51 protein-coding genes, 1 tRNA gene and 1 pseudogene (1 of these 53 only partly in view) are annotated in these 56,662 nt (G+C 59.1%); 17 read left to right on the top strand and 36 right to left on the bottom strand.

Annotation, left to right across the window (positions count from 1 at the left end):
* Positions 1-81 precede the first annotated feature (81 nt).
* The gene (locus tag FHT71_RS21545; RefSeq protein ID WP_007793543.1) at positions 82-387 is read right to left on the bottom strand and encodes a metalloregulator ArsR/SmtB family transcription factor; all 306 of its coding nucleotides are present in this window, start codon (positions 385-387) and stop codon (positions 82-84) included.
* A 78-nt stretch (positions 388-465) separates the two neighbouring features.
* Here FHT71_RS21545 and FHT71_RS21540 point away from each other — a divergent pair, with 78 nt between their 5' ends.
* Positions 466-810, top strand: coding sequence for a carboxymuconolactone decarboxylase family protein (locus tag FHT71_RS21540; protein WP_132591064.1), 345 nt, complete (start codon positions 466-468; stop codon positions 808-810).
* A 6-nt stretch (positions 811-816) separates the two neighbouring features.
* Here FHT71_RS21540 and tgt read toward each other — a convergent pair whose 3' ends face one another.
* From tgt to coaD, 5 genes are all read right to left on the bottom strand, one after another.
* Positions 817-1,947, bottom strand: a complete 1,131-nt coding sequence (tgt, locus tag FHT71_RS21535; protein WP_132591066.1) for a tRNA guanosine(34) transglycosylase Tgt — start codon at positions 1,945-1,947, stop codon at positions 817-819.
* The gene (gene queA / locus FHT71_RS21530; protein ID WP_132591068.1) at positions 1,948-3,030 is read right to left on the bottom strand and encodes a tRNA preQ1(34) S-adenosylmethionine ribosyltransferase-isomerase QueA; all 1,083 of its coding nucleotides are present in this window, start codon (positions 3,028-3,030) and stop codon (positions 1,948-1,950) included. It abuts the gene before it with no gap.
* Positions 3,031-3,101: 71 nt separating this feature from the next.
* Complete coding sequence (locus FHT71_RS21525; protein WP_132591070.1) at positions 3,102-3,611, bottom strand: peptidylprolyl isomerase; 510 nt, start codon at positions 3,609-3,611, stop codon at positions 3,102-3,104.
* A 26-nt stretch (positions 3,612-3,637) separates the two neighbouring features.
* Positions 3,638-4,207, bottom strand: a complete 570-nt coding sequence (locus FHT71_RS21520; protein ID WP_007793556.1) for a peptidylprolyl isomerase — start codon at positions 4,205-4,207, stop codon at positions 3,638-3,640.
* Positions 4,208-4,236: 29 nt separating this feature from the next.
* Complete coding sequence (gene coaD, locus FHT71_RS21515) at positions 4,237-4,731, bottom strand: pantetheine-phosphate adenylyltransferase (RefSeq protein WP_007793558.1); 495 nt, start codon at positions 4,729-4,731, stop codon at positions 4,237-4,239.
* Between the two features lie 175 nt (positions 4,732-4,906).
* On the opposite strand from coaD, the gene FHT71_RS21510 reads away from it, so the two are divergent.
* Positions 4,907-5,128, top strand: a complete 222-nt coding sequence (locus tag FHT71_RS21510) for a hypothetical protein (protein ID WP_132591072.1) — start codon at positions 4,907-4,909, stop codon at positions 5,126-5,128.
* Positions 5,129-5,669: 541 nt separating this feature from the next.
* Here FHT71_RS21510 and FHT71_RS21505 read toward each other — a convergent pair.
* Positions 5,670-6,173, bottom strand: a complete 504-nt coding sequence (locus FHT71_RS21505; RefSeq protein ID WP_183721831.1) for a GNAT family N-acetyltransferase — start codon at positions 6,171-6,173, stop codon at positions 5,670-5,672.
* A gap of 111 nt (positions 6,174-6,284) precedes the next feature.
* Entirely contained in the window at positions 6,285-9,068 is a 2,784-nt protein-coding gene (gene gyrA / locus FHT71_RS21500) for a DNA gyrase subunit A (protein ID WP_132591076.1), read from the bottom strand.
* Positions 9,069-9,293: 225 nt separating this feature from the next.
* Between gyrA and FHT71_RS21495 the strand changes: the two genes are divergently transcribed.
* Positions 9,294-9,935 (top strand): MarC family protein, encoded by a 642-nt coding sequence (locus FHT71_RS21495; protein ID WP_007793571.1) that lies wholly within the window; start codon positions 9,294-9,296, stop codon positions 9,933-9,935.
* A 59-nt stretch (positions 9,936-9,994) separates the two neighbouring features.
* Here FHT71_RS21495 and FHT71_RS21490 read toward each other — a convergent pair whose 3' ends face one another.
* Both FHT71_RS21490 and FHT71_RS21485 read right to left on the bottom strand, forming a co-directional pair.
* A complete protein-coding gene (locus FHT71_RS21490; protein ID WP_183721829.1) occupies positions 9,995-10,366 on the bottom strand; it encodes a hypothetical protein in 372 nt (123 codons plus the stop codon).
* A 423-nt stretch (positions 10,367-10,789) separates the two neighbouring features.
* Positions 10,790-11,311, bottom strand: coding sequence for a single-stranded DNA-binding protein (locus tag FHT71_RS21485; RefSeq protein ID WP_007793578.1), 522 nt, complete (start codon positions 11,309-11,311; stop codon positions 10,790-10,792).
* Between the two features lie 249 nt (positions 11,312-11,560).
* Here FHT71_RS21485 and uvrA point away from each other — a divergent pair, with 249 nt between their 5' ends.
* The 3 genes and pseudogenes from uvrA (at position 11,561) to FHT71_RS21470 (ending at position 15,766) form a co-directional block, all read left to right on the top strand.
* Positions 11,561-14,485 (top strand): excinuclease ABC subunit UvrA, encoded by a 2,925-nt coding sequence (gene uvrA, locus FHT71_RS21480; protein ID WP_132591080.1) that lies wholly within the window; start codon positions 11,561-11,563, stop codon positions 14,483-14,485.
* Positions 14,482-14,944 (top strand): annotated as a pseudogene (locus FHT71_RS21475) (GNAT family N-acetyltransferase). Before uvrA ends, FHT71_RS21475 begins: the two are co-directional and overlap by 4 nt.
* 15 nt (positions 14,945-14,959) lie before the next feature.
* Positions 14,960-15,766, top strand: a complete 807-nt coding sequence (locus tag FHT71_RS21470) for a DUF72 domain-containing protein (RefSeq protein WP_007793587.1) — start codon at positions 14,960-14,962, stop codon at positions 15,764-15,766.
* A gap of 8 nt (positions 15,767-15,774) precedes the next feature.
* Here the strand turns inward: FHT71_RS21470 and FHT71_RS21465 are convergent, their stop codons facing one another.
* Complete coding sequence (locus tag FHT71_RS21465; RefSeq protein WP_183721826.1) at positions 15,775-17,250, bottom strand: NAD(P)H-hydrate dehydratase; 1,476 nt, start codon at positions 17,248-17,250, stop codon at positions 15,775-15,777.
* Between the two features lie 342 nt (positions 17,251-17,592).
* Between FHT71_RS21465 and FHT71_RS21460 the strand changes: the two genes are divergently transcribed.
* The 3 genes from FHT71_RS21460 to hspQ all read left to right on the top strand — a co-directional run bounded on the left by FHT71_RS21460 (position 17,593) and on the right by hspQ (position 19,874).
* Positions 17,593-17,931, top strand: coding sequence for a P-II family nitrogen regulator (locus tag FHT71_RS21460; protein ID WP_003539626.1), 339 nt, complete (start codon positions 17,593-17,595; stop codon positions 17,929-17,931).
* Positions 17,932-17,983: 52 nt separating this feature from the next.
* Positions 17,984-19,393, top strand: a complete 1,410-nt coding sequence (gene glnA / locus FHT71_RS21455) for a type I glutamate--ammonia ligase (RefSeq protein ID WP_007793591.1) — start codon at positions 17,984-17,986, stop codon at positions 19,391-19,393.
* 151 nt (positions 19,394-19,544) lie between these two features.
* Complete coding sequence (gene hspQ, locus FHT71_RS21450) at positions 19,545-19,874, top strand: heat shock protein HspQ (protein WP_007793594.1); 330 nt, start codon at positions 19,545-19,547, stop codon at positions 19,872-19,874.
* 113 nt (positions 19,875-19,987) lie between these two features.
* Here the strand turns inward: hspQ and FHT71_RS21445 are convergent, their stop codons facing one another.
* Complete coding sequence (locus tag FHT71_RS21445) at positions 19,988-20,647, bottom strand: invasion associated locus B family protein (RefSeq protein ID WP_007793597.1); 660 nt, start codon at positions 20,645-20,647, stop codon at positions 19,988-19,990.
* Between the two features lie 269 nt (positions 20,648-20,916).
* Here FHT71_RS21445 and FHT71_RS21440 point away from each other — a divergent pair, with 269 nt between their 5' ends.
* Together FHT71_RS21440 and FHT71_RS21435 are read left to right on the top strand one after the other, a co-directional pair.
* Entirely contained in the window at positions 20,917-22,722 is a 1,806-nt protein-coding gene (locus FHT71_RS21440; protein WP_132591084.1) for an extracellular solute-binding protein, read from the top strand.
* A gap of 88 nt (positions 22,723-22,810) precedes the next feature.
* Complete coding sequence (locus tag FHT71_RS21435; RefSeq protein ID WP_007793605.1) at positions 22,811-23,482, top strand: DsbA family oxidoreductase; 672 nt, start codon at positions 22,811-22,813, stop codon at positions 23,480-23,482.
* Between the two features lie 6 nt (positions 23,483-23,488).
* On the opposite strand, the gene mfd is transcribed toward FHT71_RS21435, so the two are convergent.
* The gene (gene mfd, locus FHT71_RS21430; RefSeq protein WP_183721824.1) at positions 23,489-26,995 is read right to left on the bottom strand and encodes a transcription-repair coupling factor; all 3,507 of its coding nucleotides are present in this window, start codon (positions 26,993-26,995) and stop codon (positions 23,489-23,491) included.
* Entirely contained in the window at positions 26,995-27,309 is a 315-nt protein-coding gene (locus tag FHT71_RS21425; RefSeq protein ID WP_132591088.1) for a succinate dehydrogenase assembly factor 2, read from the bottom strand. The genes mfd and FHT71_RS21425 overlap by 1 nt, the downstream gene beginning before the upstream one ends.
* 92 nt (positions 27,310-27,401) lie before the next feature.
* Here FHT71_RS21425 and recG point away from each other — a divergent pair, with 92 nt between their 5' ends.
* The gene (recG, locus tag FHT71_RS21420; RefSeq protein WP_183721821.1) at positions 27,402-29,507 is read left to right on the top strand and encodes an ATP-dependent DNA helicase RecG; all 2,106 of its coding nucleotides are present in this window, start codon (positions 27,402-27,404) and stop codon (positions 29,505-29,507) included.
* Between the two features lie 17 nt (positions 29,508-29,524).
* On the opposite strand, the gene FHT71_RS21415 is transcribed toward recG, so the two are convergent.
* The 14 genes from FHT71_RS21415 to pcsA all read right to left on the bottom strand — a co-directional run bounded on the left by FHT71_RS21415 (position 29,525) and on the right by pcsA (position 45,683).
* Complete coding sequence (locus tag FHT71_RS21415; protein WP_037082866.1) at positions 29,525-30,229, bottom strand: DUF502 domain-containing protein; 705 nt, start codon at positions 30,227-30,229, stop codon at positions 29,525-29,527.
* A gap of 121 nt (positions 30,230-30,350) precedes the next feature.
* On the bottom strand, positions 30,351-32,177 hold the full coding sequence (gene glmS, locus FHT71_RS21410; protein ID WP_132591092.1) for a glutamine--fructose-6-phosphate transaminase (isomerizing): 1,827 nt from the start codon (positions 32,175-32,177) through the stop codon (positions 30,351-30,353).
* A gap of 105 nt (positions 32,178-32,282) precedes the next feature.
* The gene (gene glmU / locus FHT71_RS21405; protein ID WP_183721818.1) at positions 32,283-33,644 is read right to left on the bottom strand and encodes a bifunctional UDP-N-acetylglucosamine diphosphorylase/glucosamine-1-phosphate N-acetyltransferase GlmU; all 1,362 of its coding nucleotides are present in this window, start codon (positions 33,642-33,644) and stop codon (positions 32,283-32,285) included.
* Between the two features lie 81 nt (positions 33,645-33,725).
* Positions 33,726-34,478 (bottom strand): FadR/GntR family transcriptional regulator, encoded by a 753-nt coding sequence (locus FHT71_RS21400; RefSeq protein ID WP_007793641.1) that lies wholly within the window; start codon positions 34,476-34,478, stop codon positions 33,726-33,728.
* 15 nt (positions 34,479-34,493) lie between these two features.
* Positions 34,494-35,462: a galactofuranose ABC transporter, permease protein YjfF gene (yjfF, locus tag FHT71_RS21395; RefSeq protein WP_132591096.1), complete on the bottom strand. Its 969-nt coding sequence runs from the start codon at positions 35,460-35,462 to the stop codon at positions 34,494-34,496.
* Positions 35,459-36,478 carry an ABC transporter permease gene (locus FHT71_RS21390; protein WP_183721815.1) on the bottom strand — a complete coding sequence of 340 codons (1,020 nt, stop codon included), beginning with the start codon at positions 36,476-36,478 and terminating at the stop codon, positions 35,459-35,461. Before FHT71_RS21390 ends, yjfF begins: the two co-directional genes overlap by 4 nt.
* Positions 36,475-37,998, bottom strand: coding sequence for a galactofuranose ABC transporter, ATP-binding protein YtfR (ytfR, locus tag FHT71_RS21385; protein ID WP_183721812.1), 1,524 nt, complete (start codon positions 37,996-37,998; stop codon positions 36,475-36,477). The genes FHT71_RS21390 and ytfR overlap by 4 nt, the downstream gene beginning before the upstream one ends.
* A 121-nt stretch (positions 37,999-38,119) precedes the next feature.
* A complete protein-coding gene (ytfQ, locus tag FHT71_RS21380) occupies positions 38,120-39,082 on the bottom strand; it encodes a galactofuranose ABC transporter, galactofuranose-binding protein YtfQ (protein ID WP_007793656.1) in 963 nt (320 codons plus the stop codon).
* A gap of 146 nt (positions 39,083-39,228) precedes the next feature.
* Positions 39,229-40,302 (bottom strand): BMP family ABC transporter substrate-binding protein, encoded by a 1,074-nt coding sequence (locus FHT71_RS21375; protein ID WP_183721810.1) that lies wholly within the window; start codon positions 40,300-40,302, stop codon positions 39,229-39,231.
* A 47-nt stretch (positions 40,303-40,349) separates the two neighbouring features.
* Positions 40,350-41,267 carry an ABC transporter permease gene (locus FHT71_RS21370; protein WP_132591102.1) on the bottom strand — a complete coding sequence of 306 codons (918 nt, stop codon included), beginning with the start codon at positions 41,265-41,267 and terminating at the stop codon, positions 40,350-40,352.
* Positions 41,267-42,361 carry an ABC transporter permease gene (locus tag FHT71_RS21365; protein WP_132591104.1) on the bottom strand — a complete coding sequence of 365 codons (1,095 nt, stop codon included), beginning with the start codon at positions 42,359-42,361 and terminating at the stop codon, positions 41,267-41,269. The genes FHT71_RS21370 and FHT71_RS21365 overlap by 1 nt, the downstream gene beginning before the upstream one ends.
* Positions 42,351-43,925 (bottom strand): ABC transporter ATP-binding protein, encoded by a 1,575-nt coding sequence (locus FHT71_RS21360; RefSeq protein ID WP_183721807.1) that lies wholly within the window; start codon positions 43,923-43,925, stop codon positions 42,351-42,353. The genes FHT71_RS21365 and FHT71_RS21360 overlap by 11 nt, the downstream gene beginning before the upstream one ends.
* Before the next feature lie 42 nt (positions 43,926-43,967).
* Positions 43,968-44,948 (bottom strand): quinone oxidoreductase, encoded by a 981-nt coding sequence (locus tag FHT71_RS21355; RefSeq protein ID WP_132591108.1) that lies wholly within the window; start codon positions 44,946-44,948, stop codon positions 43,968-43,970.
* 9 nt (positions 44,949-44,957) lie between these two features.
* Positions 44,958-45,683, bottom strand: a complete 726-nt coding sequence (gene pcsA / locus FHT71_RS21350; protein ID WP_132591110.1) for a phosphatidylcholine synthase — start codon at positions 45,681-45,683, stop codon at positions 44,958-44,960.
* A gap of 246 nt (positions 45,684-45,929) precedes the next feature.
* On the opposite strand from pcsA, the gene FHT71_RS21345 reads away from it, so the two are divergent.
* Positions 45,930-46,742 (top strand): ferredoxin--NADP reductase, encoded by an 813-nt coding sequence (locus FHT71_RS21345; RefSeq protein ID WP_132591112.1) that lies wholly within the window; start codon positions 45,930-45,932, stop codon positions 46,740-46,742.
* Positions 46,743-46,786: 44 nt separating this feature from the next.
* Here FHT71_RS21345 and FHT71_RS21340 read toward each other — a convergent pair whose 3' ends face one another.
* The 5 genes from FHT71_RS21340 to FHT71_RS21320 form a co-directional block, all read right to left on the bottom strand.
* Positions 46,787-47,404, bottom strand: coding sequence for a GntR family transcriptional regulator (locus FHT71_RS21340; RefSeq protein WP_132591114.1), 618 nt, complete (start codon positions 47,402-47,404; stop codon positions 46,787-46,789).
* A gap of 138 nt (positions 47,405-47,542) precedes the next feature.
* Entirely contained in the window at positions 47,543-48,751 is a 1,209-nt protein-coding gene (locus FHT71_RS21335; RefSeq protein WP_132591116.1) for an ABC transporter permease, read from the bottom strand.
* Complete coding sequence (locus FHT71_RS21330; protein WP_007793684.1) at positions 48,741-49,457, bottom strand: ABC transporter ATP-binding protein; 717 nt, start codon at positions 49,455-49,457, stop codon at positions 48,741-48,743. Before FHT71_RS21330 ends, FHT71_RS21335 begins: the two co-directional genes overlap by 11 nt.
* Before the next feature lie 11 nt (positions 49,458-49,468).
* Positions 49,469-50,767: an efflux RND transporter periplasmic adaptor subunit gene (locus FHT71_RS21325; protein WP_132591118.1), complete on the bottom strand. Its 1,299-nt coding sequence runs from the start codon at positions 50,765-50,767 to the stop codon at positions 49,469-49,471.
* 518 nt (positions 50,768-51,285) lie between these two features.
* A complete protein-coding gene (locus tag FHT71_RS21320) occupies positions 51,286-51,480 on the bottom strand; it encodes a hypothetical protein (protein WP_007793691.1) in 195 nt (64 codons plus the stop codon).
* A 509-nt stretch (positions 51,481-51,989) separates the two neighbouring features.
* Here FHT71_RS21320 and FHT71_RS21315 point away from each other — a divergent pair.
* A tRNA-Lys gene (locus FHT71_RS21315) sits at positions 51,990-52,065 on the top strand.
* 72 nt (positions 52,066-52,137) lie between these two features.
* On the opposite strand, the gene FHT71_RS31865 is transcribed toward FHT71_RS21315, so the two are convergent.
* Positions 52,138-52,329: a hypothetical protein gene (locus FHT71_RS31865; RefSeq protein ID WP_081499066.1), complete on the bottom strand. Its 192-nt coding sequence runs from the start codon at positions 52,327-52,329 to the stop codon at positions 52,138-52,140.
* Positions 52,330-52,647: 318 nt separating this feature from the next.
* Entirely contained in the window at positions 52,648-52,854 is a 207-nt protein-coding gene (locus FHT71_RS21310) for a hypothetical protein (RefSeq protein WP_007793693.1), read from the bottom strand.
* An 825-nt stretch (positions 52,855-53,679) separates the two neighbouring features.
* Here FHT71_RS21310 and FHT71_RS21305 point away from each other — a divergent pair.
* Positions 53,680-53,931: a GlsB/YeaQ/YmgE family stress response membrane protein gene (locus FHT71_RS21305; protein ID WP_132591120.1), complete on the top strand. Its 252-nt coding sequence runs from the start codon at positions 53,680-53,682 to the stop codon at positions 53,929-53,931.
* A 70-nt stretch (positions 53,932-54,001) separates the two neighbouring features.
* Here the strand turns inward: FHT71_RS21305 and FHT71_RS21300 are convergent, their stop codons facing one another.
* Positions 54,002-54,283 (bottom strand): hypothetical protein, encoded by a 282-nt coding sequence (locus FHT71_RS21300; protein WP_007793703.1) that lies wholly within the window; start codon positions 54,281-54,283, stop codon positions 54,002-54,004.
* Positions 54,284-54,499: 216 nt separating this feature from the next.
* Here FHT71_RS21300 and FHT71_RS21295 point away from each other — a divergent pair, with 216 nt between their 5' ends.
* Positions 54,500-56,392, top strand: coding sequence for a peptidylprolyl isomerase (locus FHT71_RS21295; RefSeq protein WP_132591122.1), 1,893 nt, complete (start codon positions 54,500-54,502; stop codon positions 56,390-56,392).
* A gap of 15 nt (positions 56,393-56,407) precedes the next feature.
* A protein-coding gene (gene trpD, locus FHT71_RS21290) for an anthranilate phosphoribosyltransferase (RefSeq protein ID WP_007793708.1) crosses the window boundary here: on the top strand, positions 56,408-56,662 show its 5' end (the start). Its footprint extends 762 nt past the window's final position; only the first 255 of its 1,017 coding nucleotides appear in the window; its start codon is at positions 56,408-56,410; its stop codon lies beyond the right edge, outside the window.

The following is a 56,662-nucleotide window of genomic DNA, read 5'->3' as shown; positions in this document are numbered from 1 at the left end:
CAGGCTCGCGGACGTCGATTAGAACCGCCTCGCTTCCCTCGCGTTGCGAGGCGCCACCGTCTTCATTTCCTGCTTCATGATCTAATCCTTCCTGCAGAAGCGGTTGTAGAGAACTTCCATGATCTCCAGTGCCGCCGGATCGCTGATAAAATAATAGAGCGTGCGGTGGTCACGCCGGAAATCGACGAGACCTTCCTTCTTCAGTTTCGCGAGGTGCTGGGACATCGAGGTCTGGCCGATGCCGGTTTCCCCGACCAGCGCACCGACGCTCTTTTCGCCGGCGGCGAGCAGGCAGAGGATCAGCAGCCTGTGTGGGCTCGCAAGCCCGCTCAGGAACTCCGCGGCCCCCTCGGCATTGCCTTTCATCTCCATCATGAAGTCCGTCATCGGCACCTCTTTACATTTCATTTTTTATTGATATCACATTTTTACGAAATAAAAAGCGCAAGAATATGGATCGAAGCGATGAGCAAGGATTACAAGCAGATCACCCGCGACATCTCCACTTATACCGGCGAACTCAGAAAATTGGCGCCGGAGGCGATGCAGGGATTCTACGCATTGGCCAAGGGAGCGAGCGCCGACGGGGCCCTCGACAAGAAGACGAAGGAACTGATCGCGCTGGCGATCGGTGTCACCCAGCGCTGCGACGGCTGCATCGGCTTTCACGCCAAGGCGCTGAAGGAGCTCGGCGCGACCCGTGAGGAGGTCGCCGAGGTCATGGCGATGAGCGTTTATATGGGCGGTGGCCCGGCGCTGATGTATGCCGCCGACGCGCTGCGCGCCTACGACCAGTTTGCCACGGCGTAAGGCTGCTCAGACCGGATCGATATCGCCCCTCGCCCATTCCTCCATGGTCTCGGCCATGAAATCGGCGAAGCGTCCCTCGGCGATCGCCTTGCGGATGCCCTGCATGAGTTCCTGATAATAGGCGAGATTATGCCAGGAGAGCAGCATGCCGCCGAGCGCCTCATTGGCGCGCACGAGGTGATGCAGATAGGCGCGTGAGTAGTCGCGCGAGGCCGGGCAGTTCGACTGTTCGTCGAGCGGGCGCATGTCCTCGGCATGACGGGCATTGCGGATATTGACCTTGCCTCGGCGGGTGAAGGCAAGCCCGTGCCGGCCGGAGCGGGTCGGCATCACGCAGTCGAACATGTCGATGCCGCGCGCGACCGATTTCAGGATATCGTCAGGCGTGCCGACGCCCATGAGGTAGCGCGGCTTCTCCGTGGGGAGGACCGGCAGCGTTTCTTCGAGCATCTTCAGCATGACGCCCTGCGGTTCGCCCACAGCAAGACCGCCGACCGCATAGCCCTTGAGAGCGAGATCGGTCAGCGCTGCCGCCGACCGGATACGCAGCGAGGGTACATCCCCGCCCTGCACGATGCCGAACATTGCCTTGCCCGGCTGATTGCCGAAGGCGACCTTGCATCGTTCGGCCCAGCGTAGCGACAGCTCCATTGCACGCTCGATTTCGCGCGGTTCCGCCGGCAGCGCCACGCATTCGTCGAGCTGCATCTGAATGTCTGAATCAAGCAGTCCCTGGATCTCGATCGAGCGCTCCGGCGACATGTGATGCAGGCTGCCGTCGACGTGCGACTTGAAGGTCACGCCTTGCTCGTCGAGCTTGCGCAGGCCCGAGAGGGACATCACCTGGAACCCACCGGAATCGGTGAGGAGCGGATGCTCCCAGCGGATCAGCTTGTGCAGGCCGCCGAGGCGGGCAACGCGTTCGGCCGTCGGGCGCAGCATGAGATGATAGGTGTTACCGAGAATGATGTCGGCGCCCGTTTCGCGAACCTGATCGAGATACATCGCCTTGACGGTGCCGACGGTCCCGACGGGCATGAAGGCCGGCGTGCGGATTGTACCGCGCGGCATCGAGACTTCGCCCAGGCGAGCACCGGCGTCGGTCTTCTTGAGGGTGAACTGAAAGTTCTCGGTCATTTAGTCTTTCCGGAAAAGAAGGCTGGAATCGCCATATGAATAGAAGCGGTAGCCCGTCGAAATCGCGTGCTGGTAGGCTGCTTGCATCGTCTCGAAACCCGCAAAGGCCGAAACGAGCATGAATAGCGTCGAGCGAGGCAAGTGGAAGTTCGTCATCAGCATGTCAACCGCCTTGAAGCGGTAGCCTGGCGTGATGAAGATGCCCGTGGCGCCCGCCCAGGCACGGATCTCGCCGTTCTCCTGTGCAGCACTTTCGATCAGCCGCAGCGATGTTGTGCCGACGCAGACGATGCGCCCGCCCCTCGCCTTGACGGCGTTGAGGCTCGCCGCCGTCTTGGCGCTGACATAGCCGCTTTCGAGGTGCATCTTGTGATCGGCAGTATCGTCCGCCTTCACGGGCAGGAAGGTACCGGCACCGACATGCAGCGTCACGAAATGCCGCTCAACACCCGCCTTGTCGATGGCTTCGAAAAGCGCAGGCGTGAAGTGAAGCCCGGCGGTCGGAGCGGCGACGGCGCCCTCCTCGCGGGCATAGATCGTTTGATAGTCGGCGCGGTCGCGCTCATCCTCGGCGCGTTTGGCGGCGATGTAGGGTGGCAGCGGAATATGCCCGACTGAATGGATGGCCTCGTCGAGCATCGGTCCGGAAAGATCGAAGGCAAGCGTGACTTCGCCCCCCTCGCCCTTTTCCTCGACAGTGCATTCAAGCTTGCCGAGCAGGCAGCTGTTTCCGTCATGGCCGAAGGAAATGCGATCGCGGATCTTGATGCGCTTGCCGGGCTTGGCAAAGGCCTTCCAACGGCTGGCGCCGATGCGCATATGCAGCGTCGCCGAAACCTGCTGACCGCCGGTGCCTTCGCGGTGACGGATGCCCTCGAGCTGCGCTGGGATCACCTTGGTGTCGTTGAAGACGAGCGCATCCCCTGCCCTCAGGAAATCTGGCAGATCGCCGACCCGATGGTCGGATAGCTGTACCTCGCCGGCCGGATCGACGACAAGCAGGCGCGCGCTGTCGCGCGGCTCGGCAGGCCGCAGGGCAATCCGTTCATCCGGCAGGTCGAAATCAAAGAGGTCTACGCGCATCACTCAAATCCGGGCAAAGCGAAACCCGCCCCACGCTTTCGCGCAAGGGCGGGTTTCAGCAGAAATCACAATCAGACGTCGGCAGCAACCCGCATCGAGACGATCGAGTCCGGATCGACAACAGGCTCGCCCTTCTTGATCTTGTCGACGTTGTCCATGCCTTCGATGACCTGGCCCCAGACGGAGTACTGCTTGTTCAGCCACGGAGCGTCCGTGAAGCAGATGAAGAACTGCGAGTTTGCGGAGTTCGGGTTCTGCGAACGGGCCATCGAGCACGTTCCGCGAACATGGCTGACAGCCGAGAATTCCGCCTTGAGGTCGGGCTTTTCCGAACCGCCCATGCCGGCGCGGCTGGGGTTGAAGCTTTCGCCGCCCTTCTTGCCGAACTTCACGTCGCCGGTCTGCGCCATGAAGTCGTTGATGACGCGATGGAAGACAACGCCGTCATAGGCCTTCTCGCGAGCGAGCTCCTTGACGCGGGCGACGTGTTCGGGCGCCACTTCCGGCAGCAGCTGGATGACAACGTTGCCCTTGGTGGTTTCCAGGATGATGGTGTTTTCGGGATCCTTGATCTCGGCCATTCTTCTTCTCCTACTTGTCTTGAAACTTACTTCTTGCCGACGGTGACCTTGATCATCCGGTCGGGGTTGCTGACTTCGCCATTCTGGCCTTCGCCACGCTTGATCTTGTCGACATTCTCCATACCGGAGACGACCTTGCCGACGACCGTGTATTGGCCGTTGAGGAAAGAACCGTCAGCAAACATGATGAAGAACTGCGAGTTTGCCGAGTTCGGATCCTGCGAACGGGCCATGCCGACCGTACCGCGAACGAAAGGCGTCTTCGAGAATTCGGCCGGCAGGTCAGGCATATCGGACCCGCCGGTGCCGGCGAGGCTTGCGTCGAAGCCCTTTTCCATGTTGCCAAACTTCACGTCGCCGGTCTGAGCCATGAAGCCTTCGATGACGCGATGGAAGGCAACATTGTCATACGCGCCCTTCTTGGCAAGTGCCTCGATCTGGGCAACATGCTTCGGCGCGACGTCGGGCATAAGCTGGATCACGACAGGGCCGTCCTTCAGCTGGATCGTCAGCGTATCGCCGGACTGCGCGAATGCGTCGCCGGCGAACGAGGCAAGATAAAGCACGCCTGCAAATGCGAGATAGAAGAGTTTCATGTTAGCTCCGTTGCGGCGAAAAATGTCGCCTAGGATTTGCGCTTGGATTGAAGTGCTTTCAAGACGGCAGCCGGCACAAAGGCGCTGACATCGCCTCCCATGGCCGCGATTTGCCGGACCAATGTGGCAGTTATGGGCCGGGAGGCCGTTCCAGCCGGCAGGAAGATGGTCTGGATATCAGGCGCCATCTGCCGGTTCATGCCGGCCATCTGCATTTCATAGTCGAGATCTGTGCCGTCCCGCAGGCCGCGGATGAGCAGTGTCGCTCCGTGAAACCGCGCCGCGTCGACGACGAGATTGTCAAAGGCAACGACGGAGATATCGCCCACCTTTTCAGGCAGCGCTTCCGCAAGCGACCGGCGGATCAGATCTGCCTTCTCGTCAAAGGAAAAGAGCGGCGTCTTGCCCGGATGTATGCCGATCGCAACGATAACCTTGGATGCAACACTCAGCGCCTGGATAAGCACATCCAGATGTCCGTTGGTGATCGGATCGAAGGACCCCGGATAAAAAGCTTTCGTCATTGGCCTAGCCGTTTGTTTCGACGCCTTTTGTCATGGATGAAGGCTGCCCGCAAGTCATTGCCGATCACTGAACAGCTGATGAACGCGGCATTCAAGGCGGCTTCAGGTGAGCTCACTATAACGAAGAGCGTCAACCCCGATGTCCTTCCGGCATCGGTCCCTCCCGGAAACGCTCATGCTGATCATCCTCGTTGTTTTCGCTGTCATCGTCTCGCTGCTTGCCGAAGTTTTCTACGGCTACGTGCAAGATCTTCAGGATGCAGGTTGGGTTCGGCCAAGCGTGCGGGAACACTACACAATCGTGCGTGCGACTGGAAACGTGGCGTTTAAACCGATTAAAGATTCTGAACGTCAGATGAACGAGGCATTCAAAGTCGCTTCAGATCGGCCTTGGTAAACGACCGGTCAATACCCCTGGAACCATTTTCGCACGCATGCGTTCACTCAACCGAAGCGTAACGCGATACGCCGCACAAGGAAGAAAATATGCCCAACAAGATTACCATGATTAATGCTGTCTGGATGGTAATGATGACTGGTATGCTTGCAGCGACAGTCGCGCTCTACGATCACAAAGTGGATGCGTCCAAGGTGTATGGTCCCTATGCGTCGGCACGCGCGACGATAGCAAGCCAGTACTAAGGAACGTGAACGCAAAACCCAGGAGGATTGCTCATGTTCACGATATTGACTGTGCTTACTGCTCTTATCAGTATCATGTTTGTCGTGTCCGTGGCTTCCACCATTTCAGCCCTTCGCCATGAAAGCAAAGAGGTAAAGAAGGTTGATGGAAAGCACAGCTGGTTCTAACCGCTGTCGCCATTCTGGGATCGAAAATTTCAGCCACTGAAGGCCGGATGAATTGAGTTCGTCCGGCCTTTTTCCTGCCCAAGGATGGTGCCAGCGATCCCTGTTCGACGATGTTTACGCGAGACTTTCTAATCTTCGATGCGCCGCACCATTATGACGTCGTCGATCTCTCTGTTGTCATGCATAAAACCGCCGGGAATACGCCCGGTCTCATGGAAGCCTTCGCGTTCATAAAACCGTATGGCAGCCATATTCTCAGCGCTGACCGCGAGCTCCAGCTGTCGGATACCGTTCCCTCGCGCATAGCCCACCGTCGCATCCAGAAGTGACTTGGCGCAGCCGCCACCCCTTTCACAACGACGCACATAGACCATTATCAACGTTGCGCGGTGCGCCATTTTACTGGCACGTTGTCGGCTTAGACCCATAATGCCAACAGGATCATCATGCCTGAAGGCCACGAATACCGGCCCGTCGTTCAGCCGTTTGCGCCATTCTTCATCTGTGAGCGCCTCCCAGTCCTCGGCGCTGCTGGCAAAGGCAGCGGGCTCGAGCCGCAGCGCTTCCAGGCGAATACGCTGGAAAATGGCAACGTCATCAATACCGAGGATTCGGATCAATCTGCTCTCCATTCGACTCCAGCGCTACTATTCGAGATGGTTGAGGCAGCGCCTCTTGGTTTCCGACAAAAAGAAAACCGGGCAGCGGAACTGCCCGGTTTTCAAGCTCAGAATAGCAACACATCAAGCTTCCGTGTCAGGTGCGCTTTCCGGGGTCGGGGCAATGTCGTCACCAATCTCGGCAACGTCTTCTGCCTCTTCCTCAGGCTCGCTGATGCGCTCCACCGATACGACCTTCTCATCCTTGGCAGTTGAGAAGATGGTGACGCCCTTCGTTGCGCGGCTCGCGACGCGGATGCCGCCCACGGGAACACGGATCAGCTGGCCGCCGTCCGATACCAGCATGATCTGGTCGCCGTCGTTGACCGGGAAGGCAGCCACAAGCTCGCCGATCTCGGCCGTCTTGGACGTGTCGGTGGCGCGAATGCCCTTGCCGCCGCGGCCGGAAATCCGGAAGTCGTAGGAAGAGGAGCGCTTGCCGAAGCCCTTTTCGGAAACCGTCAGCACGTATTGCTCGCGTGCCTTCAGTTCCTCGTAGCGATCGTCGCTCAATTGACCTTCCTCGGTCACCTCCTCGCCGACCAGCGAGATTTCCTCAGCGTCACCCGTCGTCAGGCGCCGCTCGCTTGCGGCTCGCTTCAGATAGGCTGCGCGCTCCCAGGGTTCGGCATCCACGTGTCCGACAATCGTCATCGAGATGATGCGGTCGCCATCGCCGAGGTTGATGCCGCGAACGCCGATCGAGTTGCGGCCAGCGAAGACGCGGACATCATCAACGGGGAAGCGGATGCACTGGCCGAGTGCGGTCGTCAGAAGCACATCGTCATGCTCGGTGCAGGTCTCGACGGAGAGGATTTCGTCGCCCTCTTCCTCGAGCTTCATCGCGATCTTGCCATTGCGGTTGACCTGGACGAAGTCGGAAAGCTTGTTGCGGCGAACAGTCCCGCGTGTCGTCGAGAACATGACGTCGAGCTTGTCCCAGCTCTCCTCGTCCTCCGGCAACGGCAGGATCGTCGTGATGCGTTCGCCAGGCTCCAGCGGCAGCATGTTGATGAGCGCCTTACCACGTGCGGTCGGCGTGCCGATCGGCAGGCGATAGACCTTCTCCTTGTAGACGATACCGCGTGAGGAGAAAAACAGAACCGGCGTATGTGTGTTGAGAACGAATAGCTGGCTAACAAAATCCTCGTCGCGCGTGGTCATGCCGGAACGGCCCTTGCCGCCACGGCGCTGGGCACGATAGGTCGTCAGCGGCACGCGCTTGATGTAGCCGAGATGCGAGACGGTCACGACCATGTCTTCGCGGGCGATGAGATCCTCATCATCCATCTCAAGGCCGCCGTCCATGATCTCGGTGCGACGCGGCGTGCCGAATTCGTCGCGAACGGCTGCGAGCTCGTCCTTAACGATCGTCTGGATGCGGATTCGCGACGACAGAATTTCCAGGTAATCCTTGATCTCTTCGCCGATCTTGTTGAGTTCATCGCCGATTTCGTCGCGGCCGAGAGCCGTCAGACGGGCCAAACGCAGCTCGAGGATGGCGCGCGCCTGCTCTTCCGAGAGGTTATACGTCAGGTCCTCGTTGATGCGGTGCCGCGGGTCATCGATCAGGCGGATCAGGCTTTCGACATCGGATGCCGGCCAGCGGCGTGTCATCAGCTCTTCGCGGGCAGACTGCGGATCCGGCGCCTGCCGGATCACGCGGATCACTTCGTCGATGTTGGCAACGGCAATCGCCAGACCCACCAAGACGTGGGCTCGTTCGCGGGCCTTGCGCAGTAGAAATTTCGTTCTCCGGCTAACAACTTCCTCGCGGAACGAGACGAAGGCACGGAGCATGTCAAGCAGCGTCAGCTGTTCCGGCTTGCCGCCGTTCAGCGCCACAATGTTGCAGCCGAAGGAGGTCTGCAGCGGTGTATAGCGGTAGAGCTGGTTCAGGATGACGTCCGCATTGGCATCGCGCTTCAGTTCGACGACGACGCGATAGCCCTGGCGGTCAGATTCATCGCGCAGGTCGGAGATGCCTTCGATACGCTTGTCGCGCACCAGTTCGGCCATCTTCTCGATCATCGTCGACTTGTTCACCTGATAGGGGATCTCGGTGATGATGATCTGTTCGCGATCGCCGCGCATCGGCTCGATGGCGGCGACACCGCGCATGATCACCGAACCGCGGCCTGTCTCGTAGGCCGAGCGAATGCCGGCACGACCGAGGATCTTGGCGCCGGTCGGGAAGTCAGGACCCGGAATGATCTGCATGATCTCGGGCAGTTCGATCGCCGGATTGTCGATCAACGCGATGCAGCCGTCGATGACTTCGGAAAGATTGTGCGGCGGGATGTTGGTCGCCATGCCGACGGCAATGCCACCCGCTCCGTTGACCAACAGGTTCGGGAACTTGGCGGGAACGACGACAGGCTCGGAGAGCGTGCCGTCATAGTTGTCACGGAAGTCGACCGTTTCCTTGTCGAGATCGTCGAGCAACGAATGCGCGGCCTTCTGCAGGCGGCACTCGGTGTAGCGTTCGGCCGCCGGCGGATCGCCGTCGACAGAGCCGAAGTTGCCCTGGCCGTCGATCAGCGGCAGTCGAAGCGACCAGTCCTGCGCCATACGCGCCAGCGCGTCGTAGATCGCCGCGTTGCCGTGCGGATGGTATTTACCCATCACATCCCCGGTAACACGGGCGCATTTTACGTATTTCTTGTTCCAATCGATGCCGAGTTCGGACATGCCGTAGAGGATGCGCCGGTGCACGGGCTTCAGGCCGTCGCGCACATCAGGCAGGGCGCGGCTCACGATAACGCTCATCGCGTAGTCGAGGTACGACCGCTGCATTTCCTCCATGATGGAGATGGGCTCGATGCCTGGCGGGAGCTTCCCGCCGCCGGGGGGTGTTTGCTCAGTCAAAACGGATCACGATCTCTTCTAGAATCACTTGAAGATTTATAGCGGAAAGGCTGTTCCTGCGCCAATTTTGGCAAGGGTTTTGAACAGTCTTTTGCGGTCTTATGAGGGCAATTTTGGCCTCAACGGCAACAATTTACGCCATCCAGAGAGCGCCATTTGCCAAATTGATTTCTCAGCATCACAATTGCCCAAAACCAAGCGTTCATATGGGCTCATGGAGAGACAATGGCAAGCGCCGACCAACTGATCAACGCTTTCACGACGCTGCTTGTCACGATCGATCCGCCCGGCCTTGCGCCGATCTTTCTCGGGCTCACCACCGGCATGAGCCGCAGTCAGCGAAAGCAGGTGGCGATGCGCGGCACGATCATCGCCTTTGTCATTCTTGCCGTCTTCGCCCTGTTCGGGGCCAGTGTGCTGGGCGTGCTCGGCATCTCGATCGGAGCCTTCCGTATCGCCGGTGGTCTCCTCTTGTTCTGGATCGCTTTTGAAATGGTGTTCGAGAAGCGGCAGGACCGTAAGGAGAAGACCAGCACGCAGGCGATCACCGTCGATCACATCCACAATATTTCGGTCTTTCCGTTGGCACTTCCCCTGATCGCCGGTCCTGGCGCCATTTCGGCAACGATTCTGATTGCTGGGTCGATGCAGGGTTCACTCGAGCGTGCGCAATTGATCATCGTCATTGCATCAAGTTTGCTGCTGCTGTTTCTGGCGCTGCTGATTGCCGACCGGCTCGATCGCTTCCTCGGCGTTACGGGGCGCGCAATTCTGACCCGCCTTCTCGGCGTCATCCTGGCTGCGCTTGCCACGCAGTTCGTGGTCGATGGCTTGAAGTCAACGCTGGGGACGATGCCGGCTGGCTAGATTGAGCTAGGGTTTCTCTTGCGGCAAATGCGAGTGCAGCGTCCCTTCGTACCTGCGTTCTATGCCTGCAGCAACCGCGTTTGCGCTTCCAAGATCGTTCCTCGGGGCGCCGCGGCGTTCTCAAATATCTGGTAGAGGAAGAGCTTTATTGCCTCGGCTTCCCGGACGACAACTGGCTCTAGAGCCGGATCGCTGGCTGTCCATGCCCGCATGGTTGCAATTGATCTGCCGACAGCACCGGATCTGCGCATCGCGGACGAGCTGAACAACTTGCTTTCAACGATATACCAGACGAAGATCCGGATCGCGATCGACCTCATATGCGTCTCTTGCGCCCGGATCGATTTGAATTCGGCCCAGAGCCTCCGCAAATGATCTTCACTTAGGCGGTCGAGATCCAAACCGAGTTCCAATAAATCCTCGCTGACCATTCGCCGTGCTGCGCTGGTCGTGAGCAACCCAAATTGGGAACCTATTTCTCTCATGACACGAAATATCGTGCTAGCCCGTCAATTTGGAAACCCTGCCGCACCTATCCTTTCGGAGAGGGAGACACTGCTACTTTGATTAGAATCTCTTACAATGCCTACGGTTTGTTAGCCAATTCGGCTAAGGCGCAGAAAATGGATCACTTTGTTGCAGCAGCGAGACGCCACGTTGCGCGCGGACATTGCGTTCGTGCCCGCCTATTACACCGTCAGACAGCAATGACAATTTCCGCGAGCGGAGGCGCATCTGGGCCTCTTAAGGCTGACGCGGCGGAAAGACCTGTGCGCCCCCGGCTCTGAGATCAAACAAAGACGGCGCACTTTGCAGCGCGCCGTCGAGCTGATGTCACCAAAGTTGCGCTGCGATCAGAACGGGATATCGTCATCGAGATCGCGCGAGAAGTTTCCACCGCTACCGCCGCTGCTGCGACCAGTCGATTGCGAGGGCGCACCGTAGTCATCGCCGCCGCCGAAATCACCGCCGGCATTGCTGCCACGACCACCGCCAAAGCCGGAGCTTGCGCCCCCGCCCTCGCCGCGACCGTCGAGCATCGTCAGCGTCGAGTTAAAGCCCTGCAGAACGACTTCCGTCGAATAGCGGTCCTGGCCGTTTTGATCCTGCCACTTGCGGGTCTGCAGCGCGCCCTCGATGTAGAGCTTAGCACCCTTCTTCACATACTGCTCGACGACCTTGCAGAGGCCCTCATTGAAGACCACGACCGTATGCCATTCCGTCTTCTCGCGGCGTTCGCCGGAGTTGCGGTCACGCCAGGTCTCGGACGTTGCGATGCGAAGGTTGGCGATCGGCCGGCCATCCTGGGTCCGCCGGATTTCGGGGTCGGCGCCCACGTTTCCGATCAGAATTACCTTGTTTACGCTGCCAGCCATACTTTCACCTTACCTGCCGCCCTGCCCGGCGGCGCTTGAAACAATCGGTGCACCTTAAACCATAGAGCACCGGCGATGGGCGTCCATCACCAGTTCATCCACAAGGAATTTTGTTCTTTATTTGTTCTAATTTATCCCTATGATCCTGTCAACCGAATCGAAAACCTTGCAGGGGACGGACATTCAGCCTCGACTCGCCAGCCGGCATCACTAAATAAGGGGCTTGTTCCAGCACAGAAGCAGAAGACGATGAGCGAACTGAAGACGATTTCCATCCGCGGCGCGCGTGAGCACAATTTGAAGGGCATCGATCTCGATCTGCCGCGAAACAGGCTTATCGTCATGACCGGCCTTTCGGGGTCCGGAAAATCGTCGCTTGCCTTTGACACGATCTATGCCGAAGGGCAGCGGCGCTATGTCGAAAGCCTTTCGGCCTATGCGCGCCAGTTCCTTGAAATGATGCAGAAGCCCGACGTCGATCAGATCGACGGCTTGTCGCCAGCGATTTCGATCGAGCAGAAGACGACCTCGCGCAATCCACGCTCGACGGTCGGCACGGTGACCGAAATCTACGACTATATGCGTCTGCTCTTTGCCCGCGTCGGTGTGCCTTATTCGCCTGCGACCGGGCTGCCGATCGAGAGTCAGACGGTCAGCCAGATGGTCGATCGCGTGCTGGAGTTCGGAGAAGGCACGCGTCTTTACATTCTCGCGCCGCTCGTGCGCGGGCGTAAGGGCGAATACAAGAAAGAACTCGCGGACCTGATGAAGAAGGGCTTCCAGCGCGTCAAGGTCGACGGTCAGTTCTACGAGATCGCGGACGTGCCGGCTCTCGACAAGAAGTACAAGCATGACATCGACGTCGTGGTCGACCGCATTGTCGTGCGACCGGATATGGCTTCGCGACTTGCCGACAGCTTCGAGACTTCGCTGAAGCTTGCCGACGGCTTGGCTGTCGCGGAATTCGCCGACAAGCCGCTGCCGCCGGAAGAAACCGCCGCCGGCGGCTCTGCCAACAAGTCGCTCAACGAAACGCATGAACGCGTTCTCTTTTCGGAAAAGTTCGCCTGCCCGGTGTCGGGCTTCACCATTCCTGAGATCGAGCCGCGGCTTTTTTCGTTCAACAATCCAGCCGGTGCCTGCCCGACCTGCGACGGCCTTGGCGCCCAGCAGAAGATCGACGCCAACCTGATCGTGCCCGAACCCGAGCGCACGCTGCGCGACGGCGCCATTGCGCCATGGGCGAAGTCGACCTCGCCCTATTACAATCAGACGCTCGAAGCCCTCGGCAAGCATTACGGCTTCAAGCTCGGCGCCCGTTGGAACGATCTGTCCGATAAGGCCAAGGACGTCATCTTGAATGGCACCGACGAGAAGATCGAATTCCATTATGCCGATGGTGCACGGTCCTATACCACGCACAAGAACTTCGAAGGCATCATCACTAATCTCGAGCGTCGCTGGAAAGAGACGGATTCCGCCTGGGCGCGCGAGGAAATCGAGCGCTTCATGTCGGCCGCGCCCTGCCCGTCTTGCGGCGGTTTCCGCCTGAAGCCCGAGGCGCTTGCCGTCAAGATCAATACGCTGCATATCGGCCAGGTGACCGATATGTCGATCCGCGTCGCCCGTGACTGGTTCGAGGTCCTGCCGCAGTCGCTGAGCGCCAAGCAGAACGAGATCGCGGTCCGGATACTCAAGGAGATCCGCGACCGCCTGCGCTTCCTCAATGACGTCGGCCTGGATTACCTAAGCCTGTCGCGAAACTCCGGCACCCTGTCGGGCGGTGAAAGTCAGCGTATCCGGTTGGCGTCACAGATTGGTTCCGGCCTGACCGGTGTATTGTATGTCCTCGACGAACCTTCGATCGGCCTGCATCAGCGCGATAACGCCCGGTTGCTCGATACGCTGAAGCACCTTCGCGATATCGGCAATACCGTGATCGTGGTCGAGCATGACGAGGACGCGATCTTGACCGCCGACGACGTCGTCGACATCGGTCCGGCGGCCGGCATCCATGGTGGCCAGGTGATTGCCCACGGCACACCGCAGGAGATCATGGCAAACCCGAAGTCGCTGACCGGGAAATATCTGTCCGGCGAACTGGGCGTTCCGGTTCCCGACGAGCGACGCAAGCCCAAGAAGGGCAAGGAGATCAAGGTCGTCGGTGCCCGCGGCAACAATCTGAAGAATGTCACCGCCTCCATCCCGCTCGGGGTGTTTACGGCGGTCACCGGCGTATCCGGGGGCGGAAAGTCGACGTTCCTGATCGAGACGCTGTATAAATCGGCTGCGCGTCGCGTCATGGGCGCCCGCGAAATTCCGGCCGATCATGATCGCATCGACGGTTTCGAGCATATCGACAAGGTTATCGATATCGATCAGTCGCCGATCGGCCGCACGCCGCGCTCCAACCCGGCGACCTATACGGGCGCGTTCACCCCGATCCGCGACTGGTTTGCCGGCCTTCCGGAAGCGAAGGCGCGAGGCTATCAGCCCGGGCGTTTCTCGTTCAACGTCAAGGGCGGTCGATGCGAAGCCTGCCAGGGTGACGGCGTCATCAAGATCGAGATGCATTTCCTGCCTGACGTCTACGTCACCTGCGATGTCTGCCACGGCAAGCGCTACAACAGGGAGACGCTTGACGTTACGTTCAAGCACAAGTCGATTGCTGACGTGCTCGATATGACGGTAGAAGAAGGTGTCGATTTCTTCGCCGCCGTCCCCGCCGTGCGGGACAAGCTGCAAGCGTTGAAGGATGTCGGCCTCGGTTACATCAAGGTCGGACAGCAAGCGAACACGCTGTCGGGTGGCGAGGCGCAGCGCGTCAAGCTGGCAAAGGAGCTGTCGAAGAGGTCGACAGGCCGCACGCTCTATATCCTGGACGAACCGACGACCGGTCTTCATTTCCACGACGTCGCCAAGCTTTTGGAAATGCTGCAGGAGCTGGTCAATCAGGGCAATTCGGTCGTCGTTATCGAGCACAATCTCGAGGTCATCAAGACCGCGGACTGGATTCTTGATTTCGGTCCGGAAGGCGGTGATGGCGGCGGCGAGATCGTTGCCGTCGGCACGCCGGAAGCGATCGTCAAGGAGGAGCGATCCTATACCGGACACTTTCTGAAGGAGTTGCTTGAGCGGCGCCCTGCTCGAAAAGCTGTAGTGGCAGCCGAGTGATGCTGAGAGCGGCGTCGCTCGATGATCTGCAGGCGGTCGGAGCGCTGACCGCCGAAGCCTATGCTCCGTACACGCGTCTCCTCGGGCGTCCACCGATCCCGGTCAGCGAGAATTACGGACCGCGCATTGGTCGCGGTGAGGTCTGGTTGCGGGAAGTGCAGGGCGAGCTTGCAGGGTTAGCCGTCGTCGAGCGGCACCCAGAGCATATGATGCTCTTCAGCATTGCCGTCGCCCCGAGATTCCAGGGTGCCGGCCACGGTGTTGCCATTCTGCGATGGGCGGAAGAGACGGCGCGGGAATGGGGCTTCCGGAATTCGTCTCTACACAAATGCGCGCATGGAACGGAATATTGCGATCTACCGCGCGTTTGGCTTTCAGGAAACGGGTCGCCGGGAGCATCCGCATTGGCCAGGATGGGTGATCGTCGATATGGCAAAGCAAGTCAGCGTACAGATGTAATCAGAGGAGGAAGAAATGACGAAATCCGGCAATATTCGCGTCGGCATCGGCGGCTGGACCTTCGAGGCATGGCGGGATCATTTCTACCCCGGGGACCTGAAGCAGAAAGACGAACTGCATTATGCAAGCCGCAAGCTGAAAGTCATTGAGATCAACGGCACCTACTACAGCTCGCAGAAGCCGGAGACCTTCGCCAAGTGGGCCGCGGATGTACCTGACGAGTTCATATTTTCGCTTAAGGCCAGTCGCTTTGTCACCAATCGCCGCGTGCTGACGGAAGCCGGCGAGTCGATGGAGCGCTTTCTGACCCAGGGTCTAACTGAGCTCGGCCCTCACCTGGGGCCAATCCTCTGGCAGTTCGCGCCGACGAAGAAGTTCGATCCGGAGGACTTTGAAGGCTTTCTGAAGTTGCTGCCTAGCAAGCAGGATGGCTTGTCTCTGAAGCATGTCGTCGAGGTGCGTCACGACTCGTTCAAGGTGCCGGAATTCGTTGCGCTGCTTGCGAAGTATGGAGTCGCGCCTGTTTGCGCCGAGCATTTCGATTACCCGATGATCGCGGATGTGACGGCTGACTTCGTTTATGCCCGCCTCCAGAAGGGCTCGGACGACATCAGGACATGCTATTCGTCAAGCGATCTAAAGGCCTGGGCCAAGCGCCTCGAGACCTGGGCGGAGGGCAAGTTTCCAGACGATCTGCCGCTGATCGATGGCAGCCGCAAGGTCGCGGCGCAGCCGCGGGACGTTTTCGCCTTCATGATCCACGAAGGCAAGGTCAATGCGCCGTTCGGGGCTATGGCCCTACAGGAAGCGACGGCACAATAGCGCCGTTTCTAGAGTGGAAGAACATGCGTTGCCAGTTCTTCCGCGGTCAGCCCTTTGCCGGCCCGCACGCCAGCCTCTCCGTGCATGTAGACTCCGGCAGCCGCCGCTTCGAAAGCGGGAAAGCCTTGGGCCATCAGTGCTCCGATGATCCCGGCAAGGACGTCCCCGGAGCCGGCTGTCGCGAGCCAAACCGGGGCGTTCACGTTGATATAAGCTCTACCGTCAGGCGATGCGATGACGGTATCGGAGCCTTTGTAGACGATTGCGGCGTTCGCTCGCGCCGCTGCAGCCTGCGCCTTTTCGACCTTCCCCATGGCCGCATCGGCGGCGATATCGGGAAACAGTCGGCCGAACTCGCCTTCGTGTGGCGTAAGCACCAGCCGCGGCTTGCCGTAGAACCTTGAAAACAGCTCGTCCGGGGCATCCTTGAACGAAGAAAGCCCGTCGGCGTCAAGCACCAGATGCCGCTTGGAAAGCGCTGCCACGAACCGGCGTGCCTTGTCACCGACGCCAAAACCGGGGCCAAGAACGAATGTCTGTAGCCGTTCGTCGCGGAGCCAATCGCGGAGCGCCGCCTCATCGTCGATCGCATGCAGCATGATCGCCGTAAGGTGCGCCGCATTGGCGCCCAATGCGCCTTCTGGCGCGGCGATTGTCACAAGCCCTGCCCCGGCCTTCAACCCCGCCATCGCCGACATCCGCGCAGCGCCGGTCCTGCTCGCTTCACCGGAGAAGACGACAAGGTGGCCACGCTTGTATTTGTGTGTTTCCAGTCCGCTCGATGGCAGCAGATGTCGCCATCGTTCTGGCCTGTTCTCGGCGATCTGTTGCTTCTTCTCAGCGCGGACGATGCGGGCGGGTATGCCGATATCGAAGACCTCCAGTTCGCCGCAGAGCTCTCGCCCCGGCATCAAGAGATGACCGGGTTTCCGCGTCATGAAGGTCGCAGTCCGAGCCGCCACAAAGGCCGCTCCTCGGATGGCTCCGGTGCGACCGTCGACGCCGGATGGCAAGTCGACGGCAATCACCGGCACCCGCGCCTCCTTCACCCGTCCAATCACTTCGAAGACGTTCTCCGGAACATCGCGGGCAAGGCCGGCCCCGAACAGGGCATCGATAACCACATCGCCGTTGCGCGGCTGATACGTCTCAAGCGGCTGTGCGCGGGTCGGCGCCAGACTGTCCCTCGCGCGGGCGGCATCTCCCTTGAGCCTTTCCGGTTTGCCCAATTGGAATACGTCGACAGCGACACCGCTCTCAGCCAGCCGACGAGCTGCAACATAGCCGTCGCCCCCGTTATTGCCAGGTCCACAAAGCACGGCCGCGCGAAGGGCCGTCGGAAAATCGCGCAGCAAAATGGCTGCTACGGCGGCCCCCGCCCGTTCCATAAGGGAATAGCTGTTGATACCGGACGCGGCTGCCGCCGCGTCAACAGCTGTCATGTCTTCCGGGGTAAGGAGCAACAAGGAGATTCTTTCGGTCATCACCGCATTCAAACAGAAATCGCCTAAATAACAACCGGTCGACTGATCTCTACGCAGATCAAAAAATATGCAATTGCACAAACGAAAGGCTGGCTCAGTACTTTGTCGGGAATTATTAGTGTGGGCAAATATTCCAGAAATTGGCCAGGATTTGCCTTCAGTGCGTCGATTTTCGAAAGTTTCTATCCAAAAAAACGCGAAAACCGCTGATGTTGCGCACTTTTTCGCACGGTTGGCGGTGTTTTTCGAAAAATCGGCTTCCCAACTGGCACGATAACTGCATCATGACGCAAAGTAGGCTTGAGCCTGCTTTTAACGGGAGAAGCGGAGAGTCATTTTCTCATGAAAAAGATCGAAGCGATCATTAAGCCCTTCAAGCTCGACGAAGTGAAGGAAGCCCTTCAGGAAGTTGGCCTGCAGGGTATTACAGTTACGGAAGCGAAGGGCTTCGGTCGCCAGAAGGGCCATACGGAACTCTACCGTGGCGCGGAATATGTGGTCGATTTCCTACCGAAGGTGAAAGTGGAAGTCGTTCTCGCGGACGAAAACGCGGAAGCCGTCATCGACGCGATCCGCAAGGCCGCCCAAACCGGCCGCATTGGCGACGGCAAGATTTTCGTGTCCAATGTCGAGGAGGTTATCCGCATCCGTACCGGCGAAACCGGTATCGACGCTATCTAACTTTTATCGCCTTCCGGCGAACCATCGTCATCTCAAATAAAGGAACTATTTAATGGCGACCGCAAGCGAAATTCTTAAGCAAATCAAGGAAAACGACGTCAAGTTCGTGGACCTGCGCTTCACCGATCCAAAGGGCAAGCTGCAGCATGTGACGATGGACGTCGTCTGTGTCGACGAGGACATGTTCGCTGATGGCGTCATGTTCGACGGCTCCTCGATCGCTGGCTGGAAGGCCATTAACGAATCCGACATGGTGCTGATGCCGGACCCGGAAACGGTTCATATGGACCCGTTCTTCGCGCAGTCCACCATGGTCATTCTTTGCGATATTCTCGACCCGGTTTCTGGCGAAGCCTATAACCGCGATCCGCGCGGCACTGCCAAGAAGGCTGAGGCTTACCTGAAAGCATCCGGCATCGGCGACACTGTCTTCGTTGGTCCGGAAGCAGAATTCTTCGTTTTCGACGACGTTCGCTACAAAGCTGATCCCTACAATACCGGCTTCAAGCTCGACTCTACGGAGCTGCCGTCTAACGACGACACCGAATATGAGACCGGCAACCTTGGTCACCGTCCGCGTGTCAAGGGCGGCTACTTCCCGGTTCCGCCGATCGACAGCTGCCAGGACATGCGTTCGGAAATGCTGACGGTTTTGTCGGAAATGGGCGTCGTCGTCGAAAAGCATCACCATGAAGTGGCGGCTGCCCAGCACGAACTCGGCATCAAGTTCGACACGCTCGTCCGCAATGCCGATAAGATGCAGATCTACAAGTACGTCGTGCACCAGGTCGCCAACGCCTATGGCAAGACGGCGACCTTCATGCCGAAGCCGATCTTCGGCGACAACGGATCGGGCATGCACGTGCATCAGTCGATCTGGAAGGGCGGCAAGCCGACCTTTGCGGGCGACGAATACGCAGGCCTGTCCGAAACCTGCCTCTACTACATCGGGGGCATCATCAAGCACGCCAAGGCAATCAACGCTTTCACCAATCCGTCGACGAACTCCTACAAACGTCTCGTCCCGGGCTACGAAGCACCGGTTCTGCTGGCCTACTCGGCCCGCAATCGTTCTGCTTCGTGCCGCATTCCGTTCGGCACCAACCCGAAGGCAAAGCGCGTCGAAGTGCGCTTCCCGGATCCGATGGCTAACCCCTACCTCGCCTTCGCTGCGATGTTGATGGCCGGCCTCGATGGCATCAAGAACAAGATCCATCCGGGCAAGGCCATGGACAAGGACCTTTACGACCTGCCGCCGAAGGAGCTGAAGAAGATCCCGACGGTCTGCGGCTCGCTGCGCGAAGCGCTGGAAAGTCTCGACAAAGACCGCAAGTTCCTGACGGCCGGTGGTGTTTTCGATGATGACCAGATCGATTCCTTCATCGAGCTGAAGATGGCCGAAGTGATGCGCTTCGAGATGACGCCGCATCCGGTCGAGTACGACATGTACTACTCGGCTTGATCATCAAGAAGCGAAGCCCCGGCTCGCTCGGGGCTTCGTCTGTCGATGTCATGGCTGCCAAGAGGGGTGACACTCATGTGACGAGATCTCGCACAAATCTTGATTTGAGTGAGGCCAATCACCAAATCAGGTGATGAAAGGAAGTCGTACCATGAAAGAAAGAGTAGCTAAGTTTAGTATCGGTGAAGTGGTTCGGCACAAGGTATTTCCGTTTCGCGGCGTGATCTTCGATGTCGATCCGGAATTCGCGAATACGGAAGAATGGTGGAATTCCATTCCCGCCGAGGTGCGCCCCAGCAAGGATCAGCCCTTCTACCATCTGCTAGCCGAGAATGATGAAAACGAATACGTTGCCTACGTATCCGAGCAGAACCTGGTGAACGACGAGAGCGGCGTGCCGCTCCGCAATGAACAGGTCTATCAGATTTTCGATATGGCACCGACGGGGCAGTTCAAACCCAAGATGAACTTCGCCCACTAACGTCCTGTGCTATCTTTCAAAACCCCGCTCAACGCGGGGTTTTTCTTTGCCTGGATCATGCAACAAAAAAACCCGGCCAACGCCGGGTTTTCGTAAGGTCATACGGCTCAGAATTACTGAGCCTTGGCAGCCTTCTGGGCTTCCTCAAGCTTCTTGCGCGCTTCGTCAGCCTTCTTCTGCATGCTGTCCTGCAGGCTCTTCTGGCTTTCGGCGAGCTTGGAAGCGGATACCGCTTCGCCATCGAATGCGCCGGTGAAGCCTTCGAGCGAAATCTTGATCGGATTCGGCGCGCGGCGGAAGTTGATCGAGGTCAGCACTAGATCGGTGCCCTTCTTCAGGCTAGCGACCATGGCGTCGGTCAGCGGGATCTGGGCGACGCAACGGTCAGGCATGCACATCAGGTAATCGATCTTCTGGGCCTTGCCGCCGTCGATCTGCATCGCGACGCCTGGCGGGATCAGACGGGCCGGCGGCACCGAAACCTGAAGGCTCTTGTTGTTAATCTTGCCGGAGACGCTGATGAGGCCGACGCCCGTAACGAGCTGGCCACCGCCTGCGAGAACGACGTTCTGGACGACACAGACGTCGTTGTCTTCTTGCTTGCTGCAGGTCTTGTACCAGCCGAGACGCGGGGCGCCGGCAGCCGTGGCGGGAGCGTCGGCGGAGGCCGCTGCATCCTGCGCGAAGGACGATACGGGAGCTGCTGCAGCACCAAGCATCACTGCCAGAACGGACAGGGCTGCCCGCGTTTTGTTTTCAGCCTTGAACATCATAACGAATTCCGTCTCCTGAAATCCCTTAGGGACGACAACGTGCCATCCTCACCAACAGGGTTGTTCGCACTCCACCTCTTAAAACAATGAGGCAAATGCATGACCCCCCCGACTTCGGGTTCCCCTGTTACATTGCGTCGGGTCAGATATCCAGTATTTCTTTGACCTTTTCAGGGTCATCCGAAAGAATTCGGCGCGGATGGTGAATTGCGGTGGCTGCATGATAGTCTTGCGCCGAATCGTGCCGTTCCCCGGAAAGGACCTCAACGATGCTCCGGATCGTTCTTCCTGTCATTTTCACCTTGGTTGGCAGTGCAGCTCTCGCCGAGCCGGTGCATGGCATCGCGATGCACGGCGCGCCGGCCCTGCCCGCCGATTTCAAGCATCTTCCCTACGCCAATCCCGATGTGAAAAAGGGCGGCAAGATCAGTTATGGCGTCGTTGGGACCTTCGACAGCCTCAATCCCTTCATCTTGAAAAGTATGCGCACGACGGCGCGCGGCATGTGGGATCCGGAATACGGGAACCTCGTCTTCGAAACGCTGATGCTTCGCTCGCGTGACGAACCCTTCACGCTCTACGGTCTGCTGGCGCAGTCCGTCGAATGGGATGAGGACCGCACTTACATCCAGTTCAATCTCAATCCGGCCGCCAAGTGGTCGGACGGCCAGCCGGTGACACCGGATGACGTGATTTTCACCTTCAATCTTTTGAAGGAAAAGGGCCGCGTGCCCTTCAGCACGCGACTGAATGCCGTCGACAAGATTGAGAAGGTCGGAGACCACAGTGTTCGCTTTACCTTCAACGACAAGGCCGATCGCGAATTCCCGCTGATTCTGGCCGGCTCGACGCCGATCCTGCCGAAACATGCCATCGATCCGGAGACATTCGATCGTTCGTCGCTCACGCCTCCCGTGGGGTCCGGCCCCTACAAGGTCAAATCACTGAAGCCCGGCGAAAGCATCACCTTCGAGCGCGATCCCAACTACTGGGGCAAGGACATTCCGGCAAAGGTCGGTCTCGACAACTACGATCAGATAACAGTCCAGTATTTTTTGCAGGACACGACCCTCTTTGAGTCCTTCAAGAAAGGCGACATCGACATCTACCCGGACGGCAGTCCCGGCCATTGGGCAAGCGCCTACAACTTCCCTGCTGTTACTTCGGGCAACGTCGTCAAGGACACGTTCGAGCCGAAGCTGCCGAGCGGCATGTTCGGCTTCGTTTTCAACACTCGTCGGCCGGTCTTTGCCAACGCGAAGCTTCGCGAGGGGCTGTCGCTGATCTTCGATTTCGAATGGGCGAACAAGAACCTCTTCTCGAACGCCTATATCCGCACCCAGAGCTTCTGGCAGAACTCCGACCTGTCGAGCTTCGGAGTGCCGGCTGACGAACGCGAGCTGAAGCTTCTCGGGCCGATCAAGGATCGAATCGATCCGGCGATTCTTGACGGTACCTACAAACTTCCCGTGACCGATGGTTCGGGCCGCGATCGCAATGTCCTGAAACAAGCGGCGGCGCTCCTCAAGGAAGCAGGCTACACCATCAAGAATGGCAAGATGAGCGACGCTAACGGCCGTCCGCTTTCTTTCGAGATCATGACGCAGAACACCGACCAGGAGAAGCTGGCGGTGTCCTATCAGCGCTCGCTGCAGCTGCTCGGCATTGCCGCGACGATCCGCACGGTGGACGATTCCCAATATCAGAGCCGTACTAGCAGTTTTGACTATGACGTGATCGTCAAGTCCTACACCTCATCCCTGTCTCCCGGCATCGAACAGCTGGGACGTTGGTCTTCAGCGGCCAAGGAGCGGGACGGCACCGACAACTTCGCCGGAGTTGCCGACCCTGACGTCGATACGCTGATCCAGCATATCCTCACCGCTCGCTCGGCAGAGGACTTTACCGCCGCGGTGCGTTCGCACGATCGCATGCTGTTATCGGGACACTATGTCTTGCCGCTTTATCACGTTGACAAGCAATGGGTGGCGCGCAGCAAGAGGATCGGTCATCCCGACATCGTGCCCCTCTACGGCTACCAGCTGCCAGCCTGGTGGGATCAGAGCGTCCAATAGACGGTTCCCATTTCCTGCCTGGTTGAAGTCTTCGGCCACAAGGCCTAGATGGCGGAAGGTTTCGATTTCAGGAAAAAGGGAAAAGCCCATGGAACGCATTACCATCGACGTTGTCTCTGACGTCGTCTGCCCGTGGTGCTATCTCGGCAAGGCACGGTTGGAACTCGCGATTGCCGAAGTTCAGGACGAGGTCGGCGTCGACATCAACTGGCGCCCCTACCGCCTCAACCCCGACTATCCGCCGGAAGGCGTCGACCAGAAGAAGGCGCTCGAGCAGAAGCTTGGCGGTGCCGAGCGTGTCGCTCAAGGGCACAAGACGCTGAGTGAACTCGGTCGTGAGGTGGGTATCAAGTTCGACTTCGACGCGATCAAGATCGGTCCGAATACGCTGGATGCGCATCGTTTGATCCATTGGGCGATGGTTGAGGATCGAGAGAAGCAGGACCGTCTTGTCAATGCGCTCTTCAGAGCGAATTTCGAGGAAGGGCGCAATGTCGGCGACCATGCCGTCCTGCTCGATATCGCAGAGAAGGCCGGCATGGACCGAGCCGTCGTCTCCTCCCTGCTGGCGTCCGATGCGGACAAGGATCTGGTGATCGCGGAGATCGAGGCCGCGCAGAAGATGGGGGTGAACGGCGTCCCGTTCTTCATCTTCGATCAGCAGTATGCCGTCAGCGGTGCGCAGACGCCTGATGTGTTGGCGGGCGCGCTTCGCGACATCGCCAAGGCGAAGGCCGAAGCGCGCGCAGGCATGAACTGAACGTCCTTACGTCTTCGCCATTTCCGCGAGCTGCGTCATGATGACGGCTGCGCCCTGCAGCCTTTTTTCAGGCGTCGGCAAATCGCGCGTGAGGAACACGCTTTGGTCCGGTCGGATCTTCGCCATCGTTCCCTGCTTGGCGATATAGCCGACCAGGTTTGCAGGATTCGGAAACTCCTTGTTTCGGAACTGGATCACCACGCCCTTCGGACCTGCATCCAGCTTCTCGACGTTGGCGACGCGGCAGAGCGATTTCACATAGACGATCTTCAGGAGGTGTTGGACCTCGATCGGCATCGGACCAAAGCGGTCGATCATCTCGGCGCCGAAGGCGTCGATTTCCTTCAGTTCCGTAATCTCCCCGAGGCGGCGATAGAGTGCCATGCGCAGGTGCAAATCGGGCACGTAGCCATCCGGGATCATGACCGACGTTCCGACCGAGATCTGCGGCGACCAGCCGCTATCCTGGATCTCATCCACGCCCTTCACCTCGGCAACGGCCTCTTCCAGCATCTGCTGGTAAAGTTCGAAGCCGACTTCCTTGATATGGCCGGACTGCTCTTCGCCGAGCAGGTTGCCGGCGCCGCGAATATCGAGATCGTGGCTGGCAAGCTGGAAGCCGGCGCCCAGGGTATCGAGCGACTGCAGCACCTTGAGGCGACGTTCCGCCGTCGCCGTCAGCACCTTGTTGACCGGCAGCGTGAAGAGCGCAAAGGCGCGCACCTTGGAGCGCCCGACACGACCGCGAAGCTGATAGAGCTGCGCGAGGCCGAACATATCGGCCCGGTGGACGATCAGCGTATTGGCAGTCGGCACGTCGAGGCCGGATTCCACGATCGTCGTTGATAGCAGTACGTCATAGCGGCCATCGTAAAAGGCATTCATGATGTCCTCAAGTTCGCCGGCCGGCATCTGACCGTGCGCGACCGCGACCTTCAACTCCGGCACGTCAGACCGCAGGAACGCATGGACATCCTCCAGATCGGCGAGCCGCGGGCAGACATAGAAGCTTTGGCCGCCGCGATAATGCTCGCGCATCAGCGTTTCGCGGATGACAAGCGAATCGAACGGCGAAATGAAGGTACGAACAGCCATGCGGTCGACCGGCGGCGTCGTGATCAGCGACAGCTCGCGCACGCCAGTCATCGCAAGCTGCAGCGTGCGCGGGATCGGCGTTGCCGAAAGCGTCAGTACGTGGACGTCGCTCTTCAGCTCTTTCAGGCGCTCCTTGTGCTTGACGCCGAAATGCTGCTCTTCGTCGATGATCAGCAGCCCGAGATTGGCAAACTTGATCCCGGCGCCGAGAAGCGCATGGGTGCCGACGACGATATCCGTCTTGCCCTCCGCGACTTCCTTCTTCGTCAACGCCAGTTCCTTTGACCCGACGAGGCGCGAGGCCTGCTGGATGCGCACAGGCAAGCCGCGGAATCGCTCGGCGAAGGTCTTGAAGTGCTGGCGCGCCAGCAGCGTTGTCGGCACGACGACAGCAACCTGAATGCCGTTCATCGCGGCCACGAAGGCGGCACGAAGCGCCACCTCCGTCTTGCCGAAGCCGACATCGCCGCAGACGAGACGATCCATCGGTCGACCAGCCCCAAGGTCAGAGCGCACAGCCTCGATGGCGTTGTCCTGGTCTTCCGTTTCGTCATAGGGGAAGCGGGCGGCGAATTCGTCGTAGAGCCCTTCCGGTGTCGTCAACACTGGCGCATGGCGTGTCAGGCGTTCGGCGGCGATGCGGATCAGCGCGTCCGCCATGTCGAGCAGCCGTTTCTTGAGCTTGGCCTTGCGCATCTGCCATGCGCCGCCGCCGAGCTTGTCGAGCTGTGCTTCCGTCCCCTCGCCACCATAGCGTGACAGAAGATCGATGTTCTCGACCGGCAGGAACAGCTTCGCGTCATCTGCGTACTGCAGTTCGAGGCAGGCATGCGGTGCGCCGGCCGCTTCGATGGTCCGCAGGCCTACAAATCGACCAATACCATGCTGCGCGTGGACGACGACCGAACCTTCGTCGAGCCCGGCAACCTCGGAGATGAAATCGGCAGCGCGTTTGCGCCGCTTCGAACGCCGCACCATGCGGTCGCCGAGGATGTCCTGCTCGCCGATCACGACGAGATTGCCGACTTCAAATCCGGATTCGAGACTGAGTACGCTGGCCGCCGCCTCGCCTTTGGCAAGGCTGTCCATCTCCTTCAGTGCGTCGATCGGCTTCACGCGCTCGAGCCCGTGCTCGTTCAGTACCTGCAGCAGACGCTCCAGTGAGCCTTCCGTCCAGGCGGTAATCAGCACCTTCGCGCCGGATGAGCGCTTGTCGGCAATATGCTTGACGACAGCGTCGAACACATTAATGCGTTCGGCGTTGCCACCACCCTCAGCGTTAGAGCGTGCCCAACGCTCGCCCTGCCGGGCGTCGAGATTGACGACGCGACGCGCTTCCCCTTCATGCTCGTTGAAGGGTGAAATACGCATCGCATTGAACGCGTCGAGCGTGTTGGCGAAAGTCTTTCCGTCCAAGTAGAGTTGGCCGGGTGTCACGGGCTTGTAGGGTGTTCCTTGCGCCATCTGCCCCTTGCCGGGCTGTCCGGTATTCAGGCGGGCGTCATAATAGTCGAAGACAAGCTTGGAACGCTCCTCGGCAGCCTGGCGCACCGTGTGATCAGTGACCAGCCGAAAACCTTTGAGATAGTCAAACACCGTCTCCAGCTTCTCGTAGAAAAGCGGCAGCCAATGCTCCATGCCGGGATAGCGTCGCCCCTCCGATATGGCGAGATAGAGCGCATCGTCGCGTGTCGCCGCGCCGAACGAGGAGAGGTAGCCCTTGCGGAAACGGCTGATGGTATCGGGTGTCAGGGTAACTTCGCTCATCGGGTTGAGGTCGAGTGAGCGGACCTGCCCTGTTGTGCGCTGGCTTGCCGGATCGAAGCTGCGGATGCTTTCCAGCGTGTCGCCGAAGAAGTCGAGGCGAACAGGTTCCTCGGAACCCGGCACGAAGACATCCAGAATGCCGCCACGCACCGCATATTCGCCAACCTCGCGCACCGTAGCGACGCGGTCGAAGCTGTTGCGTTCCAACCGCCCGGCGATGTCGTCCATGCGCACGGTGTTTCCCGCACGTGCCGAGAACGCGAGGCTCTCGATGATCGCCTGCGGGGCGACCTTCTGCAGCATTGCATTAACGGTCACCAGCACGATCGCAGCGTGTGGCTTCTTGTGATGCGCGATCAGACCGCCCAGCGCCGCAAGACGGCGCGCAGATGTGTCGGCGCTCGGTGAAACGCGGTCGTAAGGAAGACAGTCCCAGGCCGGCAAGGTGAGGACCGGGGTCTCGGGGGCAACGAAGCCGAGCATCTGCTCCAGGTCCACCATCCGCTGGCCATCGGAAAGCACATAGGCGACCGGTTCGCCGGCGCGTGCCAGATTGGCCAGCAACAGAGCCTCCATACCTGTGGGCACGTTGCCGATCGTCAGCGGTTCGGCGACAACTGACAGCTTCTTTGCGTCAAGACCTGGGATCATTAGGCGTACCTGGGCAGGGCGTCGGCTGGATACTCGAAATCTGGCTTGTAAGCGGCAAGGCGCGCGAACATCGGCGTCTGGAAACGCTCGGGCACCGGCCATGTTCCCATGATCCAGCGCACGAGATCGTTATCCTCTTCGGCCATGATGGTTTCGAACTCGTCGAGCTCGGTCTCCGACAGGGTGGCGATCTCCTTCTCGGCGAACTGCCCGAAGACCAGATCCATCTCGCGGATACCGCGATGCCAGCAGCGAAAGAGAATTCGGCGGCGGCGCGGATCAAGATCGGCGCTCGAGAGTGACACACCCGTCATGGCATTACCTTCCTGTTGATGCGCCTCTATAGCCCCTCGAAAGCGGCTTGTCAGCCTTGCCAAGGCCGCATTGTTCATCGCATTTTGCCGCCATGCGCCCCGCCATACTCGATCCGCTGTTTTCGCCCGTTTCCGCCCTGCCCGGCGTCGGCCCAAAGATCGCCGAGCTGCTGGTAAAGCTGCTTGGGCGCGAAACACCTGACGAGACGCGCGTCGTCGATCTGCTGTTTCATGCGCCGCATTCCCTCATCGACCGCCGAAACCAGCCGGGTATCGCTCGCGCGCCTCACGGCGCCATTGTCACGGTCACGGCATGGGTGGATCGCCACCAGGCACCGCCGCGCGGCAAGAGCAACATTCCGTACCGCGTCATCCTGCACGACGAGACGGGCGAACTGACGCTTGTCTTCTTCCGCGGCCAAGCGGCATGGCTGGAAAAGCAGCTCCCCTTGGACGAGGAGGTAACCGTCAGCGGCAAGATTGACTGGTTTAATGGCCGTGCGTCGATGGTCCACCCCGACTACATCGTGAAGGCCAGCGAAGCCGAGAACCTGCCTCTCGTCGAGCCGATCTATCCACTCACCGCAGGTCTTTCCCCGAAGACCCTGCGCAAGATCATCGAAGCGGCGCTGCCGCGCACGCCGGAACTGCCAGAATGGATCGACTTGGCTCTAGCGCAGAAGCAGGGTCTGCCCTCGATATCAGATGCTTTCCACGGGCTGCACGAACCTCGCGATCCCTCGGATCTCGATGCACAAGCCCCTGCCCGTCGCCGTCTCGCCTATGACGAATTCCTCGCGGGCCAACTTTCGCTGAGCCTCGTCCGCCAACGCCTGCGCAAGGTCACCGGCCAGCCCGTGCACGCCACCGGTCAAGTCAGCAAGCAGATCCTCCAGGCCTTGCCGTTTTCGCCGACCAACAGCCAGAATGCCGCGATTGCCGATATCCTGAAGGACATGGCCGGCGATGACCGCATGCTGCGTCTGCTGCAGGGGGATGTCGGCTCGGGCAAGACGCTGGTCGCGCTGTTTGCGATGGCGGCTGTCATTGAAAGCGGCGGCCAGGCCGTCCTCATGGCGCCGACGGAAATCCTTGCCCGCCAGCACCACGCAACGATCTCGAAATTTGCCGCATCCGCGGGCCTCGGCATAGAGGTGCTTACCGGCCGCACCAAGGGGCGCGAACGCGAAGACATCCTGGAAAGGATTGGATCGGGAGAGGCCCAGATCGTCATCGGCACCCACGCGCTCTTTCAGGACAGCGTCAACTACCGCAATCTGATGCTGGCCGTCGTTGACGAGCAGCACCGCTTCGGCGTCCACCAGCGCTTACGACTGACGGCGAAGGGGATCACGCCGCATATGCTTGTCATGACGGCTACGCCGATCCCGCGAACCCTGGTGCTCGCGGCCTTTGGCGATATGGACGTCTCCAAGCTGACGGAAAAGCCCGCCGGCAGGAAACCGATACAGACGATCACGATTCCGACCGAACGTACAGGCGAGATCGTCGGTCGCCTGAAGAGTGCTTTGGCAGAAGGCAAGAAGGTTTACTGGATCTGCCCGCTCGTCGAGGAATCCGAAGAAAGCGATCTGATGTCGGTGGACGAGCGTCATGCAACGCTCGTTTCCTCGCTCGGTCCGGGCATCGGCGTGATCCACGGCCGCATGAGCGGCCCGGAAAAGGATGCCGTGATGATGGCGTTCAAGAGTGGCGAAATCCGCCTGCTGGTCGCAACGACCGTGGTGGAAGTCGGCGTCGATATTCCCGATGCGACGATCATGGTGATCGAGCATGCCGAACGCTTCGGCCTGGCGCAGCTGCATCAGCTTCGCGGTCGTGTAGGACGCGGCGACGAGGCTTCGACCTGCATCCTGCTCTACAAGGGGCCGCTTGGCGAAACGGGTCATGCGCGCCTGTCGATCATGCGCGAAACCGAAGACGGCTTCCGCATCGCGGAGGAAGACCTGAAACTGCGCGGCGAAGGCGAACTACTTGGCACGCGGCAATCGGGAACACCGGGCTTTCGCATCGCAAGCCTGGAGGCGCATGCCGACCTTCTTGAGATTGCCCGCCGCGATGCCGCCTATCTGATCGAGCGCGATCCGGATCTGACCGGCGAGCGCGGCAAGGCCGTGCGCACCCTGCTCTACCTGTTCCGCCGCGACGAGGCGATCCGCTTCCTGCATGCGGGGTGAGCCGACGCGGCGCCGTGCTACATCTCGATGGGTGCCGGCAGGGGCTTGCGTGTCCGTTCCGGTTTCGCCATGCGCCCGGCAAGCTCTTCCGGCGTGACCAGACCACCGGAGATCAAAAGTTTTGCGGCGTCCTCCGGTGACATGTCGAGCGGAACGATCTTTTCGCGCGGCGTGAAGATCAGAAATCCTGCAGTCGGCACCGGCGTTGGAGGCAGGAACACGCAGACCATATCCTCGCCCATCGCCTTGAACTTCGTCGCGATCTCGCCTTTAGCATCCGTTGATATGAAGACGAGCGCCCAGAGGCCCGGGCTGGGATACTCGATGAGGCCGACCTTCTTGAACGAATTTGTCTTATCCTTCAGCACGGTCTCGAAAATCTGCTTCACGCTCTGATAGATGCTGCGCACAAGTGGCACGCGCCGCACCAGCGATTCGCTGAACTGAACGATACTCTGGCCGATCAGGTTCTTACCGAGGAAGCCGATAAGCGTGATCGCGACAAGCGCAATCAGCAGCCCTGAGCCTGGCACCGCAAAGTTCAGGTAATTATCCGGGTCGTAGCGAGCCGGCAGGTACGGCTTAACCCAGCTGTCCGCCCACCGCACCACCGACCATGTCAGCCACAGCGTAATGGCGACCGGCGCACAAATGATGAGTCCCGCCAGAAAGTTGTTCCTGATGCGAGTGGCTATCGGCAATCGGGGCAGTTTTTCCGTCATCGCGTGCTGATAACTCCGTTGAGCAGGCCGGCTATCGGAAATCAGCTCCCTCATGCTTTCCTATCTGAAAAGCTGCCAGAAATTGCCAAGCCGCACAAGTCTTCAGGGGCCGCACAAGCGGTCACTCCACCGTGACCGACTTTGCTAGATTGCGTGGCTGATCGACGTCCGTGCCCATGAAAACGGCGGTATGGTAGGCAAGCAGTTGGATCGGCAGTGAGAAGATCATCGGTGCGATGATCTCGTTGACATCAGGCAGCACGATCGTCGCCATCGTAGGCAGCTTCGATGCCGCCGCGCCTGCCTCGTCGGTAATGAAAATGATGCGCCCGCCACGCGCGGCGACTTCCTGCATATTCGATACAGTCTTGTCAAAGAAGCGGTCAAACGGCGCGATCACAATGACCGGCATGTTTTCGTCGATCAGCGCAATCGGCCCGTGCTTGAGTTCGCCTGCGGCGTAACCTTCGGCATGGATATAGGAGATTTCCTTGAGCTTGAGCGCCCCTTCCATGGCAAGCGGGAAACTCGTGCCACGACCGAGATAGAGGACGTCGCGGCATTTCGAAAGCTCGCGCGACAGGCTCTCCATCTGCGGTTGGACGAGGTTCAGCACGCGGCTCATGATACGCGGCATTTCAGCGAGATGGCGGACCAGTTCCCTTTCCTGCTCCGCGCCGATCGTTCCCCTTGCCTTGCCGGCGCCGAGTGCCAGCGATGCCAGGACGGCCAACTGGCAGGTGAAAGCCTTCGTGGAGGCAACGCCTATCTCTGGGCCTGCCATGATCGGGAAAACGGCATCCGACTCACGGGCTATGGTCGATTCCTTGACGTTGACCACTGCCCCGATCCTCAGTCCGTTCTCCTTGCAGTAACGGAGCGATGCTAGCGTGTCTGCCGTCTCGCCCGACTGCGAGATGAAGAGCGCGGCCTGCGAGGGCGAAAGCGGCATTTCGCGATAACGGAACTCGGATGCGACGTCGATCTCGACCGGCAGACGCGCGTAGCGCTCGAACCAGTATTTGCCGACGAGGCCGGCGAGATAGGCGGTTCCGCATGCCGAGATTGCCAGGCTGCTTGTGGCCTTGAAGTCGATCGCGTTGACGTTGTCGCTTATCGTGTTGCTGGCGAAGTCAACGTACTGGCTGAGGGCGTGCGAGATGACCTCAGGCTGCTCGTAGATTTCCTTCTCCATGAAGTGCCGGTGATTGCCCTTGTCCACCACGTAGGCAGTCGTCTGTGATATCTGCCGCGGGCGCTTCACCTCGTTGCCGGAGAAGTCGAGGATTGTCGCGCCGTCTCGCGTAAGTACGGCCCAGTCTCCATCGACGAGGTAGGTGACCTCATTGGTGAAGGGCGAAAGCGCGATCGCATCCGAGCCTAAGAACATTTCGCCTGAGCCGTAGCCCACCGCAAGTGGTGGGCCGGATCGTGCCGCCATGATCGTGTCGGGGGCGTTCTGGAGCATGATCGCAAGCGCGTAGGCGCCGGTTACCCGGTTCAGCATCTTGAGCATCGCCGCGCGGGGCTCGAGGCCGTCACGGAGATACTTCGCCATGAGGTGGGCGACGACCTCGGTGTCTGTCTGCGTCTCAAAGACGGCACCCTCGGCGGTCAACTCGTCACGCAGTTCGGAGAAGTTCTCGATGATGCCGTTATGGACGACCGCAACGCCCTCGACGAAATGCGGGTGTGCGTTGATCTCGTTGGGAACACCATGCGTAGCCCAGCGCGTGTGCGCAATGCCGATCGCTCCCGGCAGTGGGTCGCCGTCGAGGCGCTTTTCGAGATTGAAGAGCTTCCCCTCGGCGCGGCGACGCGCCATCTCGCCGTTATGTATGGTGGCGACACCCGCCGAGTCATAGCCACGGTACTCGAGCCGCTTCAGCGCATCAACGAGACGCCCTGCAACTGGGCTGCTTCCAACGATTCCAACAATACCGCACATAAAAGTCCCCAAAGCCTTCCGTGTTGGAGGCCACTCGTAACGATTCTGTCTTTTTTCTCAATGGCCTCGGCGGTCACTTTCGGTTTCCGCGCGTTACGCGGAGGCTTATGCCTTGGCCTTCTTTGCAGCTTTGATCGCCAGTGCGCGTTCGCGGAGCACGGTTGCCCTGCCCGGCTTCAGTTCCTGGCGAGCACGGCCAAAGGCCAGCGCATCGGCAGGAACATCCACGGTGATGACGCTGCCGGAGGCCACGTAAGCGTTGTCGCCAATGCTGACTGGCGCCACAAGCGAGGAGTTCGATCCGATGAAGGTGTTCGCCCCAATCAGTGTTTCGTGCTTGTTGACGCCGTCATAGTTGCAGGTAATCGTGCCGGCACCGATATTCGCCCCGGCACCGATCTTCGCGTCGCCGATGTAGGTGAGGTGATTGACCTTAGCCCCCTCACCAATCTTCCCGTTCTTAACTTCGCAGAAATTGCCGACTTTCGAGCCGTTGGCGAGATCGGCACCCGGCCGCAGGCGAGCGAACGGGCCGACGGCTGCGCCGGCGCTGACATGCGCGCCTTCGATGTGCGAGAATGCATGAATGACAGCGCCGCCGTCGATTGTCGCGCCGGGGCCGAAGACGACGTTCGGCTCGATCAGCGCGTCTTGCCCGATTGCAGTGTCGTAGGAAAGAAACACGGTCTCCGGTGCGATCATCGTCACGCCAGCGATCATCATCTCGTGGCGTCGGCGCTCTTGCCACAGCCGCTCGATCACGGCGAGTTCCGCGCGATTGTTGCAGCCGGTCATTTCGATTTCGGGTGCGTCGACAGCGGTGACACGGCCGCCGACGGAACGGGCAATTTCCACGAGATCGGTCAGGTAGTATTCGCCCTTAGCATTGGCGTTGCCGATGCGGGATAGGAGATCGAGTGCCTTGCGGCCGTTGATCGCCATCAGGCCGCTATTGCACCATTTCACGGCACGTTCGGCATCTGTGGCATCCCTTTCCTCGCGGATGGCGATCAGTTCGCCATCCTTGACGAGCAGGCGGCCGTAGCCGGTCGGGCTGTCTGCATGAAAGCCGATGACCACCACATCGCTGCCCTCGGCAAGGCCCTGCCGTGCCGCCTTGAGCGGTCCCTCGGTCTGCAACGGAACATCGCCGTAGGTCACTATAATATCGTCATATCCGCGCGCAATCGCCTCTCGCGCTGCCAGGACCGCATGACCGGTGCCGAGTCGCTCCATCTGCAGGTAGGTTTCGATTTTGACATTCCCGACTTGGGCAGCCTTCGCCACTTCGTCAGCGTCGCGCCCGACGACGAGCGCGACCGATGAAATGTCGCTCTTTGCCACGGCATCCATAACATGGGCGATCATCGGTCGGTTTGCGACCGGATGCAGCACTTTCGATTTCGACGACTTCATTCGCGTGCTATCACCTGCAGCGAGAATGACGGCGAGGCAAGTGCGTTCCATGGTCTGCTCCGAGAATCCGTTGTGTGCGGCCTTGGCTGCCTCATAGCAGCAAGGCACGGGCGGGACAAAGCTCAAAATGGATCAGGCGGATGCCTTGCTCATCGCCGCATAGGCGTCGCGGACGTGATCGCGGCCGTCGATGATCACAATCTCCATGGCCTTTCGGGCGCCTTCAACATCGCCGGCGACGATCGCCTCGACGATGCGCATATGCGTATCGGCTATGTCTGAAAAGCCGTTCTGCGAGGGCGGTGTACTGATGCGGAACATGCCCACCAGCGCTGCCTCGATCAGACTCCCCAACGTTCGCATAAAGGGGTTGTGAGAGGCATCGGCTATGGCGAGGTGGAAATGCAGGTCGGCGAGAGCGAGGCTTTCGCTGGTATGGCCCAGAGCCGCCATCTCCGTTGCCAGCTCACGCAGGTTCTCAATGTCTTCCTTGCTCGCCCGCTCGGCGACGAGACCGGCGGCAAACGGCTCGAACGCTAGCCGGATGTCGTAAAGCTGCAGAAGGAATTCCTCCGTCACGCCGCTGTCGAAATGCCAGGCTATGATCTCACTGTCGAACATGTTCCAGAGGTTTTTTTCCGTCACGCGCGTGCCAACGCGAGCCTTGGCGACGATCATGCCTTTTGCAGCAAGCGTTTTCATCGTTTCGCGAAGGACGGTGCGTGAGACCTTGAAGCGCTGCGCAAGTTCGGCGTCACCCGGCAGAATGCTTCCGACAGGATAGGTTCCAGCAACGATCGCCCTGCCGAGCTCATCCACGACCTGTGCATGGCTCGTTCGCGATTTACGCCCCGTTTTTCCGGTCTCAAGCAATCTATTGCGCAACGAATACCTCCCCGCTCAGGCATACCTCTTATTCATACTGGAAAGGAAGAGAATAACCTTCTGCATTAGAATGAATGCAAAAAGCAAAAGGCCTATCAAGATCTTCGTCCACCAGCTCGAGAGTGTCCCGTCGAAGGTGATATAGGTCTGAATGAGGCCCTGTATCAGGATACCGATGAAGGTACCTGCCACGAATCCCGCCCCTCCGGTCAACAGCGTTCCCCCAATGACGACTGCTGCGATCGCATCAAGTTCGACGCCGACTGCTGCCAGAGAATAACCGGCCGACGTATAGAGCGAAAAAACGATTCCGGATAGACCGGCAAGAAAGCCGGATAATGCATAGATCTGGATCGTCGTGCGCCCGACTGGAACGCCCATGAGCTGCGCCGTCTGTGGGCCGCCGCCGAGCGCATAGACATTGGTACCGAAGCGCGTGCGATGCGCCAGGAATATGCCGGCGACAAAGACCAGAAGCATGACGCCGCCGATCAGCGTTAGCCGACCACCACCCGGCATCCTGTAGTAGAGGCTTGTCAGCGTTGTGTAGTAGTCGTGATTGATCGGAATGCTGTCGATCGATAGCACGAACGCCATGCCGCGTGCCAGGAACATGCCGGCGAGCGTCACGATGAAAGCCGGCATTTCCAGATAGTGAATGATCGCGCCCATTACCGCGCCGAAGGCGGTTGTGATGATTAGCACCAACACAAACGCAACGAGCGGATGGATTGTGGTGTTTTGCAGGATGACGGCCAGGAAGACACCGGTGAACGCAATGATGGAGCCGATTGAGAGGTCGATGCCGCCCGAGATGATGACAAACGTCATGCCGACCGCTGCGATGCCGAGAAAGGCATTGTCGGTCAATAGATTGCCGATCACGCGGGTGGACAGAATGTTGGGATACTGCAACGTGCAGATTGCGTAGGAGAGAACGAAGATCACGACCGTTGCAAGGAGAGGAAGATATTTCGAGTTCATTGAATCTGCCCTTCCCTGACGCTGCTCGGTCGTCGGCTGAGAACCACGGCCACCGATTGGACCGCTGGCGACTGAATGACGAGGATCACGATGACGATCACCGCCTTGATGATCAGGTTGAATTCCGGCGGGAATCCTGAGAGCAGAATGCCGGTGTTCACAGCCTGAATGATCATTGCGCCGATCAATGAGCCGAGGATGCTGAAGCGCCCGCCAAGCAGGGAATTGCCGCCTACGACGACAGCCAGGATCGCGTCGAGTTCAAGCCAGAGACCGGCATTGTTTGCATCCGCCCCCTTGATATCGGCTGCTACAATGATGCCGGCAATCGAGGCGCAAAGGCTGCTCAGCATATAAACAGCCATCAGCAGCACCGGCGTTCGCACGCCGGAAAGCATGCTTGCACGGCGATTAATGCCGGTTGCTTCGATCAGCATGCCAAGCGCCGTGCGCCTCACGAGCAGTATTACCAGGGCGCCCATGACCAACCATATGATGACAGGCATGGGCAGGAACGCGAAGGAGCCGCTGCCGAGCGCGATCAGCCCTTCATCGTTGAAGGTCATGATGACGCCTTCGGTGATGAGCTGTGCGATCCCGCGTCCGGCAACCATCAGGACAAGCGTGGCGATGATCGGCTGGATATTGAGGACGGCGACCAGAAAGCCGTTCCATACCCCGCAAAGCAGCCCGACCCCGATCGTTACCAGCAGTGTCATGGCAAGCGAATGACCGGATACGATGGATGATGCGGCAACGGCACCGCAGATCGCGATCACAGCGCCGACCGAAAGGTCGATCCCCTTCGTTGCAATCAGGAGCGTCATGCCGATTGCCAGCAAGGCGACCGGCGCGCCGCGGTTCAGCACATCGATCAGGCTGCCGTAAAGCCGATCATTCTGAACTACGACATTAAAGAATTGCGGGAACATCATGAAATTCAAGATGAGAATGACCGCAAGAGCGATGAGCTGCGGCGCCAGCCGAATCAGCAGTGCATTGAGCGACGATCTCATGCGTCCTCCGTCTTCTTTTGGGCGGCGGCGATGGCGTCGACAATGCGCGCTGTGCTGACATTGTCGCCCGTCAGTTCCGCGACGTGCTCGCGATCGCGAAGGACCAAGATACGTGAGCTATAGGCGATAAGTTCTTCCAATTCCGAAGAAATAACGATCAGCGACATACCCTTCGCGCAGAGATCTTCGATCAACCGGATAATCTCGGCATGTGCGCCGACGTCGATCCCGCGGGTCGGTTCGTCGAGGATCAGGAAGTCCGGATTGGTGGCCAGCCAGCGCGCAAGGATCGCTTTCTGCTGGTTGCCGCCCGACAGCAGGCGTATCGGCTTCTCCCTGTCCGTCGTGCGGATGTCTAGGGCATTGATGTAACGATCCGCCAGGGCATTTTGATCGGCGCGAGAAATCGGCCGCGCCCAGCCCCTGCGCGCCTGCAGCGCTAGAGCGATATTCTCGCGAATGGAAAGGTCGCCGATAATCCCGTCCGTCTTGCGATCCTCCGGACAGAAACCGAATCCGCTGCGGATGGCAGCACGTGGATTCGACAGCGTAACCTGCTTACCGTCGACTTGTGCGGTTCCGCTGTCAGCCTGCTCGATCCCGAAAAGCAACTCGGCAGTCTCTGTGCGACCGGAGCCGAGCAAGCCTGCAACGCCCACCACCTCACCGACGCGGACCTCGAGGTCGAACGGCTTCACCTTGCCACGCTTGCCGTAGCCTTTAAACCTGTATTTGACCGGGCCGGCAGTAACCGAATGCGCCCGCGCTGTTGCTTCGGCATTCGCCAATTCATGACCGAGCATCATCGAGATCAGGCTCTGGCGAGACAGCTCGGATGTTTCGCGGGTGCCCACTAGCTTGCCATTTCTGAGTACTGTGATGCGATCACTGACCTCGTAAACCTGCTCTAAGAAATGAGTAATAAAGACAATACCAAGGCCGCGTTCTTTCAAGTTTCGCATGATGCGAAAGAACATCGCGACTTCCTGCGTGTCGAGGCTTGCAGTCGGCTCGTCGAGAATGAGGACTTTGCCGGACAAATCGACCGCGCGGGCGATCGCCACGACCTGCTGCACGGCGACCGAAAACCGATCGAGCTGTGCAGTCACATCGACGTCTATTCCATACTGATCAAGGAGTGCCCGCGCCTGCCGGTTCATCGCGCGTGCATCGATCATGCCGAACCGCTTGGGTTGACGGCCGAGGTATAGGTTCTCGGCGATGCTCAGATTGGGGAGGAGATTAACCTCCTGATACACGGTGCCGATGCCGAGTTTTTGAGCCGCGAGCGTATCGGACGGATTGATCTCGGTGCCGTCGAGAGCGAGCCTGCCCTGGTCGCGGTGATAAGCACCCGTAACGCATTTGATGAGCGTCGATTTTCCGGCGCCGTTTTCGCCCAGAAGCGCATGCACCTCGCCCTTGCGCAGCGAGAAATCGACCTTGTCGAGCGCAATGGCGCCGGGGAAGAATTTCGATACTCCGGAGGCAGTTAGAACGTTCTCGAAATCGTTAATCATGAAAGCGGCTTTTCCTGATAGGGACCGACAACGCCGCGCCGTGGACGGACATGAAATCCCGACTGGCATTCGGCAGTTCCGCACCGGCCCGTGATGGACCGGTGCGGCTCTAGCGTCAAAATCAGTAGCCGAGGTTCTTCTTTGACTCGTAGACCTTCATCGGGTCATCAGCCGGCGTATAGAGCTTCGATTCCGTCTGGATCCACTTCGGCGGAGCCTTCTTGTCCTTCAGGTAGGCGTCGAGCACGTCGAATGCGGGACCTGCCATGTTCGGCGTCAGCTCCACGGTCGCGTTCGCCTCTCCTGCAGCCATGGCCTTGAAGATATCAGGAACGGCGTCGATCGAGACGACGAGGATGTCCTTGCCCGGCTTTAGACCGGCTTCCTTGATCGCCTGGATGCCGCCCACGGCCATGTCATCATTGTGGGCGTAGAGCGCGCAGATTTCCTTGCCGCCGTTCTCAGCCTTTAGGAAGCTTTCCATGACTTCCTTGCCTTTGGTGCGGGTGAAGTCGCCGGTCTGGCTGCGAACGATCTTGAAGTTTGCCTTGCCCGCGATGGCCTCCTCGAAGCCCTTCTTGCGGGCGATGGCCGGCGAAGAACCCGTCGTGCCCTGAAGCTCGACAATGTTGCAGGCCTTGTCGCCAACGGTCTTTACAAGCCAGTCACCGGCAACCTTGCCCTCATGAACCTGGTCAGAAGTGACAGCGGTCAGGTAAAGGTCTTCAGGTGCCTTGATCGTCCGGTCGAGCAGAATCACCGGGATTTCCGACTCCTTCGCTTCCTTCAGAACCGCGTCCCAACCAGTCTCAACGACCGGGGCCAGGAAGATAGCATTGACGCCCTGGGCGATGAAGGAGCGGATCGCCTTGATCTGGTTTTCCTGCTTCTGCTGCGCGTCAGCAAACTTCAGGTCCACACCACGCTTCTTGGCCTGTTCCTTCGTGACGGTGGTTTCGGCAGCGCGCCAGCCGGATTCTGAGCCGATCTGCGAAAAACCTACTACCAGCTCTGCAGCCGATGCAGAGCCGAACATGCAGGCAGCCAGAACCGTGGCACCCAAGAGTGCAGTCTTCAATTTCATGATTTCCTCCCAAAGCCGCCTCCCGCGGCACGCATAGGAAAAAATCATATAGTATTACTTTTGTAAATGCACTTTTTGGTATGCGATGCAGAAAAAAAGGCGCTCGAAACGAGCGCCTTTTCGCATGTGCTAATTGCTTGCCGAAATCACTTCGGCAGCTTGTCGTCCACGCCTTCGACGTAGAAATTCATACCGAGAAGCGTGCCGTCTTCAGCCTTCTCGCCGGCCTTGAGCCACGGCGTACCATCCTGCTTGTTGATCGGGCCGGTGAAGGGATGCAATTCGCCCGACTTGATCTTGGCCTCGGTTTCCTGCGCCATCTTCTTCACGTCATCAGGCATGTTCGTATAGGGCGCCATCGTCAGAATGCCGTCCTTCAGGCCGTCCCAAATCTGTTCGGACTTCCAGCTGCCGTCCAGCAGTTCCTTGGTGCGCTTGATGTAATAAGCCCCCCAGGTGTCGACGATCGCCGTCAGCTGGGTCTTCGGACCCGCCGCGATCATGTCGGATGCCTGGCCGAAAGCCGGGATACTGCGCTCCGCTGCCACCTGCATCGGCGCCGTGGTGTCGGTATGCTGGGTCAGGATGTCGACGCCCTGGTCGATCAGCGCCTTGGCGGCATCAGCTTCCTTGCCAGGGTCAAACCAGGTGTTGGCCCATACGACCTTGAGCTTGAAGTCCGGATTGACCGACTTCGCGCCGAGTTCGAAGGCGTTGATGCCCATCACGACTTCCGGGATCGGGAAGGAGGCGATGTAGCCGGCAAGACCTTTCTTGGACATCTTCGCGGCGATCTGGCCTTGAATGTAGCGGCCTTCATAGAAGCGGGAATTGTACGTCGACACGTTCGGTGCTGCCTTGAAACCGGTGGCGTGCTCGAACTTCACCTTCGGAAACTTCTGGGCGACCTTCATCGTGGCATCCATGAAGCCGAACGACGTCGTGTAGATCAGGGCGCAGCCGGAGCGCGCCATGCGCTCGATCGCGCGCTCCGCATCCGGGCCCTCCGGGACGCTTTCGAGGAACGGCGTTTCGATCTTGTCCCCGAGCTCCTTCTCCAGAGCTTGACGGCCGAGGTCGTGCGCCTGCGTCCAGCCGCCGTCAGTGCGGGTGCCGACGTAGATGAAGCAGACCTTGGTCTTGTCGGCAGCCTGTGCAGCGGAGCCGACGCTCATGACTAGTGCGGCAGTTGCCGCAAGTGCGAGTGCTAGTTTCTTCATTTTAACCCCTGTTGGTTGGAAGCTTTGAAACTTGTTGTTCTTGTTCGTCACCGGTCAGGCACAAACGCCTTGCCAAGCGATGCCGGCGTGTTGATCAACGTCGTGCGCCGATTATGAGAAATGATGATGAGGACGACAATAGTCGCTGCGTAGGGCAGCATCGAAAGAAGCTGTGAGGGAATGCCGATGCCGAAGGCCTGCGCGTGCAACTGGCCGATCGTGACTGCCCCAAAGAGATAACCGCCGGCAAGAACCCGCCATGGCCGCCATGAAGCAAAGACGACAAGCGCCAGAGCGATCCAGCCGCGGCCGGCGGACATGTTCTCTACCCATTGCGGTGTATAGACGAGCGAAAGCTGTGCTCCAGCGAGTCCCGCGCAGGCGCCGCCGAACATAACCGCCAGATAGCGCGTTCGAATGACGCCGATGCCGAGCGCATGCGCCGAGCCGTGATTGTCGCCAATCGCGCGCAGCTTGAGCCCGGCGCGGCTCTTGAAGAGGAACCAGTTGATGGCGATCACCAGCACGATCGAAAGGTAGAACACAAGATCCTGGCGGAAGAGCACCGCGCCAAGAAAGGGAATGTCGGAAAGATAGGGAATGTAAATCTGCGGCACTTTGATGCCTGGCACGCCAACATAGCTTTCGCCCAGCATGCCGGAAGCGCCAAGCCCTAGGATCGTCAGCGCAAGACCTGTCGCCACCTGATTGGTCACGAGCGTCAGGGTTAGGAAACCGAAGAGAAGCGAAAAGAGCGCGCCAACCGCAATTCCGGCTAGCAGGCCGATATAGGGCGAGCCGGTCGCCTGTGCTGCCGCAAAGGCGCCGACGGCGCCCATGATCATCATTCCTTCGACGCCGAGGTTCAGGACGCCGGCGCGCTCTGTCACGAGTTCGCCGAGTGCAGCGATGACCAAAGGTGTCGCCGCCGTCATCACCGTCAGAAGGATAGCTTCGAAAATCATTAGGCACTCTTTCCGATGGCCGAATGCACGCGCGACCAGACGATCCTGATCTTGTAGTAGATCAAAGTGTCGCAAGAGAGCACGAAGAACAGCAGCAACCCCTGGAACATGCGCGTTACTTTGTCCGACACGCCGAGCGACAGTTGTGCGGCCTCGCCACCGAGGTAGGTCAGGGCAAGCACAAGGCCCGAAGCAATGATGCCCAGTGGATTGAGCCGCCCCAGGAAGGCGACGATGATCGCAGTAAAACCGTATCCCGGCGAGATCGCCGGCTGCAAATGCCCGATCGAACCCGATACTTCCGAGATACCTGCGAGGCCGGTGAGTGCGCCCGAGAAGAGGAAGCTGAACCAGATCATCTTGCGCGACGAGAAGCCCGCAAAGCGCCCGGCCCTTTCGGCCTGCCCGAGCACCACGATCTCGAAGCCCCGCAGCGTGTATTTCATCATGAACCAGACAAGAACCGCTGCGATGATCGCAAAGGCGAACGCCCAGTGAGCGCGCCCCGACTCTTCCCATATGGCGGGAAGGACTGCCTCAGGCGCAAAGTCGCGTGATACCGGGAAATTCATGCCCTGCGGGTCTCGCCAGGCGCCGCGAACCAGCCAATCGAGAAACAGCTGGGCGATGTAGACCAGCATCAGGGATGTGAGGATTTCGTTGGTGTTGAAGTGTGCCTTGAGCAGTGCCGGAATGGCGGCGAACAGCGCCCCGCCGATCGCTCCAATGATGAGCATCAGTGGCAGGACCACCGGCGAATGCCAATCGTAAAAGACGATCGGCAAGATCGATCCTGCGATTGCGCCCATCGTGAACTGGCCCTCGGCGCCGATGTTCCAGTTGTTCGACCGATAACAGACGGAGAGGCCGACGGCGATCAAGATCAACGGTCCCGCCTTGACGGCCAGTTCATGCAGTGACCAGACCTCCATTAGTGGCTCGATAAAGAAAGCGTCGAGCGCCTCGATCGGATTCTTGCCAAGCAGCGCGAACATGATCACGCCAGCGATCAATGTCAGACCAAGTGCCAGCAGAGGCGAGACGAAGCCGTAGAGCTTCGAGGCCTGCGGTCGCTTTTCGAGTTCAATGCGCATTGGCCGTCTCCGATGCGGTCTTGCTTTCATGCAGGCCGCCCATCAAAAGGCCAATCTTCTCCCGGGACAGTTCTCCCGCCGGGAAGGGCTGAGAAAGTCGCCCCTCAGAAATCACGGCAATCTCCGTTGCGACTTCGAATATTTCGTCAAGATCTTGACTGATGACGACGACTGCGGAACCGTTGCGCGCCAGGTCGACAAGAGCCTGACGAATGCGGCTCGCTGCTCCGGCATCGACGCCCCAGGTCGGCTGGTTGACAACGAGAACCGTCGGCTGGCGGTCGAGTTCGCGGCCAACGATAAACTTCTGCAGGTTTCCGCCGGAAAGCGAGCCTGCCGCCGGGTCCTCGCCGCTTTTACGCACATCCATCGCCTCGGCGATCCGTTTTGTCGCGGTCTTGACGGCGCCGCGGCGGATTACCTTAAGAAAAGCGCCGCCAAGAAAGGCTTTGCGGTCGGATTGGCTGCGTGCCAGCACAAGATTGTCAGAGAGCTTCATGGCCGAGACGGCCGCGTGGCCATGGCGTTCTTCCGGCACGAAACCGGCGCCAAGCAGGCGGCGAGCCGTGATGCCCTGGGTACCGACGGCTTTCTTGCGGATCATGATCGCATCCGGCGAACTCACTGGATATTCTCCCGAAAGCGCATCGAAGAGTTCACCTTGCCCGTTTCCGGCAACGCCCGCGATCGCCAGGATTTCGCCGGAGCGGACCGCCAGAGACACCTCCCTCAGTGGCATCGCGAAGGGGGTGCGTGCGGCAACGGAAAGATTGGTTACCGCAAGCTGGACATCGCCCTTGTTGCCGCGGTCAGGATGCGTAACGGACGCGACGTCGCTGCCAACCATCATGCGGGCGAGAGAAGCTGGCGTCTCCTGACGTGGGTCGCAGGCACCCGTGACTCTGCCGTTGCGCAAGACGGTCGCGCGGTCGCAGATGCGCTGAACTTCTTCCAGCCGATGGCTGATGTAGAGGACCGATTTACCTTCGGCCTTCAGCTTGAAGAGCGTTTCGAAAAGCTTGTCAGCCTCCTGCGGCGTCAGCACCGAGGTTGGCTCATCAAGGATAATGAGTTTGGGGTTTTGCAGCAACGCGCGGACGATCTCGATGCGCTGGCGTTCGCCGACGGAGAGATCGGCAACGTGGGCATAGGGATCGAGCGGCAAGCCATAGGCGCGCGAGAGCGCCCTTGCCTCTTGCGCAATCCTGCCGATTGGAATGCTGTCGTCGAGCGAAAGCGCGATGTTTTCAGCGACGGTCAGCGCCTCGAAGAGCGAGAAATGCTGAAAGACCATGCCGATGCCAAGCTTGCGGGCGTCGCCCGGCGAACCGATCGAAACCGGCTGGCCTTCCCACAGGATATTGCCCTCGGTCGGCTCGAGCACGCCGAACAGCATCTTGACGAGCGTCGATTTGCCGGCGCCGTTTTCACCAAGGAGAGCATGGATTTCGCCAGGGGCGATATCGAGGTCGATGTGGTTACAGGCAGCAAAGCTGCCGAAGAGTTTCGTCAGTTGCTGAACCGACAATAACGCACCGGAACCCGGCACATCAGATAACGACACGTTCCCCTCATTTCCCTCTGCCGACCCTGCCCGTTCGGGTCATTATGGGATCAGCAGCGTAGTTCCGGTAGTTTTCCTGGATTCCAAATCCATGTGAGCCCGCCCGACTTCACGCAATGGATAGGTTTGGTTGATATTGATACGCACTTTGTTGCTCAAAACAACATCAAATAACGCGTTTGCACAATTGGTTAGCTCTTCGCGTGTAGCGATGTAGGTGAAAAGCGTGGGGCGCGTTGCAAAGAGCGATCCCTTCTGTGCGAGCATGGCGAGCGTGAAGTTCTCGATCGGCCCCGAGGATTGGCCGAATGAGACGAACATGCCGAGCCGTCTCAGGCAATCCAGCGATTGCGGAAACGTGTCGCGGCCGATCGAGTCATAGACGACGTGGACGCCAGCGCCGTTGGTAATCTCGCGTACACGTTCTGCGAAATTCTCGGTGTTGTAATTGATGACGTGATCGTAGCCATGCTCGAGCGCCAAACGCACTTTGCTGTCCGACCCCACCGTGCCGATCACCGTCGCGCCGAGCGCCTTAGCCCATTGGCCGGCAATGAGGCCGACGCCGCCGGCTGCCGCGTGGAATAAGACCGCAGTACCCGGTCCAACCTTGTACGTCCGGTTAAGCAGATATTGCGCGGTCATCCCCTTCAGCATCATCGAGGCTGCAGTTTCTAGGGGGATTCCGTCCGGAACCTTGACGAGGTGCTTCGTTTCGATGTTTCGCTCGACGCTGTAGGCGCCATCCGAACCGGCATAGGCGACACGATCGCCAACCTTGAACTCCTTCACATCTTGGCCGACAGTTGTAACCGTACCAGCCGCCTCCTTGCCAGTCACGAAAGGCATATGCGGCGCGTTATAGAGCCCAGTTCGGAAGTAAACGTCGATGAAGTTCAGGCCGATGGCGGCGTGTTTGATCTGGACTTCTCCTGCGCGGGGCGGTGGCAGCTCGATATCGATGTATTCGAGAACTTCAGGTCCGCCGGTCTTGCTGAATGAAACCGCCTGCGTTTTCGCCATTGCCTTCTCCTATTCGCGTCCAAGCGCCGGGAAGAACTGCAGCACGGCGCCGATGCAGTAGAGGTAGATACCGCTAAGGATAAAGAGGGCAAGCGCCCATTGCGGGATCACAAAATGCATCAGCAGCGCATACATTCCGAGCGCCGACCATAAGAAGAAGACACCGAGGTTGAGCGGCCTGAGGCGTTGTACGCGGACTGGATGGAGAAAATTGATCGGCAGGAAGGTGAGGATGACCGAGACGAGGACGACGGCGAGTGCTGTGATTGCACTGGCATCGATGACGAACAACGTAAAGACGATCATGTTCCAGACCACCGGGAATCCGGAGAAGAAGTACTCCTCAGTCTTCATGCCGGTATCGGCGTAGTAGATTGCGCTGGATACAACGATCATGCCAGCTGCCACGAAGGACCATGGCTCACCGATCATGCCACTCTGGTAGAGCGCGAACGCCGGTAGTAAAACGTAGGTTACATAGTCGATGATATTGTCGAGTGTATCGCCCGACCAGTTTGGCAGCACTTCTTTGACACTGACCTTGCGGGCGATCGGCCCATCGATGCCGTCAACGAGAAGTGCGAGGCCCAGCCACCAGAACATATCGATGAACCGACGCTCGGCGGCCGCGACGACGCCCAGAAATGCGAGAAAGGACCCGGATGCCGTCAGAATATGGACGGAGAATGCGCGCATTTCCGCGTAAGGTACGCGCTTGTAATTGAAAATCTTCATGTTTCCCCGAGCAGCCTATGGCGTCCGCGCGCGGCAGACGCGGTTTTTGCCTAATATGCATCCTTTGCTTCGCTTCGCCAGCGCAAAAGCGATGAAGCGTGGGAAGGCCCCGGAATCCTGACCGCGACACGCATATTTCGTGCAAGTCGCCAGAGAAAGAATGGAATACCTTTAATCACGACACTATTTGTAATATCTCGCTGGCATCGAAAACATTGTGCGACGAATACGGGATCCGATACCGAAATGAACGCCCCTGCAAAGACCGAAGACTTCGCCTCCCCGATTCCGGCCGGAGTCTATGCCGAAACCGTGCTCAGCGTGACGCATTATACGGATCGCTTGTTCCGGTTCACGATGACGCGGCCGCAGGGTTTCCGTTTCCGGTCTGGCGAATTCGCGATGATCGGCCTTATGGTTGACGGCAAGCCGATTTTCCGCGCCTATTCGATCGCAAGCCCCGCCTGGGCTGAAGAACTCGAATTCTTCTCGATCAAGGTGCCGGACGGCCCGCTGACCTCGCATCTACAGGCGATCACGCCGGGCGACCAGGTCCTGATGCGCAAGAAGCCGACAGGCACGCTGGTGCTCGACGCGCTCACGCCCGGCCGTCGTCTTTATATGTTTTCGACCGGCACCGGCATTGCGCCCTTCGCGAGCCTGATCCGCGATCCGGAAACCTATGAGAAGTACGAGGAGGTCATCCTCACCCACACGACCCGCGACGTGGCCGAACTGAAATATGGTTTCGATCTGGTCGAAGAAATCAAAAATGACGAACTCCTGCAGGAAGTCGTCGGTGACAAGCTGCGCCACTATGCGACGGTCACCCGCGAGGACTTCGAGTATCGCGGCCGCATTACGGATCTGATCTCGTCAGGCAAGCTCTTCACCGATCTCGGCGTTCCGCCGCTCGATCCATCAATCGATCGTGGCATGATCTGCGGTTCGTCTGCGATGCTGAAGGACACGAAGGATCTGCTGGAAAAGGCCGGCCTCAATGAGGGCGCAAACAGCAAGCCGGCGGAGTTCGTCATCGAACGTGCGTTCGTCGGTTAAATCCCGCTAGATACACTGATCTACGGCCCTTAACAGGGCCGTTTTCAGTTATGGCTGCTAAGATAGTTGATCAGCGCGCTCATAGCTTGGCCGGCATCCTTGGACCTCCCCTGCTGAATGGCCCGTATGACTGTGACGTGCAACGAGATGGACTGATCCATTCGGTCGGGACTCTTGGACGCGGACCAGAGCCGACGCGAATGCGTCTGAACCGGTGCAAGGGCTGACGTTATGAAGGCGTTGGGGCAGGCTTCTTCCAGGATTTCGTCAAAGGCCTTGTCTGCGGCGAAGAATGCCGCCAAGTCGCCGGTTGCCGCGCATACTTCCATCGCTTGCGCACATTCGGCCAGCTCCTTGCGCTGCTCTGAGGTGGCGAAGTCGGCGGCCAGTGCGGCCGCAATCGGCTCGAGCTCGCGGCGGACCTGCATGACATTCTCATGGTCCGTCGGCTTGATCTCGGCCACCTGCAATCCGACGCGCGGCTTCACCACGATCAACCCCTGCCACGCCAGCTTCTGAATCGCCTCGCGCACGGGTGTTCGACCGTGCCCGGCAAGGTCGATCAAGTGCTTCTCGGTGACTAAAGCGCCTGGTTGCAACGTCAGCGTCACGATCGCATGCTCTAGGGTGAGATAGGCAAGGTGGCTGAGTGAGTTCTGCATTCGCGTATCCGTGGCTTCGGAAAATGTCAGGTGTCGCGAAGGCGACTGTAAAAGCTCATGATATATCAGCGTTCGCGCGAACGGCAAGCTGGCGCCGAGCGCGGATCATGTTGCAAAATGGAAGAAACCGGACGGCGCCTACTCGTGCCTCAGCGCCTCGATCGGGTTAAGCTGTGCGGCACGGCGTGCCGGGAAATACCCGAAGACCATCCCGATCGCGGCGGAGAACACGAACGCCACGGCGATCATAGTGGGGTTGACCACGAAAGGCACGTTGAGGACGGTTACTGCCCCATAGCCGAGGCCGATCCCTAGCAGGATCCCCGCGACGCCACCGAATACCGACAATGCCACAGCCTCGACAAGGAACTGCAGCAGCACCTGGTTTTCCAGCGCGCCGATCGCCAGCCGTATACCGATCTCTCGGGTGCGCTCCGTCACGGACACCAGCATGATGTTCATGATCCCAATGCCGCCGACGAGCAGGCTGATCGCGGCGACCGCGCCGAGTAGGCTGGTCAACAGCGTCGTGGTGCCGGTCATTGCGTCCGCAATCTGCGTCATGTCATTGACGCTGAAGTCATCTTCGCGACCAGGGATGATTCTCCGACGCTCGCGAAGCAGGTTTTCCGTCTCGTCCTGAACTTTCGTCGTCGAGACGCCGTCGCGCGCCGAGATCACAATCATCTGGACATTGGCGTTCGCTTTGCCACCGATCCGGCGTTGATAGACCTTGACGGGCATGACGACGACATCGTCCTGGTCGTTGCCCATGCCGGATTGGCCGCGCTTGGCAAGGACGCCAATGACGCTGCACGAAACCTTGCCGACGCGAATCTGCTGCCCCGTGGGGTCGGCTGCGCCGAAGAGCTGCAAGCGCACGGTCTCGCCGAGGATGCAGCGCGGGCGCCCACGCTCTTCTGCCGCATCGAAGGTGCGGCCGATCGCCATGCCCCAGTCCTGGGCGATGAAATAGTCGTTGGTCGTTCCCATCACGGTCGTCGAACGGCTCTGCCCGCCGTAAATGACCGTCGCGGTCGTCTGGTTGAGCGGTGCTGTGGCGCGCAGGCCATTGACCTGATCGCGGATGGCATCGACATCCTGGACGGTGAAGCGACGGGCCTCAGAACTTGCGCGACCGGGACCGAATTGACCCGGACGTGCAAACAGCATGTTGGTGCCGAGCCTTGAAAGCTCGGCCGAGACCTGGGCGGTCGTGCCGTTGCCGATCGTCACCAGCGCGATGACGGCCGCCACGCCAATGACGACACCGAGCACGGTAAGGAACGACCGGAGTATGTTGCGACTGATTGCGCGCAGCGCGAGTTTCAGCGTCTCAAAAAACATGATCCGCCCTCCCACGATGCTCGACTTCCGTCTCGAGCTTGCCGTCGATAAAGCGAAGCAGCCGCTGGGCGTAGGCCGCAATGTCCGGCTCGTGCGTGACCATGACGATCGTAATGCCCTGTTCGCGATTCAATCGCGTCATCAAGTCCATGATCTCAATGCTGGTCTTGGTATCGAGATTACCGGTCGGTTCATCCGCCAGAAGCAGCGAAGGTTCCGTCACAATCGCCCGGGCAATGGCGACGCGTTGCTGCTGGCCGCCGGACAGTTCCTGCGTCTTGTGATGTTCGCGCCCGGAAAGACCCACAAGCCCGAGCGCCTCCTTGGCCGTGCGGTGACGCTGGCTTGCATGCATGCCGCGGTAGATCAGCGGCAGTTCGACATTTTCCAAAGCCGACGTGCGCGGCAGCAGGTTGAACCCCTGGAATACGAAGCCGAGCATATGGCGGCGCAGCAACGTCAGTTGGCTGCGGTCGAAGCCCTGTGTCGACACGCCTTGGAAAATGTAATCACCGGCGCTCGGCACATCGAGACAGCCAAGAATGTTCATGGCCGTCGACTTGCCCGAACCGGAGGGTCCCATGATGGCGACGAATTCATGCTCGCGGATCGCCAGATCAACCCGATCGAGGGCGCGAATTGCCGCCTCCCCCTGACCGTAGATCTTCGAGACTTGCTTGAATTCGATAAGTGGCGGGCTCGTCATCGTGACCCTCGCTATTTCGCCTGCGCGGTGGCGTCGGTAATCACGGCGTCGTTTTCCTTCAGGTCTCCAGAAACGATCTGAGTGAATTGTCCGTCGGAGGACCCCACTTGGATGATCACGGCTGCCGGCTTGTTTGATTTCAGAACCCAAACGCGCCGCTTTGTTCCAGTTAGGGCTTCGCCGCCCTGGTTGCCGGTCCGCGGTCCCATCCGGGGTGGCCTGAGCAATCCGAAGATGCCGCGATTCCGGGAAGATTCTACAGCCGGCGGCGCATAGCGAAGCGCCGAATTGGGTATCATCACAGTATTCTTGACCGCTTCGACGGTGACGTCCGCCGTGGCAGTCATGCCCGGCCGCAGCAATAGGTCGGCATTGTCGACCGACAGGATCGCTTTGTAGGTCACGACATTGTTCGTTGTCTCTGATGCAAATCGGATTTGCTTGATCTCGGCCGGAAAGGTCCGGTTGGGATAGGCATCGACCGTGAACGTCGCCTTCTGGCCGACGGCAATCTGACCGACATCGGCCTCGTCGACATCGACCTGCAACTCCATCTTCCTCAGATCGCCGGCGATCACGAAAAGCACGGGCGCCGACAGCGACGCCGCCACTGTCGCGCCCGGATCGACCGAACGCGTCAGAACTACGCCGTTGATCGGCGAGACGATCTTCGCTTTGGCGAGGTTGACCTCGGCAAGCCGCAAATCAGCCTCGGCGGAGAGCACAGCAGCGACATTAATGTCCTTGGCAGCAACCGCAGAATCGAACTTGTAGCGCGCGTCCTCAAGGCTCTGTTGTGTCGACACGTTGCTTTGAACGAGATTGCGGAAGCGCTGGAACGAGCTCTGCGCCGACTCGAGGTCAGCTGTGGCCTTCACAACGTTGGCTTTGGCCGAATCAAGCTTCGCACGCGAACTCTTGACGTCGGCTTCAAGCTTGTTCGTATCGAGCGCGGCAAGAACCTCGCCGGCCTTGACCTCGCTGTTGTAGTCGACGTTTACGTCGCGAACCGTTCCGGACAGCTCGCTTGATATATCCACTTGCTCCGTCGGCTGCACGGATCCCGTAGCGGTGACCAGCACGGTTAGGTCGCCGCGCTTAACAGGCTGAGTGGCGTAGCTGTATTGGTTGCCCTCTTGCCGCGAATACAAGTAGGTTACGCCGCCGGCGGCAAGAATCAGCAGAAGCAATACCAATAGGCGACCACGCCAACTGCCCTTGGACTGTTTGCGTGAGGCCGCAAGGACGGCCGCCAGATCGGCGCTCGCCTTTGTCGGCTTGGTTTCGTGCATATCCTTGACGTCGTTCATTCCGGCCTCGATCAACGTGCGGCAATGCAGCCGTCAGCAAAATGAGCACGTCGAAGCTGAACGACAGATTAGCATCAGCCCCCGGATTGGCACGAAATGGCAGTGGAATGAAATGAAATCTTGGTAATGAAAGTTCAGTTTTCCGTAGGATCAATTGGCCTCAAGGGCATTGCTTCGTGTTGCCCGGTGCCTCCCTCTATCGGGCGCAGCCAGATTTTCGCCGTCTTTGATCCAAAACATTGAAACGACTGGAGATCGATCGGAGGATTCTTCAGTGAACCAATTCGGATCGTTGCGAGCTCATCGCTAAGACTGAGAAGGCATCCGCCACATCGCGGACAGAAGCTGCGACCCGCATAGGTGGATTGCTCGAAGGATCATCTCGGCCAAAACTGCAAAGACGACGAAAAACGGATCCACTCGACTTGCGGCAGTCCCTGCAGTGGCAGCCCGCCTCCAACTGCTAGTGCGCCGTGCAGTAGAGGCTGCCCCACTCCGGATGCGCGTTGACAAAATCATCAGTGAGCCGGCAGACGACGCTTGGCGGCCATGAGCAGATCGAGTTCTGTGGCAGATGGCCCGAACTTCTCATAGAGCCGCTTCGCTTCGGTTTCGTCGAGACGATATTTCCTGGTAAACTCACCGAGGCTGTAAGGTCGCCCGCGCAACACTTTTCGGGTCGCCGGCGGTGCAGATGTGGTCACGCTGGTCATTGCATTCTCCTTGGCTGTACAAGGGGCTAGCTAGAGCGTCGAGTGACTTTGTGAAGATATTGAATGGCCCTCAGAAGGGATTGATTCATTTAATTTTTTTTGGGGGAACCTTCTGACGCTTCGTGCATTTATAAGGCGAGATTGTGAGCTGCGCCAAGCGGACGCGGCGGTGCGAAAGGATGCCCGGATTTTTCCGCTTTCCCCGGGTGGCCAACGAAACGGCAGTCGAGCTTTCGCCCGTCCGGTTCACGATCTCGTTTCCCCCAACTTTGACAAAGCGCCTTCGGGCGCTTTTCTTTTATGGTCTTTGGACATTGCAAACGCCGGGCTCGCGCAATCAGGCAAAACCGGTGGAAACGAAGCCCCGCATAGGCAGGTAGCTGCCTTTTCAGGCCCGTTGGCAAGAAATGTGCCTAATGCACAGGGAACGATGATTTTTTGGTTGACCGCAATGGGGCACCTGCATATGTTCCGCGCACTTCCAGCCGGGCGAACCGTTCGGCATCAGGGAGAGCGTAGCTCAGCTGGTAGAGCAACTGACTTTTAATCAGTAGGTCTCGGGTTCGAACCCCGACGCTCTCACCACAATTCAACGACCGAGCATAGATTTTGCGGTGAAAAACGCATCGTGCCATTTTACTTGCTCGGCTTGCGTAGCTAGTAGCTGCAGGAGCGGCCGTTGCTCGGTCTGAACCCACCCGAACAGGCTGGATTTACAGAGCGATCGTATTGATAGGACGATGAAAATCCGATTGACGAGGTCTGATCGGAGCTTGTGGTGCAGGCTGAAATGATCGCGGAAAGGCTGACCAGTGCTCCGGCTGCTGCAGATGCGAGAAATCTGTTCATTTGAGCTTCTCCTTCCGCGCCACATAGGCCCGCGTGAGGATATATGACACGCTTGATCGTGTGGCTACCACCAGGTCACCGCGCTCGGCCAGCGACGCCGAGGTCGGTCCTTAAAGAAGTGAAGCGCGATGAAGCAGTCCTCAGCTGATTTCAGTCAGAGTGTTTTCTGTTCGAACATCAGCGCTCCACGAAATTAAAATTGGCGCCGTCTCGTTGCAGTATGGCCGTGTTGTCTGCGGGCAGATGCTGGTCTCGCCTGTCGTCACCTGTCCACAGATCGTTTCGTGTCCTTGCCCCAAATTTCCAATGTGACACTTATCAATGCGACGTCGCCTTCCGGCTGGCCAGCAACAGAATATAGTCGTCCGCCGCATCCGCGATGGCCATTGCAACCTCCGCAGGCGCCCACCCTTTTTGCTGCGCATCGCGGATGATCTGATGGAGTGCTGGTTCAACATCGGCACGGCAATCGAGCAGACGTTGGTCATGGGTAGTATCATTACGCACTGACTGTAGATTGATCATAGCTGGAACCCCTCTCATGTGAAGGAAGTTACCATGACATAGATTGCAGGTTGAGCAAGCAAATGCTTAAGGAAGGGCCGTGATTTCGTTGAGAATGAGCTTTTTCGTTTACACAAGCGGGTCGGCAAAACGATTCACGGCATAATCAGCCGTTAAATCGATGAACAGAGCGTGGTTGATTTACGGGGGTGCAGGAAACGGCGAGATCCAGCGTGGCTTGGCCCGACGCGAACTGATCGTATATTGGTATTGTTATTACGTGGCTGATATGGCCGAGTGTACAAAGATTGGTATGCGTTTTGGAACGGTCGCCTAGCGTAACGCCCTCCTGATACGGTTTTTATTCTACGGTCTCGCGCGAAATGCAATTGCACGATGTTTCTCTCGTGAAATGCGCGCTTGAGGCGTCTCGAGATGCCCTTCCGAGAATATGCATCTCGATCCCTAGGGATGCTCGACAGCGTCGAGTGTTTCTTGAATGCGACGTCCAGGGGTTGTGCTCAGGTCGATCGAGGGTGCACTATCATCGTCGAATCTCCTTGAGTCGACGAGGTTTGAACTGAACTTGACGACGGGTCGCGTCAGATGGTCTCCCGTAGCGCCTATCTTCGAGCGAACATTTGCGTTGCACACCCAAACGGATCGCCTATCTTTTTCGTGTGGGAGAATTGAGTCTCAACGCGGGCGCAAGGCTTGCAACATCATTCGTGCTCCAGGCCTATCTCAGGCTACCGGCGGCTTATTGTTCGTATGCGGAGACTCGCTGTCAGAGACCCCTCAATTCCCTCGCTGGCGCTGACTTCGTTTTCTCTGGAGGAAAAACATATGGAAGACGCAGGCGTAGGTTGGGTAGCCGCTATCATTATCGGCGGCATTGCCGGGTGGCTCGCGGAAAAGTTCATGAACAGCAACATGGGGCTGTTGATGAATATCCTTTTGGGCATTGTGGGCGCGATCGTCGCCAATGCCATACTCTCGGGGCTCGGATTCGCGCTGGCTGGCTGGCTCGGCTATCTGATTGCCGGCTTTGTCGGCGCTTGCCTGCTCATTGCCGTTGGCCGGGTCATTCGTCGTTAGGCAATCATGCAAAGTCAAAAGCCGGGCGTCAGCACGCCCGGCTCTCGCCTGGTCAAAATGCCGATCGATCTTATCGACGGCTCATCAATCCGAAAAGATAGGCGACACCGGCGGTCACGGCGAGCGCGAAGATAGGTTCCTCCCTTACCTTGTCGCGCAACCGTTCCGTCATGACCGAGGCCTCATCGGCGACGGCGGTCTTGGCGCCGTGTCCAAGCGCCACAACGCTTTCGGACAGGCGTGCAAGGTCTTCGCGCAATGCTGCGACCTGTGCGGAAAGATCGTCTGCCGCGATCTCCGCCTTCACACGCGCGGTTGCGGACTGGGCGGAGGCGGTTTTCATATCGGCCATTGTCTGCTCCTCTTTTTCCGGATGCTGTTCAACGAATTAGCCCGGGAAAGGTTCCGATATCCGGTGGCTTTTGCTGTGCTCGATGCGCTTGTATGATTGCAGATATAGTGCAGATGTTTTCGCGCGATAACCCTTCATTTCCTGCCGGCTTTGTTCTAAGGAACGTCGAATGCTTTGCCCGCGAACGGGCGATTATGATGCGAGGTTTGCGTTTCGATGTTCGATCTTCTGAGAAGAGCTGCTCACACCTGGGTTGCCAAGCTCCTCATGCTGCTTCTAGTCGCCTCTTTCGGCATCTGGGGTATATCCCGCCAGCTGGTATCAGGCGGCAACAGCACGACCGTTGTCAGCGTCGGAGATCAGCATGTGGACGTCAACGAATTTCGCCTGGCCTACCAGCGGCAGGTCGCAAATCTCAGCCAACAGTTCGGGATGCGGCTGACGGCCGATCAGGCCCGCGCCTTCGGCGTTGAACAGCAGGTACTGGCGCAGCTGGTTGCCGGCGCGTCGCTGGATCAGTTGGCGGAAGACATGAACCTCGGTCTGTCGCAGGATCGCCTTGCGCAGCTGATCGGCGATGATCCGGCCTTCAAGGCCGTTAACGGTCAGTTCGACCGCACCCTCTTTGCATCGCGACTGCGCAATGCCGGCATCCGCGAAGACGACTACATTAAGGAGCGCAGCAAGGTTGCCGTTCGCAGCCAGATCGTCGACGCTGTCTCGAACGGCTTCGCGGCGCCGAAGACGCTCGTCGATGCCCTCAAGCTCTATCGCCAGGAAAGCCGCGGCATCGATTACCTGTTGCTGACAAATGCCAATATCGAACCGATCAAGGCGCCCGCCGAGGATGTGCTCGCCAAATGGTTCGAAGGCGCCAAGACGCGCTACCGCGCACCGGAATACCGGAAGGTTGCCTTCCTCAAGCTTCAGCCGGAAGATATCGCCGATGCCGCCTCTGTTACGGATGACCAGATTCGCGAAGACTTTGAAAAGCGCAAGGATAGTTTCCGCACGCTGGAGACGCGCACGATCGAGCAGCTCACTTTCCAGAGCAAGGATCTTGCCAATGCCGCGGTGGCAGCACTGAAAACCGGCACGACATTCGATCAGCTGGTGACTGATCAGGGCAAGACGGCAACCGACGTATTCCTGGGCGAGTTCTCCAAGGACAAGGTTCCGGATCAAGCCATCGCGGATGCGGCCTTTGCTGTTTCGAAGGACGGCGGAACAACGCCTGTTGTCGATGGTACCTTCGGCCCGGTTGTGCTCCGTGTCAGCAACATCAAGCGTGAGAGCATCAAGAGCCTTGACGAGGTCAAGGAAGAGATCCGCAAGCAATTGGCTGTTTCCAACGCTTCCCAGGAGCTCATCAACGTACACGATCAGATCGAGGATCTGCGCGGCTCCGGCTCGACGCTGGAACAAATTGCAGAGCAGCTTAAGCTTAAGGCAGTCGTGATCGATGCCGTCGACGCCACGGGCCTCGACAAGGATGGCAACGAGGTCAAGGATATTCCGTCCAAGCAGCAGGTTCTTGGCGCGGCCTTCCGGACCGACGCCGGGGCGGACGCTCCTTCCCTTTCGATCGGTACCGACGGCTATCTCTGGTTCGACGTTCGCGACGTGACGCCGGAGCGCGATCGGCCGCTCAACGAGGTGCATGACAAGGCAGTCGCCGACTGGACCGCCGAACAGCAGAAGCTCGAGCTCGCCAAAAAGGCTGAGGAACTGAAGCAGCAGGCACAGAAGGGAACGCCGCTCGCCGATATCGCCGCACCTCTTGGTATCACGGTCGAAAGCAAGAGTGGCATTACCCGCGGCACCGACGACGCCGTGCTCGGCCGGGCTGGTGTCAACGCCGCATTCTCGGGTCCGATCGACACGATTGCCAATGCCGTCGGCGGCGACCCGACGACGCAAATCCTTCTCAAGGTCACTGAAGTGAACACGGAACCGACGGGTGACGTGCTCAACAATCAGGACCAGCAGATCACAGCAACGGCAAACGCGGCCGGCGACGACATTCTCGATCAGATGGTCAACCTGCTGCAAACGCAGTACGGCGCATCGATCAATCAGTCTCTCGCCGATCAGGCGGCAGTCCGCTAAGGGGAACACAAGCGCATGACCGATCTGAAGCCGCTTTTGGCGAAGGCTGCGAGCCGCGAGCCGCTGACACGCGAGGAGGCTCGCGAGGCCTTCGACATTCTGATGTCCGGGCAGGCGACCCCTTCGCAGATCGGTGGCTTCCTGATGGCATTGCGCGTCCGCGGTGAAACAGTCGACGAGATTGTCGGCGCCGTGACGACGATGCGCGCCAAGATGCTCACCGTCGACGCGCCGGCCGACGCAATCGACATCGTCGGAACCGGTGGCGAC

It is taken from the genome of Rhizobium sp. BK060 (assembly GCF_014193145.1).
GTDB lineage: Bacteria > Pseudomonadota > Alphaproteobacteria > Rhizobiales > Rhizobiaceae > Rhizobium.
Note: the sequence above shows the minus strand (reverse complement) of the source record. Positions and strands in the feature narration are given on the sequence as shown.

Excerpts from the sequence above, each read along its gene's own strand:
- FHT71_RS21440 (WP_132591084.1), top strand. The coding sequence starts at position 20,917 with ATGCTCCGGATCGTTCTTCCTGTCATTTTCACCTTGGTTGGCAGTGCA.
- FHT71_RS21520 (WP_007793556.1), bottom strand. The coding sequence starts at position 4,207 with ATGAAACTCTTCTATCTCGCATTTGCAGGCGTGCTTTATCTTGCCTCG.
- glmS (WP_132591092.1), bottom strand. The coding sequence starts at position 32,177 with ATGTGCGGTATTGTTGGAATCGTTGGAAGCAGCCCAGTTGCAGGGCGT.
- FHT71_RS21425 (WP_132591088.1), bottom strand. The coding sequence starts at position 27,309 with ATGACGGGTGTGTCACTCTCGAGCGCCGATCTTGATCCGCGCCGCCGC.
- FHT71_RS21300 (WP_007793703.1), bottom strand. The coding sequence starts at position 54,283 with ATGGCCGATATGAAAACCGCCTCCGCCCAGTCCGCAACCGCGCGTGTG.
- FHT71_RS21365 (WP_132591104.1), bottom strand. The coding sequence starts at position 42,361 with ATGCGCATTGAACTCGAAAAGCGACCGCAGGCCTCGAAGCTCTACGGC.
- FHT71_RS21345 (WP_132591112.1), top strand. The coding sequence starts at position 45,930 with ATGAACGCCCCTGCAAAGACCGAAGACTTCGCCTCCCCGATTCCGGCC.
- FHT71_RS21505 (WP_183721831.1), bottom strand. The coding sequence starts at position 6,173 with ATGGAGAGCAGATTGATCCGAATCCTCGGTATTGATGACGTTGCCATT.
- FHT71_RS21495 (WP_007793571.1), top strand. The coding sequence starts at position 9,294 with ATGGCAAGCGCCGACCAACTGATCAACGCTTTCACGACGCTGCTTGTC.
- FHT71_RS21310 (WP_007793693.1), bottom strand. The coding sequence starts at position 52,854 with ATGATCAATCTACAGTCAGTGCGTAATGATACTACCCATGACCAACGT.
- hspQ (WP_007793594.1), top strand. The coding sequence starts at position 19,545 with ATGAAAGAAAGAGTAGCTAAGTTTAGTATCGGTGAAGTGGTTCGGCAC.
- FHT71_RS21330 (WP_007793684.1), bottom strand. The coding sequence starts at position 49,457 with ATGACGAGCCCGCCACTTATCGAATTCAAGCAAGTCTCGAAGATCTAC.
- FHT71_RS31865 (WP_081499066.1), bottom strand. The coding sequence starts at position 52,329 with ATGAACAGATTTCTCGCATCTGCAGCAGCCGGAGCACTGGTCAGCCTT.
- FHT71_RS21470 (WP_007793587.1), top strand. The coding sequence starts at position 14,960 with ATGACGAAATCCGGCAATATTCGCGTCGGCATCGGCGGCTGGACCTTC.
- FHT71_RS21340 (WP_132591114.1), bottom strand. The coding sequence starts at position 47,404 with ATGCAGAACTCACTCAGCCACCTTGCCTATCTCACCCTAGAGCATGCG.
- uvrA (WP_132591080.1), top strand. The coding sequence starts at position 11,561 with ATGAGCGAACTGAAGACGATTTCCATCCGCGGCGCGCGTGAGCACAAT.
- FHT71_RS21370 (WP_132591102.1), bottom strand. The coding sequence starts at position 41,267 with ATGATTTTCGAAGCTATCCTTCTGACGGTGATGACGGCGGCGACACCT.
- pcsA (WP_132591110.1), bottom strand. The coding sequence starts at position 45,683 with ATGAAGATTTTCAATTACAAGCGCGTACCTTACGCGGAAATGCGCGCA.
- FHT71_RS21415 (WP_037082866.1), bottom strand. The coding sequence starts at position 30,229 with ATGACGGAAAAACTGCCCCGATTGCCGATAGCCACTCGCATCAGGAAC.
- FHT71_RS21305 (WP_132591120.1), top strand. The coding sequence starts at position 53,680 with ATGGAAGACGCAGGCGTAGGTTGGGTAGCCGCTATCATTATCGGCGGC.
- FHT71_RS21295 (WP_132591122.1), top strand. The coding sequence starts at position 54,500 with ATGTTCGATCTTCTGAGAAGAGCTGCTCACACCTGGGTTGCCAAGCTC.
- ytfR (WP_183721812.1), bottom strand. The coding sequence starts at position 37,998 with ATGATTAACGATTTCGAGAACGTTCTAACTGCCTCCGGAGTATCGAAA.
- FHT71_RS21545 (WP_007793543.1), bottom strand. The coding sequence starts at position 387 with ATGACGGACTTCATGATGGAGATGAAAGGCAATGCCGAGGGGGCCGCG.
- FHT71_RS21390 (WP_183721815.1), bottom strand. The coding sequence starts at position 36,478 with ATGAGATCGTCGCTCAATGCACTGCTGATTCGGCTGGCGCCGCAGCTC.
- glnA (WP_007793591.1), top strand. The coding sequence starts at position 17,984 with ATGGCGACCGCAAGCGAAATTCTTAAGCAAATCAAGGAAAACGACGTC.
- FHT71_RS21510 (WP_132591072.1), top strand. The coding sequence starts at position 4,907 with ATGCTGATCATCCTCGTTGTTTTCGCTGTCATCGTCTCGCTGCTTGCC.
- FHT71_RS21465 (WP_183721826.1), bottom strand. The coding sequence starts at position 17,250 with ATGACCGAAAGAATCTCCTTGTTGCTCCTTACCCCGGAAGACATGACA.
- FHT71_RS21355 (WP_132591108.1), bottom strand. The coding sequence starts at position 44,948 with ATGGCGAAAACGCAGGCGGTTTCATTCAGCAAGACCGGCGGACCTGAA.
- coaD (WP_007793558.1), bottom strand. The coding sequence starts at position 4,731 with ATGACGAAAGCTTTTTATCCGGGGTCCTTCGATCCGATCACCAACGGA.
- FHT71_RS21325 (WP_132591118.1), bottom strand. The coding sequence starts at position 50,767 with ATGAACGACGTCAAGGATATGCACGAAACCAAGCCGACAAAGGCGAGC.
- yjfF (WP_132591096.1), bottom strand. The coding sequence starts at position 35,462 with ATGAACTCGAAATATCTTCCTCTCCTTGCAACGGTCGTGATCTTCGTT.
- glmU (WP_183721818.1), bottom strand. The coding sequence starts at position 33,644 with ATGGAACGCACTTGCCTCGCCGTCATTCTCGCTGCAGGTGATAGCACG.
- FHT71_RS21525 (WP_132591070.1), bottom strand. The coding sequence starts at position 3,611 with ATGGCCGAGATCAAGGATCCCGAAAACACCATCATCCTGGAAACCACC.
- FHT71_RS21375 (WP_183721810.1), bottom strand. The coding sequence starts at position 40,302 with ATGAAGAAACTAGCACTCGCACTTGCGGCAACTGCCGCACTAGTCATG.
- FHT71_RS21435 (WP_007793605.1), top strand. The coding sequence starts at position 22,811 with ATGGAACGCATTACCATCGACGTTGTCTCTGACGTCGTCTGCCCGTGG.
- queA (WP_132591068.1), bottom strand. The coding sequence starts at position 3,030 with ATGCGCGTAGACCTCTTTGATTTCGACCTGCCGGATGAACGGATTGCC.
- FHT71_RS21335 (WP_132591116.1), bottom strand. The coding sequence starts at position 48,751 with ATGTTTTTTGAGACGCTGAAACTCGCGCTGCGCGCAATCAGTCGCAAC.
- FHT71_RS21445 (WP_007793597.1), bottom strand. The coding sequence starts at position 20,647 with ATGATGTTCAAGGCTGAAAACAAAACGCGGGCAGCCCTGTCCGTTCTG.
- recG (WP_183721821.1), top strand. The coding sequence starts at position 27,402 with ATGCGCCCCGCCATACTCGATCCGCTGTTTTCGCCCGTTTCCGCCCTG.
- FHT71_RS21460 (WP_003539626.1), top strand. The coding sequence starts at position 17,593 with ATGAAAAAGATCGAAGCGATCATTAAGCCCTTCAAGCTCGACGAAGTG.
- ytfQ (WP_007793656.1), bottom strand. The coding sequence starts at position 39,082 with ATGAAATTGAAGACTGCACTCTTGGGTGCCACGGTTCTGGCTGCCTGC.
- FHT71_RS21490 (WP_183721829.1), bottom strand. The coding sequence starts at position 10,366 with ATGGTCAGCGAGGATTTATTGGAACTCGGTTTGGATCTCGACCGCCTA.
- mfd (WP_183721824.1), bottom strand. The coding sequence starts at position 26,995 with ATGATCCCAGGTCTTGACGCAAAGAAGCTGTCAGTTGTCGCCGAACCG.
- FHT71_RS21485 (WP_007793578.1), bottom strand. The coding sequence starts at position 11,311 with ATGGCTGGCAGCGTAAACAAGGTAATTCTGATCGGAAACGTGGGCGCC.
- FHT71_RS21540 (WP_132591064.1), top strand. The coding sequence starts at position 466 with ATGAGCAAGGATTACAAGCAGATCACCCGCGACATCTCCACTTATACC.
- tgt (WP_132591066.1), bottom strand. The coding sequence starts at position 1,947 with ATGACCGAGAACTTTCAGTTCACCCTCAAGAAGACCGACGCCGGTGCT.
- FHT71_RS21320 (WP_007793691.1), bottom strand. The coding sequence starts at position 51,480 with ATGACCAGCGTGACCACATCTGCACCGCCGGCGACCCGAAAAGTGTTG.